General features: G+C 35.2%; 47 protein-coding genes (2 of these 47 cut by a window edge). 22 read left to right on the top strand and 25 right to left on the bottom strand.

The annotated features are described in order from the left end of the window. A protein-coding gene (locus Q5N69_RS07210; protein WP_304368190.1) for a M1 family metallopeptidase crosses the window boundary here: on the top strand, nt 1-820 show its 3' portion. It extends 1,028 nt beyond the left edge of the window; the window shows 820 of its 1,848 coding nt (coding positions 1,029-1,848); its start codon lies off the left edge, out of view; the stop codon is at nt 818-820. 174 nt (nt 821-994) lie between these two features. Here the strand turns inward: Q5N69_RS07210 and Q5N69_RS07205 are convergent, their stop codons facing one another. Both Q5N69_RS07205 and cysZ read right to left on the bottom strand, forming a co-directional pair. Beyond that, nucleotides 995-1,360: a hypothetical protein gene (locus Q5N69_RS07205; protein WP_304368189.1), complete on the bottom strand. Its 366-nt coding sequence runs from the start codon at nt 1,358-1,360 to the stop codon at nt 995-997. Nucleotides 1,361-1,494: 134 nt separating this feature from the next. After that, nucleotides 1,495-2,244, bottom strand: a complete 750-nt coding sequence (cysZ, locus tag Q5N69_RS07200) for a sulfate transporter CysZ (protein WP_304368188.1) — start codon at nt 2,242-2,244, stop codon at nt 1,495-1,497. 355 nt (nt 2,245-2,599) lie between these two features. Between cysZ and smc the strand changes: the two genes are divergently transcribed. From smc to ligA, 3 genes are all read left to right on the top strand, one after another. Beyond that, nucleotides 2,600-6,133 carry a chromosome segregation protein SMC gene (gene smc, locus Q5N69_RS07195; RefSeq protein WP_304368187.1) on the top strand — a complete coding sequence of 1,178 codons (3,534 nt, stop codon included), beginning with the start codon at nt 2,600-2,602 and terminating at the stop codon, nt 6,131-6,133. Between the two features lie 8 nt (nt 6,134-6,141). Beyond that, entirely contained in the window at nt 6,142-7,452 is a 1,311-nt protein-coding gene (gene zipA / locus Q5N69_RS07190) for a cell division protein ZipA (protein WP_304368186.1), read from the top strand. 120 nt (nt 7,453-7,572) lie between these two features. Further along, entirely contained in the window at nt 7,573-9,633 is a 2,061-nt protein-coding gene (gene ligA / locus Q5N69_RS07185; protein ID WP_304368185.1) for an NAD-dependent DNA ligase LigA, read from the top strand. A gap of 132 nt (nt 9,634-9,765) precedes the next feature. Here the strand turns inward: ligA and Q5N69_RS07180 are convergent, their stop codons facing one another. Continuing rightward, nucleotides 9,766-10,926, bottom strand: a complete 1,161-nt coding sequence (locus tag Q5N69_RS07180; protein ID WP_304368184.1) for an OmpA family protein — start codon at nt 10,924-10,926, stop codon at nt 9,766-9,768. Nucleotides 10,927-11,164: 238 nt separating this feature from the next. Between Q5N69_RS07180 and Q5N69_RS07175 the strand changes: the two genes are divergently transcribed. Beyond that, nucleotides 11,165-12,841 carry an ABC transporter ATP-binding protein gene (locus Q5N69_RS07175; RefSeq protein WP_304368183.1) on the top strand — a complete coding sequence of 559 codons (1,677 nt, stop codon included), beginning with the start codon at nt 11,165-11,167 and terminating at the stop codon, nt 12,839-12,841. Between the two features lie 67 nt (nt 12,842-12,908). Here Q5N69_RS07175 and Q5N69_RS07170 read toward each other — a convergent pair whose 3' ends face one another. After that, the gene (locus tag Q5N69_RS07170) at nt 12,909-13,349 is read right to left on the bottom strand and encodes a hypothetical protein (RefSeq protein WP_304368182.1); all 441 of its coding nucleotides are present in this window, start codon (nt 13,347-13,349) and stop codon (nt 12,909-12,911) included. A 1,516-nt stretch (nt 13,350-14,865) separates the two neighbouring features. Between Q5N69_RS07170 and Q5N69_RS07165 the strand changes: the two genes are divergently transcribed. Both Q5N69_RS07165 and Q5N69_RS07160 read left to right on the top strand, forming a co-directional pair. Further along, nucleotides 14,866-15,579 carry a response regulator transcription factor gene (locus Q5N69_RS07165; RefSeq protein WP_304368181.1) on the top strand — a complete coding sequence of 238 codons (714 nt, stop codon included), beginning with the start codon at nt 14,866-14,868 and terminating at the stop codon, nt 15,577-15,579. Continuing rightward, entirely contained in the window at nt 15,576-17,051 is a 1,476-nt protein-coding gene (locus tag Q5N69_RS07160; RefSeq protein WP_304368180.1) for a cell wall metabolism sensor histidine kinase WalK, read from the top strand. The genes Q5N69_RS07165 and Q5N69_RS07160 overlap by 4 nt, the downstream gene beginning before the upstream one ends. A 114-nt stretch (nt 17,052-17,165) precedes the next feature. On the opposite strand, the gene fadE is transcribed toward Q5N69_RS07160, so the two are convergent. After that, nucleotides 17,166-19,586: an acyl-CoA dehydrogenase FadE gene (fadE, locus tag Q5N69_RS07155; protein WP_304368179.1), complete on the bottom strand. Its 2,421-nt coding sequence runs from the start codon at nt 19,584-19,586 to the stop codon at nt 17,166-17,168. Between the two features lie 337 nt (nt 19,587-19,923). Here fadE and Q5N69_RS07150 point away from each other — a divergent pair, with 337 nt between their 5' ends. Continuing rightward, nucleotides 19,924-20,715 (top strand): class II glutamine amidotransferase, encoded by a 792-nt coding sequence (locus Q5N69_RS07150; protein WP_304368178.1) that lies wholly within the window; start codon nt 19,924-19,926, stop codon nt 20,713-20,715. A gap of 82 nt (nt 20,716-20,797) precedes the next feature. Here the strand turns inward: Q5N69_RS07150 and Q5N69_RS07145 are convergent, their stop codons facing one another. From Q5N69_RS07145 to purM, 3 genes are all read right to left on the bottom strand, one after another. After that, nucleotides 20,798-21,640 (bottom strand): DUF3108 domain-containing protein, encoded by an 843-nt coding sequence (locus Q5N69_RS07145; protein ID WP_304368177.1) that lies wholly within the window; start codon nt 21,638-21,640, stop codon nt 20,798-20,800. Nucleotides 21,641-21,730: 90 nt separating this feature from the next. Further along, nucleotides 21,731-22,375 (bottom strand): phosphoribosylglycinamide formyltransferase, encoded by a 645-nt coding sequence (purN, locus tag Q5N69_RS07140; RefSeq protein ID WP_304368176.1) that lies wholly within the window; start codon nt 22,373-22,375, stop codon nt 21,731-21,733. 6 nt (nt 22,376-22,381) lie between these two features. Beyond that, the gene (gene purM / locus Q5N69_RS07135) at nt 22,382-23,428 is read right to left on the bottom strand and encodes a phosphoribosylformylglycinamidine cyclo-ligase (RefSeq protein ID WP_304368175.1); all 1,047 of its coding nucleotides are present in this window, start codon (nt 23,426-23,428) and stop codon (nt 22,382-22,384) included. 160 nt (nt 23,429-23,588) lie between these two features. On the opposite strand from purM, the gene Q5N69_RS07130 reads away from it, so the two are divergent. Next, a complete protein-coding gene (locus Q5N69_RS07130) occupies nt 23,589-24,686 on the top strand; it encodes a DUF2066 domain-containing protein (protein ID WP_304368174.1) in 1,098 nt (365 codons plus the stop codon). Further along, complete coding sequence (hda, locus tag Q5N69_RS07125; protein WP_304368173.1) at nt 24,683-25,405, top strand: DnaA regulatory inactivator Hda; 723 nt, start codon at nt 24,683-24,685, stop codon at nt 25,403-25,405. Before Q5N69_RS07130 ends, hda begins: the two co-directional genes overlap by 4 nt. A gap of 63 nt (nt 25,406-25,468) precedes the next feature. On the opposite strand, the gene Q5N69_RS07120 is transcribed toward hda, so the two are convergent. The 4 genes from Q5N69_RS07120 to Q5N69_RS07105 all read right to left on the bottom strand — a co-directional run bounded on the left by Q5N69_RS07120 (nt 25,469) and on the right by Q5N69_RS07105 (nt 29,818). Next, on the bottom strand, nt 25,469-27,427 hold the full coding sequence (locus Q5N69_RS07120; RefSeq protein WP_304368172.1) for a hypothetical protein: 1,959 nt from the start codon (nt 27,425-27,427) through the stop codon (nt 25,469-25,471). Between the two features lie 108 nt (nt 27,428-27,535). Next, entirely contained in the window at nt 27,536-27,937 is a 402-nt protein-coding gene (locus Q5N69_RS07115; RefSeq protein WP_304368171.1) for a DUF2069 domain-containing protein, read from the bottom strand. Between the two features lie 16 nt (nt 27,938-27,953). Continuing rightward, the gene (gene arsC / locus Q5N69_RS07110) at nt 27,954-28,295 is read right to left on the bottom strand and encodes an arsenate reductase (glutaredoxin) (RefSeq protein ID WP_304368247.1); all 342 of its coding nucleotides are present in this window, start codon (nt 28,293-28,295) and stop codon (nt 27,954-27,956) included. A 71-nt stretch (nt 28,296-28,366) separates the two neighbouring features. Continuing rightward, nucleotides 28,367-29,818 (bottom strand): M48 family metalloprotease, encoded by a 1,452-nt coding sequence (locus Q5N69_RS07105; RefSeq protein ID WP_304368170.1) that lies wholly within the window; start codon nt 29,816-29,818, stop codon nt 28,367-28,369. Between the two features lie 691 nt (nt 29,819-30,509). On the opposite strand from Q5N69_RS07105, the gene Q5N69_RS07100 reads away from it, so the two are divergent. The 3 genes from Q5N69_RS07100 to Q5N69_RS07090 all read left to right on the top strand — a co-directional run bounded on the left by Q5N69_RS07100 (nt 30,510) and on the right by Q5N69_RS07090 (nt 34,230). Then, entirely contained in the window at nt 30,510-30,731 is a 222-nt protein-coding gene (locus Q5N69_RS07100; RefSeq protein ID WP_304368169.1) for a sulfurtransferase TusA family protein, read from the top strand. An 8-nt stretch (nt 30,732-30,739) separates the two neighbouring features. After that, nucleotides 30,740-31,828, top strand: coding sequence for an AI-2E family transporter (locus tag Q5N69_RS07095; protein WP_304368168.1), 1,089 nt, complete (start codon nt 30,740-30,742; stop codon nt 31,826-31,828). A gap of 374 nt (nt 31,829-32,202) precedes the next feature. Continuing rightward, nucleotides 32,203-34,230 (top strand): TonB-dependent receptor, encoded by a 2,028-nt coding sequence (locus tag Q5N69_RS07090; RefSeq protein WP_304368167.1) that lies wholly within the window; start codon nt 32,203-32,205, stop codon nt 34,228-34,230. A 207-nt stretch (nt 34,231-34,437) separates the two neighbouring features. Here the strand turns inward: Q5N69_RS07090 and Q5N69_RS07085 are convergent, their stop codons facing one another. From Q5N69_RS07085 to Q5N69_RS07060, 6 genes are all read right to left on the bottom strand, one after another. Continuing rightward, nucleotides 34,438-34,848: an acyl-CoA thioesterase gene (locus Q5N69_RS07085; RefSeq protein ID WP_304368166.1), complete on the bottom strand. Its 411-nt coding sequence runs from the start codon at nt 34,846-34,848 to the stop codon at nt 34,438-34,440. Nucleotides 34,849-35,135: 287 nt separating this feature from the next. Then, entirely contained in the window at nt 35,136-36,506 is a 1,371-nt protein-coding gene (purB, locus tag Q5N69_RS07080) for an adenylosuccinate lyase (RefSeq protein ID WP_304368165.1), read from the bottom strand. Nucleotides 36,507-36,552: 46 nt separating this feature from the next. Continuing rightward, complete coding sequence (hflD, locus tag Q5N69_RS07075; RefSeq protein WP_304368164.1) at nt 36,553-37,170, bottom strand: high frequency lysogenization protein HflD; 618 nt, start codon at nt 37,168-37,170, stop codon at nt 36,553-36,555. 42 nt (nt 37,171-37,212) lie between these two features. Further along, a complete protein-coding gene (gene mnmA, locus Q5N69_RS07070) occupies nt 37,213-38,334 on the bottom strand; it encodes a tRNA 2-thiouridine(34) synthase MnmA (RefSeq protein ID WP_304368246.1) in 1,122 nt (373 codons plus the stop codon). A gap of 96 nt (nt 38,335-38,430) precedes the next feature. Further along, entirely contained in the window at nt 38,431-38,919 is a 489-nt protein-coding gene (locus tag Q5N69_RS07065; protein WP_304368163.1) for an NUDIX hydrolase, read from the bottom strand. 25 nt (nt 38,920-38,944) lie between these two features. Next, nucleotides 38,945-39,655, bottom strand: coding sequence for a pseudouridine synthase (locus Q5N69_RS07060; RefSeq protein WP_304368161.1), 711 nt, complete (start codon nt 39,653-39,655; stop codon nt 38,945-38,947). A 152-nt stretch (nt 39,656-39,807) separates the two neighbouring features. Here Q5N69_RS07060 and Q5N69_RS07055 point away from each other — a divergent pair, with 152 nt between their 5' ends. Further along, nucleotides 39,808-42,027, top strand: coding sequence for an NADP-dependent isocitrate dehydrogenase (locus tag Q5N69_RS07055; RefSeq protein ID WP_304368160.1), 2,220 nt, complete (start codon nt 39,808-39,810; stop codon nt 42,025-42,027). A 406-nt stretch (nt 42,028-42,433) separates the two neighbouring features. Here Q5N69_RS07055 and cspD read toward each other — a convergent pair whose 3' ends face one another. Continuing rightward, complete coding sequence (cspD, locus tag Q5N69_RS07050; protein WP_304368159.1) at nt 42,434-42,658, bottom strand: cold shock domain-containing protein CspD; 225 nt, start codon at nt 42,656-42,658, stop codon at nt 42,434-42,436. 215 nt (nt 42,659-42,873) lie between these two features. Between cspD and clpS the strand changes: the two genes are divergently transcribed. Both clpS and clpA read left to right on the top strand, forming a co-directional pair. After that, nucleotides 42,874-43,194, top strand: a complete 321-nt coding sequence (clpS, locus tag Q5N69_RS07045) for an ATP-dependent Clp protease adapter ClpS (RefSeq protein WP_304368157.1) — start codon at nt 42,874-42,876, stop codon at nt 43,192-43,194. 30 nt (nt 43,195-43,224) lie between these two features. Next, nucleotides 43,225-45,483: an ATP-dependent Clp protease ATP-binding subunit ClpA gene (gene clpA / locus Q5N69_RS07040; RefSeq protein WP_304368156.1), complete on the top strand. Its 2,259-nt coding sequence runs from the start codon at nt 43,225-43,227 to the stop codon at nt 45,481-45,483. Nucleotides 45,484-45,605: 122 nt separating this feature from the next. On the opposite strand, the gene infA is transcribed toward clpA, so the two are convergent. The 6 genes from infA to ald form a co-directional block, all read right to left on the bottom strand. After that, nucleotides 45,606-45,824: a translation initiation factor IF-1 gene (gene infA / locus Q5N69_RS07035; protein ID WP_011043571.1), complete on the bottom strand. Its 219-nt coding sequence runs from the start codon at nt 45,822-45,824 to the stop codon at nt 45,606-45,608. Nucleotides 45,825-45,953: 129 nt separating this feature from the next. After that, nucleotides 45,954-46,655 carry an arginyltransferase gene (locus tag Q5N69_RS07030; RefSeq protein WP_304368152.1) on the bottom strand — a complete coding sequence of 234 codons (702 nt, stop codon included), beginning with the start codon at nt 46,653-46,655 and terminating at the stop codon, nt 45,954-45,956. An 18-nt stretch (nt 46,656-46,673) separates the two neighbouring features. Continuing rightward, on the bottom strand, nt 46,674-47,378 hold the full coding sequence (gene aat, locus Q5N69_RS07025) for a leucyl/phenylalanyl-tRNA--protein transferase (RefSeq protein ID WP_304368151.1): 705 nt from the start codon (nt 47,376-47,378) through the stop codon (nt 46,674-46,676). Nucleotides 47,379-47,418: 40 nt separating this feature from the next. Beyond that, entirely contained in the window at nt 47,419-48,375 is a 957-nt protein-coding gene (trxB, locus tag Q5N69_RS07020) for a thioredoxin-disulfide reductase (RefSeq protein WP_304368150.1), read from the bottom strand. 339 nt (nt 48,376-48,714) lie between these two features. Then, nucleotides 48,715-49,554 carry an isopenicillin N synthase family oxygenase gene (locus tag Q5N69_RS07015; RefSeq protein ID WP_304368149.1) on the bottom strand — a complete coding sequence of 280 codons (840 nt, stop codon included), beginning with the start codon at nt 49,552-49,554 and terminating at the stop codon, nt 48,715-48,717. A gap of 171 nt (nt 49,555-49,725) precedes the next feature. Further along, nucleotides 49,726-50,847: an alanine dehydrogenase gene (gene ald / locus Q5N69_RS07010; RefSeq protein ID WP_304368148.1), complete on the bottom strand. Its 1,122-nt coding sequence runs from the start codon at nt 50,845-50,847 to the stop codon at nt 49,726-49,728. Between the two features lie 131 nt (nt 50,848-50,978). On the opposite strand from ald, the gene lrp reads away from it, so the two are divergent. From lrp to serS, 6 genes are all read left to right on the top strand, one after another. Beyond that, nucleotides 50,979-51,464 (top strand): leucine-responsive transcriptional regulator Lrp, encoded by a 486-nt coding sequence (gene lrp / locus Q5N69_RS07005; protein ID WP_304368245.1) that lies wholly within the window; start codon nt 50,979-50,981, stop codon nt 51,462-51,464. A 61-nt stretch (nt 51,465-51,525) separates the two neighbouring features. After that, nucleotides 51,526-54,099 carry a DNA translocase FtsK gene (locus Q5N69_RS07000; RefSeq protein ID WP_304368147.1) on the top strand — a complete coding sequence of 858 codons (2,574 nt, stop codon included), beginning with the start codon at nt 51,526-51,528 and terminating at the stop codon, nt 54,097-54,099. Then, nucleotides 54,092-54,793, top strand: a complete 702-nt coding sequence (gene lolA, locus Q5N69_RS06995; protein WP_304368146.1) for an outer membrane lipoprotein chaperone LolA — start codon at nt 54,092-54,094, stop codon at nt 54,791-54,793. Before Q5N69_RS07000 ends, lolA begins: the two co-directional genes overlap by 8 nt. After that, on the top strand, nt 54,780-56,141 hold the full coding sequence (locus Q5N69_RS06990) for a replication-associated recombination protein A (protein ID WP_304368145.1): 1,362 nt from the start codon (nt 54,780-54,782) through the stop codon (nt 56,139-56,141). The genes lolA and Q5N69_RS06990 overlap by 14 nt, the downstream gene beginning before the upstream one ends. Beyond that, on the top strand, nt 56,122-56,523 hold the full coding sequence (gene crcB, locus Q5N69_RS06985) for a fluoride efflux transporter CrcB (RefSeq protein WP_304368144.1): 402 nt from the start codon (nt 56,122-56,124) through the stop codon (nt 56,521-56,523). Before Q5N69_RS06990 ends, crcB begins: the two co-directional genes overlap by 20 nt. An 18-nt stretch (nt 56,524-56,541) precedes the next feature. Then, nucleotides 56,542-57,671, top strand: the 5' portion of a protein-coding gene (serS, locus tag Q5N69_RS06980; RefSeq protein WP_304368143.1) for a serine--tRNA ligase. 151 nt of this gene lie beyond the right edge of the window; only the first 1,130 of its 1,281 coding nucleotides appear in the window; its start codon is at nt 56,542-56,544; its stop codon lies off the right edge, out of view.

The following is a 57,671-nucleotide window of genomic DNA, read 5'->3' as shown; positions in this document are numbered from 1 at the left end:
GGAAGCGGTATTTGGTGTTGATCGCGCTGTTATGGAACAAGCATTAGGGGCTCAAGGCTTGAATGCTGAAATAAAAGAACTAGCACCAGGTGATACCCAACTTTATATCGATTTAAAAGGGCGTGATCCTGATGATGCCTTTTCAGGTGTTCCTTATGTAAAAGGGCAGTTATTCTTAATGTATTTAGAAGAAAAGTTTGGACGTGATAAATTTGATGTTTTTATGCTTGATTACTTTAATCATCATGCGTTTAAAAGTTTAGGCACTGAGGATTTTATTGTTTATTTAAAAGCTAACTTAACTCATAAATATCCAAATATCGTATCAGATAAGATGTTGAATGAGTGGATTTTCTCGCAAGGTTTACCGAGTGTGGCACCTCAACCAACATCTAATGCTTTTAATATTATTGATAATTTATCCGAGCAACTATTGGCTAAAGAAATTACTGTTGAGCAAATTAATACAAAAGCTTGGACATTGCATGAATGGTTACATTTCATCAATAACTTACCAGTAGATGTGAATGAGTCATTCTTGAGTGATTTAGATAAACGTTTTAATCTAACGGTTAGTACAAATGCTGAAATTGCACATGCTTGGTATTTATTATCAATTAAAGCAGGTTATAAGCATGTGTACCCACAAATGGCGACGTATTTAGAATCTATCGGTCGACGTAAACTGATTGTGCCATTGTACAAAGAGCTAGTGACTACTGAAGTAGGAAAAGTATGGGCTTTAGACGTTTATAAGAAAGCTCGTCCCGGTTATCATGGATTAGCGCAAGGGACTATTGATGGAGTATTTAATCTTTAGTTACTGCTGTTTAAATAAGATAAAGAGTCGAATGATTCATTTGATTTGAAATGTTTTATTTAACTGATTAAAAAAGGAGCCTAGGCTCCTTTTTGTTTGTCTAACTTTTGATTTTTACAAGCTTGGCTAATTAATGATAATACCAAACGGATTAATTTATTGAGCAACTTAGAGTTAGTTAGACTTAGTTACCATAACATCAACTTGTCTCTGATTATTTCGCTCAGAAACAATCACGGTAATGTTGTGGTTATTGTTTATAAAAGAATTCTCTAAGTGGCCACGTTTTCTGTTTGATGAAATGGCTTTACCGTACTTTTCTTCATAAAAAGCAAGAATGCTATTTTCACTTCTTTTGGTGAAATAGTTAACTACAGCGGGTAGCTCATCATCAAGTTTAGCGAAAACTTTTGCATCACTCATTACTTCAATGGTTAGTTTATCTGTTTCAGCTGCATATAGTTTTGTGCTTACCAATGCTGTGAAAATTGTAGAGCAGAGCATTGAAAATAGTAGCGCTTTATGTGTTTTTTTAGCCACGGTATTTCCCTATTAGAGTAAAAATATGAGTATAACTAGTTTATAGCATGTTTAGTTTTTCGGATCGAGTGCGGATCTTTTAATTAAAGCCAACAAACTGTTAGCTTTAATTAAACATATCGTTATTTGATTACTTAGCGAATAAATGACTTTCTGTAGTGATCAACCCACAAGTTTGTTGCACCACAAATAGCAACCGGCATAACAATCAAATTCACCACAGGTAACATAGAAAAAATAGCCACGGTAAATCCAAAACCATAACTTAATCCTTGTTTTTCCTTTAGCGCATTCTTCATATCAGTGAAGGATATTTTATGGTTATCAAAAGGGAAATCTTTGTATTGTATTGCCATCATCCAAGCAACAAAGATAAACCATATAACTTGTCCTATAACAGGCAAGATAAACATAATTAATAAGAAACCTAAGGCTCTAGGTACGTAATAACAGAGTTTAGTCCACTCTCTACCTATTGTGCGTGGAATGTCTTTAATAATATCGCTAAATCCGCCATCAGGGCTTGGTTCACCCGTTAGCATAGCTTCTACCTTTTCAGATAATAAACCATTAAAAGGTGCGGCTAACCAGTTAGCAGCGGTGCTAAATATAAAAGAAAATAAAACTACAACGGCAATTAACACTAAAGGCCATAAAACGGTACTAAGCCAATCCAACCAGCTAGGTAACCACTGTGAGAAACTTGTCATGTAGTGATCTAACTGTAAGTACAGGTAATAAAAAGCCACACTAAATAAAACTAAGTTAATAAATAAAGGAATAAAAACGAAGCGTTTAATACCTTTTTTCTGGATCAGATCAAAACCTTTAAAAAAGTAGCCTGCGCCACTGGTATTTTGTGTTTGAGAAGTATTGTTTGTCATCTTGTAAAAATTTACCTAACGGGTTGATATTACAAAGCCGATTATATACTTAAAGAGTGCCATTATGCGAGTTTGAATAAGCGTTAGACTTCAATTGAAAATACGTAAAATTTTTTACTACTTGCACTATTGATTGAATGCCATTACCGCATTGAATTGTTACAAATCATAGCAACATCTGGTAAGGTTAGCCTTTATAGTAGGGCATTAGTATTAATACGAACACAGATTAACCAAGTGGTTGTTTATCATATTATTAATGCATAAAAATAAGCCTACAATCACACGCAAATCAATCAATTATTTTGAATTACCTAGGCGATGTTACATATGATTAAAAGGAGTTGTTTATAATATGCGATTAAAGCATATAAAACTGGCTGGCTTTAAATCTTTTGTTGACCCAACTAAAGTGCCTTTCGAGCAGCAGATGACGGCTATAGTTGGTCCTAATGGCTGTGGTAAATCTAATATTATAGATGCCGTACGTTGGGTTTTAGGTGAAAGTTCTGCCAAAAACTTGCGTGGCGATGCAATGACTGACGTTATATTTAATGGCGCAGCGAGTCGTAAGCCTATCGGGCAAGCAAGTGTTGAACTTGTATTTGATAATATAGATGGTCGTATTCAAGGTAATATGGCGGATCGAAATCAAATATCTATTCGTCGCTTAGTAAACCGAGAAAGCACCAATACTTATTTTTTGAATGGTACTAAATGCCGCAGGAGAGATATAACAGATATCTTTTTAGGTACAGGTTTGGGCCCGCGAAGTTATGCGATTATCGAACAAGGTACTATTTCTCGTCTTATTGAATCAAAACCTCATGAATTACGTATCTTTATTGAGGAAGCAGCAGGCATTTCTAAATATAAAGAGCGTCGTAAAGATACAGAAAATCGCATTCGACATACCCGCGAAAACTTAGCTCGATTAAACGATATTCGCTCAGAACTTAGCTTACAAATAGATAAACTGCACAAACAATCAGAAGCTGCTAAGCGTTTCAGAACGTTAAAATCTCAAGAGCGAAAATACAAAGCTGAAATATCGGTTTTGCGTTGGCAAGGTTTTGACCTGCAAAGTAAACAACAAGAAGAGCTCTATAATTTAGCAAAGGCTGAAATAGCTTCAATTGTTAAACTGCAAGATGAACAAAATATTGCTTTGTTTCAGGCAAAACAAAAAGTTGAGTTAGATAGCGAAAGCATTACTGGCTTGAATAATCGAAAATTACAGCTCACTAATCATATTGCTCGTACTGAACAAAATATTAAGCATTTAAAGCAGCAGAGCAGTAGTATTAATCAAAATAATGATATTACCCAACAGCAGCTATTAAACGCTCAAGCTTTATTAAAAACTGAACAAGAAAAACGTACGCAGTTAGATAAAAGCTTATCTATTACTTTACCCAAGTTGGCAGAAGTAGAAAAAGACCTTCTAGTACAAAAAAATGCATTAGAGGTTTTGTCTGTCCAGCAAAACGAAGCACAAGTTTTATGGAATACTTCATATCAAAAAGTAACCGAATTTAAAGAGAAGAACGCTGCCTTTATTAATAAAATTGAGTTAGAGCAACAAAAGCAATCTCAAGCTAAATCTCAAATAGCCGCGTTACATAATCAACTTACTTTATTAGATGAACAGCATCGTCAGAAAAATTCATTACATAGCACTGCCAATACTGAAACCAGTAGCGATATTGAAAAAACACTTAGGTTTAAAGTATCAGTTCAAAGGGAATTAAATGAGAAAATTCAAACAACTCAAAATGCTATTAATGAAAGCAAACAAAAATTAGCCAGTGATAAAGCCTCGTTAATTGCATTAAACAACAATATAACTGCAATTGAAGAGCAACTTACCAGCAAAGAAAGTTGGCAAATCCAACAACATGCAGCACTTGTTGATTTAGATTTAATAGATAAAAGTAGTGAAACTAACCATAAAATAAAAACCTTAGTAGAAGAGTTAAAAGTTGATGCTGGTTGGAAACAAGCCGTAGAAACTTTATTACTTAGTTGGACTCAGGCAGAAATTGTAGGTTCTGTTGTTGATTCTATTTCTGCGCTTAAAAACCTTGATACGGCATTATTTATTGAGTCAGGCGAAAAGAGCTTAACCAGTAGAATCTCCGTAGATGTTAAACAAGGGAGTATTGCAGAAAAAATTCAAAACCTACCTATCGCTTTATCTTTTTTAAATAGGGTTTATATCGCTGCTAATATTGAACAAGCGCAAAACTTATTACCTAAGCTTAACAACGATGAATCCATTATTTGTGCAGATACAACATGGTTAGGTCATGGCTTTGTGCGTAAAGGAAGTATTGAGACAACACCTAATTATTTATTGTTACATGATAAAAAAGAACAACTCATTCTCTCTATTAATCGCTTAGAAGAATTAGTTCAAAGTCATGAAGCGGGTTTGATCAAACAAGAGCAATTATTAAATCAATTATTCACTGAACAAAATCAACTAACAGATCAAGTTAAAACAATTGAGTTATCTTTTCAAAATGCAAAACAAGCAGAAGCATTAGCTGAACAAAATAAGCAGTTTTATTTAACTCAAAAAGAAAAAATTAACGGTGATATTGAACAACATAAATTACAACTAATCGCCTTTGATAATCATGTTAAGCAACTGATTACTGAGCGTGATCAAGTTGTAACCCCAACAGATATCGATTTTGAACAATTAAAACAACAACAAGAGCATCTTGCTCTGCAACTTAAACTCGCTCAAAAGCAAGTAAACGATTTAGCTGAGCAACGCCATAAAATTGCGATAAATGTTGAACAGTTTAAGAATGAAAAAGAGCAAAGCCAGCAAAGTATTCAAAGTGTTCAAAAAACTATAGAGCGTTTATTAGAACAGCAAATGTCTAATCAGCATGTTATTGATAATAGCTTAGAACCATTGAAACTTGATGAAGAAAAGTTGGTACAATGGCTTAAAGAAATGTCTGAAATTGATAATGATATAAATAAGTTACAACTTAATATTTCACAAGCTCAGTTAGACGTAAAAACTTTAGAACTTGAACATAAACACAATCAAGATAAAATCTCTGCATTGAGAGAGAAATCAGCTAAGCATCATCTTGATTATGAAAGCTGTAAATTACGTGCAGAATCATCTTTAGACTTACTCAAAGAAACCCAACAATCTTTTGATGAAATTCTAAATAATATGCCCAAAAATGCGAAAGAAGGTATTTGGCAAGCGCATATTATTCGATTATCTAAAGATATAGAGCGATTGGGGGCGATTAATTTAGCCGCTATAGATGAGTATGAAACGCAATTAACACGCAAAGAGTACTTAGACACACAAAATAACGATTTAATGTTAGCAATTAGTACATTAGAAGCTGCCATTGAAAAAATTGATAAAGAAAGTCGACAGAAATTTAAAAATACATTTGAACAGGTGAACAAAGACTTGAAAAGCCTATTCCCTAAGGTGTTTGGAGGGGGAAGGGCATATTTAGAGTTAACAGGTACTGATATGTTAGATACAGGGGTTACCATAATGGCGCAACCACCTGGTAAAAAAAACAGTACTATTCATCTATTATCTGGTGGTGAAAAAGCGCTGACCGCATTATCATTAGTATTTGCTATTTTCAGATTGAATCCAGCACCTTTTTGTATGTTGGATGAAGTTGACGCACCGTTAGATGATGCTAACGTTAGCCGATTTTGTAATTTGGTTCGAGAAATGTCTCGTACTGTTCAGTTTATTTATATAAGTCATAATAAAATAGCTATGGAAATGGCGTCTCATTTAACAGGCGTAACTATGTTTGAACCAGGTGTTTCAAAAATGGTTGCGGTTGATATTGAAGAAGCTGTTGCTATGGCCGAAATAGTGTAGGTTGAGAAATGGAAGGCGATTTTAGAAATACCCTGATAATCATAAGTGCTGTAATCATTGCAGTAATATTTATTCACGGTTTTATTACTATTAGAAGAAATAAAAATCCGTACAAGCTAAAAGCTACGAATGAGAAAATTGAGCCTATTGAACGTGGGTTTGATGGATCTGGTTTTGATCAAGACGGTGTAAGTAAACCTCGAGTTGTTGGTGATAAACCTGCTTCACCTGCGAGTAGAAGAACACCTGAAAAAACGCCTCTGAAGAAGCCTAATAAAATTGACCCGAGCTTCCCTTCATTTTTTGACTCTGAGCAGTCAGAAAACGCAGACACTCACTCATCAAAAACAACGGCAAAAGTGAGTAGTGAAGAAATAGTTAATGATGAATTTGAATATGATGTAAGTGAAGTTCAAAACATAAAGACTTCATCAGTACATCAAAATAAAGCGACAAACACTGACATTAGTCTAACTGATTCAGGTGCCAAACAGGTAAAATCAAACATTGATGATGTCTCTATTGACGTTGGAGATGATATTGAAGATTTCGATTATGGCGTATCGGACGACTCAGATTTATTTGCCATAAATCAAGAAGTCGTTGAAGAAGTTAAAAAGCCAGAAGTTATTCAAAAGCCTTTATACGAAACACCGATCACTCAGCCTAAGCCAGAACGAGAAAAAATTACAGCAGCAGCTTCTGCTCTTAAGGCTAAAAAGACATCAAACATTACTAAAAAAGAAGCGATTAAACGTAACCAAATTGAATTGAATTTTGGTGATCCTATCGACACATCTAATATGCCTTCAATGTCAGCGATAGATGAAACAAGTAAAATTGAAAAGCAGAAGAAACTTGAACCTCTTGAACCTGAGGTTTTAGTTATTTCGATTGTTATGCCTGAAGGTCAAGTTATTTCAGGTGCTGAGCTTTTACCAACCTTATTAACTTTAGGTTTACGCTACGGTGATATGGATATTTTTCATCGCCATCAAGACAGCGCAGGAAATGGTAAAGTTACTTTCAGCTTAGCTAATATTATGAACCCTGGTACTTTTGATTTAGACGCTTTAGAAAATTTCACAACGTGTGGTTTAACTTTCTTTATGACATTACCTAATGCTGGCGATGCGTTTGAAGTTTTTGGACACATGATTGGTGCAGCTAAACAAATATCAGTAGAGTTTGGTGCTCAACTACTCGATGACAAACGTAGTGTAATGACAAAACAAACAGAGCAACATTACATAAGTAAAATCAGAGAATTCGAAAGAAAAAATCGTATTGCTGTTTCTGAGTTGAATTCTAGAAGCTAATACGAAAAACAGTTATTTATTGGGCTCTATGCTTTACACTTCCAAGATATTATTTATGGAACCGTAAAGTTTTATAGAGCCTTTTTTATTTTTTAATATTGAGTAATCGTCGTTATCATTATGTCAAATAATCAGCTAGCCATTCGTGTAGATGAACTACACACCTTAATCAATAAATATAACAATCAATATTATGTATTAGATGAGCCTAGTGTTCCTGATGCAGAATACGATAGATTAATGAAAGAGCTAATCTCGATTGAGACAGAACATCCTCAACTAAAAAAAGTAGATTCTCCTAGCCAAAAAGTGGGGGGAGCAGCTCTTAAAGTCTTTACACAAGTTACTCATCAAATACCTATGTTGTCCCTTGATAACGTGTTTTCTCAAGACGAATGGAATGGTTTTGTAAAACGGCTACATGATCGACTTGGAACAGCAGATGATTTGAAAATTTGTGCTGAGCCTAAGCTTGATGGTTTGGCAGTGAGTTTACGCTACGAAAAAGGTATTTTAGTTCAAGCGGCTACTCGAGGTGATGGTGCTACAGGTGAAAACATCACTGAAAATGTAAGAACCATTAAATGTATTCCATTACGCTTAAATGGTGATAACTATCCAGATATTATTGAAGTTCGTGGCGAAGTTTTCATGCCAAAAGCAAGCTTTGAAAAGCTTAATGAAAATGCCATTAAGAAAGGTGAAAAAACTTTCGCTAATCCAAGAAATGCAGCAGCAGGGAGCTTAAGGCAACTCGATTCAAAAATTACTTCGCAACGTAACTTAGCCTTTTACGCATACGGTTTAGGTTTTGTAGGAAATTTTGTTGATGAGCAAGCGGTGGAAAATACCCACTGGTTATCTAACTCTCATCACCAACGCTTATGCCAAGTTAAGGCATTAGGTTTACCTATGTGCCCTGAAGTGAGATTGCTTGAAAATACCAACGAATGTGAGAACTTCTATCAAGATATTTTAAATAGCCGATCTGATTTATCTTATGAAATTGACGGTACAGTACTTAAAGTGGACGATATTTCACTTCAGCAGAAATTAGGTTTTGTTGCTAAAGCCCCACGCTGGGCGATGGCATATAAATTTCCAGCTCAAGAAGAATTAACGGTATTAGAAGACGTTGAATTCCAAGTAGGTAGAACAGGCGCAATAACACCTGTAGCACGCTTAAAACCAGTATTTGTTGGCGGTGTAACAGTAAGTAATGCTACTTTGCACAATCAAGATGAAATAGACCGTTTAGGTATTAAAATAAACGATACTGTTATTATTAGAAGAGCAGGCGATGTTATACCTCAAATTGTTAGTGTTGTTCTTGATAAACGTCCAGAGAATGCGAAAGTTATTGAGTTTCCTAGTACATGTCCAGTATGTGATTCATCAGTATTTAAAGCTGAAGGTGAAGCTGTTTTACGATGTACAGGCGGACTATTTTGTGGAGCACAACGCAAAGAAGCTATAAAGCACTTTGCATCTAGAAAAGCTATTGATATAGACGGTTTGGGCGATAAGCTAGTTGAGCAGTTAGTTGATGAGAAGCTTATTGCGACAGCGGCTGATTTATTCAGATTAACTGAGTTAAGCGTTAGTACCCTTGAGCGCATGGGACAAAAGTCTGCTGCTAAGTTAATTGCAGGCATGGAAAAAGCCAGACACACAACACTGCCTAAATTTATCTATTCATTAGGTATTAGAGAGGTAGGTGAAACCACAGCAAATAACTTATCTCATCACTTTTTAACTTTTGATGCTTTGAAGAATGCTGATGAAGAAGCTTTACAACAAGTGCCAGATGTTGGTGTTATTGTTGCGAAAAATATACTTGAGTTTTTTAAACAAGAACATAATATTGAAGTGGTTTCAGACTTAACCTCTTTTATGAGTTGGCCTGAAATAAAAACTTTAGCCGCCGATGAGCAACCGTTATTAAATAAAACTTTTGTTTTAACGGGCACCTTAAGTCAAATGGGGCGTAATGAAGCTAAAGCCGCTTTACAGTCTTTAGGTGCTAAAGTTTCAGGCAGTGTTTCTGCTAAAACTGATTATTTAGTCGCTGGCGAAAAAGCAGGTTCTAAATTAACTAAAGCACAAGATCTTGGTGTTGCAGTGCTAACAGAAGATGAAATGATTGACTTACTTAAAGAGAATAACATTACTGATCTTTAAGTTTAAGATGTAAATTTCAGACGAAAAAAAGGCTAAAATAACATGTTATTTTAGCCTTTTTTAATGTCTATTCGTAAAGTGTAATTATCTGGACATAAAATATTAAAACCTTATGTCCTTTATAATTTACTCTTAACGTCTAACTGGAGTTTTCTTGTCTACACTAATGTTTGCAACAATTCTGCGGTTTTCAATGTTAGCAGCTCTAGTGTTAGCTGTGTTTAATAAACGTTCTTCACCGTATCCAACTGCTGTTAATCTATCAGCATCAATACCGTATTCACTTGTTAATAAATTTACTACTGAATCAGCACGTAGTTGAGATAAAACTTTGTTTAATGAATCATCACCAGGAGCTGAAGCGTGACCTTCAATAACAACATTTACAGATTCGTATGTTTTTAAGAAATCAGCAACTTCTTTAACTTTATCAAAATACTTAGGCTTGATAACCGCATTGTTATTATCAAAGTTAATTAGAAGGTTCATTGAAACTTCATCTTCCATGTATAAAGTGCAACCAGTAGCGTCTACTTTAAATTCCATTGGAGAGTCTTTACATTGATCAGTAGCGTCAGCAACACCATCTTTATCTGCATCAGACATAGAAACAGCACAACCTGTAGCGTCTACTTTAGCATTCACTGGTGTGTTAGCACATAAATCGTTAGCATCTGTAACGCCATCTTTATCTGTATCGATCATCGTTGGAGACTTAGTCGCTGCAGCTGCTGGAGTTGATTTAGCATCGCCAAAGAAGTAAGTAAAACCAATTTGAGCTGATATATCATCATAGTACTCATCGAACTGGTAATGTGCTTTAGTTTCAAAGTATACCGCTGTTTTTTCGCTTAAGTAATGTCTGTAACCTAAACCTAAGTTAGCAGATAATTCAGACTCAACAATATCAAGTTCACTAAAACCAGCTACTAAATAGAAGTTTTGTTCTGTAGGGAAGTATAAAACATCCAAAGCGATGCTAGATGAATCTGGTTCATCAAAACCTCTTTTTGTAGAGTCTAGGTTTATGTGGGTATAACCTAATCTTAATTCTGTTGTAGTACTTAAGCGGTAACCTAACTCACCACCAAAACCATCACCATTATTAATTTCAGATGCAGGATCGCTTGTTAATAAACGTCCGTTGTCTGTATGAATATGGTAAAGATGAATACCCGCGTAAGCTGTTCCAACTAGGTCTTCTGCTTTTGGTTGTTCAGCTAAAGCACTTGTAGATATAAATAAAGATGAAATTGCTACTGCAACAGCATTACGTAGAATTGATGTTTTCATGTTTTGTTTCTCTATTAAAATAATTGTGTGGATTGTAGCTAAAATTCTTCCTGTTAACAATATATTTACATTTAAAAGTTCATATTTAAATGTAAATTTGTATGAGTAGCTCGAATTTCTTCATTCTTAAGGTAAAATGTTTATAGCACTAAATAGTGATATTATAGTTAATATATTTATTGAGTTATCTGCGTTAAATCAAATAACTTGTCTAAACAAAATAGCAATAGGGACTTTTTTGAAAACTAATACAAATAAGATGAACTTTTTTTATTTTTTCTCTTTTCTAAAGCAATATAAGAAGGGGGTACTCGTTGTTATTTTTTTGATGGTACTGGAAAGCTTGGTTAGTTTAAGTGTGCCTTGGTTTGCTGGAAAGTTTTCAAAGAGTGTTTTAGAAAACCAAACATTTTTCGATTTTGGCTATAAATGGTTAGCCCTGATTTGGTTATCTTTATTTATTCTTCAGGCTATTTTACGATTCTTCTCCACTTATAAAATTAACTTTATTGGTGCACAAATCTTAACTCAGTTGAGTTGTCGCTTATATGATCATATCCAACTACTCCCTGTTAAATATTTTAATAATAATAAAAAGGGCGAAACACTTGCTTTGCTTAGCAATGATGTAAGTATTATTAGTTATTTCCTCTCAGGAGTTATCACTAGCTTAGTACCATCGTTATTAATATTAACGGGCTCTTTAGTGTTAATGGCTTCAATCAGTTTAACGATTACTATGATCATTATTTGCATGGTGCCAGCGTTTTTCATTTTATTGAAAGTTTTGGGTAAGGGAATTAAGCCATTAACTGAAGATATTGTGCAAGGGCAAGCAACTTCCGTCGCTATTGCGAGTGAGAACTTTGGTGTAATTAAATTAGTAAAAGCCTTCTCTAGAGAGAATGTTGAATCAAATCGTTTTAAAAACAATGCGTATAAAATCCAAGAACTTCGTCGAAAACAACTGAAAATACAAGCTATTTTATCACCTTTAATTCAACTGTTAGTAACATCTGGCGTGTTGATGGTAGTTGTAGTGAGTGCTATACATTATCAAACAGGTAAGTTATCAATGCCTGACTTAATTACTTTGTTAATGTACGGTTTATTATTTGCTAGACCAATGAGTGCTTTAGCTAATTTGTATGGTCAGGTTCAGCAAGCCTTAGGTGCTTCAAAGAGATTAATTAACGTATTTAATATGTCGCCTGAACCTATCGATAATGCAGAAGGTCAGCAAAATATTTCAGGTAATATGATTTCCTTTAAAAATATCAGCTTTAGCTATAACTCAAACGATATTTTACTTAATAATGTAAATATAGATATTAAAGCCGGTGAAACCTTAGTTATTATTGGCCAAAATGGTAAGGGGAAAACAACCGTTTTACACTTATTAATGCGTTTTATAGAGCCTTCTACTGGAGTTATTACTATTGGCGATACTAATATTAATGAGATAAATTTATCGGTATTAAGGAAGTACATAGGTTTTGTTTCACAAGATATTGCTTTATGCGATGGCACGATAATGGACAATATTGCCTATGGTTACCCGCAAGCTACAAAAGAAGAAATTAAAACTGTAGCTATTAAAGCTGGAGCCCACGAATTTATTAATGAACTCGAATTGGGGTACAAAACGCAAGTAGGTGAAAATGGTGTTTTACTTTCAGGTGGACAACGTCAACGATTATCTTTAGCCAGAGCATTGCTGGCTAAGCCATCAATATTATTGCTTGATGAACCTACCTCTATGATAGACAAAGAAGGTAAACAAGATTTTAATTCTCAACTTGCCACGTTGCTAAAAGACCAAACAGTTATCATTGTCACTCATGAGAAACATTTAGCTGAGATAGCTGATCGAATTGTAACTATTGATAATGGAAAACTAGTTGAGGTTAATTAACAATTAGCCAACTTGAACTCAGGTTATTTAACTCAAGTTATATTGTAAAAGGGCTGTTCGGTTTTATTTACCAAAGCCCTTTAAACCAAGTCCAAATGCCAAAAGAAAATCCAGGTAATAAATCTATTCCTAGTGCTGACTTAATTAAATACAGCACAAGTAAGCCAAGTGCAGCACAAAACATTAAGAATAGTGATGAAAATACAGCTGAAGTTACTAACGATAAGCGTTTTTCTTGGCGTGATAATTCACGATGATTTCGTCCAACAAGCAATACATAATAAAATCGCCATCGATAAAATGGAATTTTAAAGGTACCACGTTTATCAACAGCATGATTTCCCCAACTTCTTGAGCCAATAGCCGTCATTAGGTTTGTAAGCTGCTCATCATCAAAACTTTCAGCAACACTTTTAGGCATACGGGATAATAAGTTTTTTATAACAGGATCGTTTTTGACACTGCGTTGGGGCGTATTTGATTGGGTATTATCTGATGATGTTTTCAATGCCGTTCCTTGATTTTAAACGCTTACTATTGATGTAGAGTTAAGTTTTTATCTAAATAAATAACATGTATAAATAAGTTAGTATTGGAAAAGGGATGAGTAAAGTAAAAATAAAGGCTTCGCACCATTCAATCGTTCGATAAAAATTATACCAACCACGCGATTTTGCTTTTTTAGAGGGTAAGTTTTTAAAGAAAAAAATGAATGAAGCTAAAACCAACATCTGCAAAGCAAAAAATACGATAAACAGAGCTAACCAAACAAGCGGTGTAGGTGTAGATAGCTCTATTTGATTTTGAAGTATAAGAAAAAGGATAAAACTAAATAAGCTCCATTGTAATAATCGCCAGCGTTTATTCCAAAAAATAGTAGCTGCTTGATTAAAAATGTGGGGCGTTAACAAATACTTCATAGACTGTTTTAGTGATTACCTTATCGCTTTATATAAAATTTTGATAAAGCTAGTATAGCTAAATTCTTCTTTAAGATGCAGTTTTCATTCACTATTATTTTGTTCTTATTTTTTGTAAATCAGTTGTTATATTAGAAGGTTTTCCTAGTCTCTCTTATTAAGAACATTTGTTAAAAAGACCAATGAATAATACTTAACCTCAACTCGGGTTAATGGATTTAATAACTCATTAATTTATTAAACTATCTTTTAGCTTTATCAAGATTAAGAACATAAAAGGCCTTAATTCTCTCTCAATGATGAAATTTATGTGATTATCAAGGCATTTTTATAAAGCAATAGCTGGCTATTGGGTGTAAAAATACGGTTTTTTATTTCTGATAAAAACCAAGTGCCTGCATCCATGCAGGCACTGTAGATAGGCGCTTAAATAGCATTATTGAGTAAAATAGCTTAGCCCGAGCTGAGGTTACTTAGTACCTTTTTCACTGGTTATCTCCATTTTAGTCATAATATTTTTTGACATGAATTGTGAAGGTTTTGTGATAGTTCCGTGATGCTAACGAGATTGTTTTCTTTCATAATTATTTTCTAGATGTTAATAACCAAATAAAAATTGCTAAGTTATTCGTTACTATATTTGGCCTAATCTCAGGATAAAGGTCTTTGTAAATTATTTATAATGACTTCCCCATAAGTAATGTTAGTTTAACTTATCTAAATGATTTTATAGCAACTAGTAATACAGACTCTTGAATTTGTATTGATAATTTAAGATTTTTAATCTGTTAAATTATGTAGATCAATATATTACAACCTTGAGGAGTTTGCATTTAAATCAAATTATTTTGTTTTTTACGAAAGTATTTCTTCATTAACTGGTTCATATGACTCAGGTACCGAGAATAATAGTGATCTTATGTCGATGACTCCGACTTCTTCTGCAGAGAATAAAGAGTCACATAACATTAAGAATAAGGTTGAATAGAGTGCAATGCATTGGTTCATTCAACATAAGTTGACTATTACACGGGTTATAATAGCGCTAAAGAAAAACTGCGAATGATGAGTAGATTTTCTTATTAATGATCGAAGGATTACCAAATGGATAACATTTTGGTTGTTGAAGACGAACAAGATATAGCCGATTTAATTAAATTAAATTTAGAAGAATTATCATTAGATGTTACACACAGTTTAACTGGGGAAGGGGCTTTGGAGCTAACATCAAGTAACAATTACGATGTGATACTCCTTGATGTAATGTTACCTGGTATTTCAGGATTAGATGTTTGCCGACAACTACGCGAGAGAAAACCTGAACAAGCTATTTTAATGGTTACATCGCGAGACTCTGAAATTGATAGAGTATTAGGTTTAGAATTGGGCGCTGATGATTACATGACAAAACCCTTTAGCGTAAGGGAGTTACAAGCAAGAGTTAGAAGTTTATTAAGAAGGGCTCATTTATTAAGTAACGCACAACAAGCGGTTGAACCTGATGAATGTTTAAAAGTTGGGAATTTACAAATAGATCATCTTTCACATAAAACAACATTAGCAGGAAAAGATTTAGATTTAACCTCAACAGAGTACGATTTACTTTTATATTTAGCATCTCACCCAGAACAAGTATTTTCTCGTTCTCAGTTATTAAGTTCTGTTTGGGGATATCATCATAGTGGATATGAACATACGGTAAATTCACATATTAACCGTTTAAGAAGTAAAATTGAAAAAGATGCGACTAATCCTGAAATTGTACAAACAGTATGGGGGGTTGGTTATAAGTTTTGTAAACAAGGCGTAAGTGCATGAAGTTATCATTATATCAACGGCTTTCATTATCATTATTTGGCGTATTTATCGCTATTGTTTGTGTGTTTTATTTTTGGTCTCAAGAGGTTGAAAAGAATACACGTTATGAATCAGAACAGCAGTTACATCTATCGTTAGCTGCAAATCTGGCTAGAGATAACCCTTTGTTACAACAAGGGGTATATGATTACGCAGCTCTTAAAAACCTGTTTCATACTTTAATGATTTTAGGCCCTGCTTTTGAATTCTATTTTCTTGATCCACAAGGAAATTTGTTAACACACTCTATCGACAGTTCACTGATAAAAAGGAAGAAAGTTGATTTAATTCCTTTAATCCAGTTAACAAAAAATCAAGTAAGCCTTCCTGTTTACGGTGATGATCCTAAACATTCATCACGTAAGAAAGTGTTTTCTGCATCTCCCGTATTTAACGGAACGCAACTGCAAGGTTATTTGTATGTCATTGTAGCAGGAGAGCAATATGAATCTGCTTATACTAAACAACAAGAGAATAGTCAGATGGAACTTTCTTTAGTATTTTTTGTAGTGGCGTTACTGTTTTTATTTATGATCATGTTGGGTTTGTTTAGATATTTTACTAATCCTTTACGAAATTTAATTGTTGATATAAATGCTTTGAAATCAGTTAATTTTGACCGTTCTCAAGTGCAACTTCATTCATGGATGGATAACAGCCAAAACGAGGTTCATCAGCTAGGAACTGTATTTCATGAGATGGTTGAACAAATAAACGATCAAATTGAAAAGCTTAAACAAACTGATATTCACCGTAGAGAGCTTCTAGCCGACATTTCTCACGATTTAAGAACGCCTCTTGCTTCATTACAAGGTTATATGGAAACCATTGCCATTAAAGGTGATTCGATAGATGAAGAAGCTCGTGGAAAGTTTATGCAAACAGCGCTTAAAAACTCAAATCAATTAAAAATGTTAATTGACCAAATATTTGAGCTAGCGCATTTAGAAGGTGGACAAGTTTCAATTAATTTAGAAAGCTTTAATTTAACCGAGCTTTTGTATGACGTGACGGCTAAGTTTCAACTTAAAGCTGATGCGTTGAATATTAGTATCAGTATTGTTCCAGAATTTTCATCTATTCAGGTTTACAGTGATATCGGTAAACTAGAAAGGGTATTAAGTAACTTAATTGATAATGCATTACGTCATACACCTGAGGGTGGAAGTATCCAATTAGAGATTTCAGAGGTAAATAATGACCAATGTTATTTAGTTGTTAAAGATAATGGAACAGGCATAAAAGCTGAAGAAATAGCCTATATTTTTGATGCACGTTATCGTGCGAGTAATGCTATTCAAAGTGAAAACAAACATGCGGGCTTAGGCTTGGCAATTACTAAAAAGTTATTAGAGTTACTGAAGTGTGAAATAAGAGTACAAAGCCAATTAGGTCAAGGTACATCTTTTAGCTTGAATTTAAAAACCCATTAATAATTTTGATAGTTGAGGTAGGTGAGCCAGGGGTTTTATTGGTTCACTTTTTGTTAGAGATAAACAAAGTGATTGTTCTTTGTTTATCTCTATTTTTTTAAGTGAGTTCTGATATTAACTCTTTGAACTTAAGTCTTCAGAATCAAAATCATCAACATCTATCGCTGTTTTGCGTCCTATCTCCGTTTTACAAAGTAAGTCAGCTTCTTCTTGAGTAATAATACCCGCAGCTAAAGCTTCTTCAGCCACTAAGTTTAACTTATAGAATGGTAGATACTTACCTAAACCTTTACATGCTTTAGTGTAAATAGGTTCACAAGCAACAATATCTTCTAAGGTTTCTTCTAGTTGCCCCATTGGGAAAGAAGGATCACGTTTCAAATATTGCCACTTACCAATTCTATCTCTCGTTTCACTAGGTGTTTGTAATATTTCAGCTACTTTTTGATCGGTAGTATCTGAAGGTTTTTGTAACCATGTACCTAATGGGAATATGGTGAACCTTAAAAATAACGCAACACCTTTATTAGGGAAGTTAGAAATAAGATCATCTATCGCTTCTTGAATTTTATATAAGCTGTCTTCTAATGCCCATTGAACGAGAGGGAAGTCTTCAATTTGACGACCTTCATCATTATAGCGTTTGAGGGTTGCAGCCGATAAATATAAGTAGCTAAGTACATCGCCCAAACGTGCCGATATACGTTCTTTTCTTTTCAGTTCGCCACCTAATGTCGCCATTGAAATATCTGACAACATAGCAAGGTTTGAACTAAATCTATTGAGTAGTTGGTAATAACGAGTTGTTTGATCGCTAAAAGGTGTTTTTTGTAAACGTGAACCTGTAAATGAAAACCATAAACTACGACAAATATTACTAATAGAAAATCCAATATGACCAAATAATGCATGATCAAAATCGTCTAATGCTTCTTTAGCATCTTCATTTTTAGCTGCAGCTATTTCGGCTAAAACGTATGGATGACAACGAATAGCACCTTGACCATAAATGATCATACTACGCGTTAAAATGTTGGCACCTTCTACTGTTATTGCGATAGGGGCACCTTGGTAGTTTCTGGCTACGTAATTACCTTTACCCATACAAATACCTTTGCCACCATGAATATCCATAGAGTCTGAAACACACTGTCTCATTTTCTCGGTTAAATGATATTTAGCAATAGCAGAAATAACTGAAGGCTTTTCACCTAAGTCAATCGCACCGGTAGACATAGTCGTTACAGCATCCATTAAATAGGCGTTACCACCGATACGTGCCAATGGTTCTTGAACTCCTTCCATTTTACCAATAGATAATTTGAATTGACGTCTAATTCTTGCATACGCACCTGTCGCTAGCGCAAGTGATTTAACACCACCTGTACTATTAGACGGTAAAGTAATAGCTCGACCAACTGATAAACATTCAACTAACATTCTCCAGCCTTGGCCAGCCATTTCAGCACCACCAATAATAAAGTCTAAAGGAACAAATACTTCATTACCTTGCGTAGGCCCGTTTTGAAAAGGAATATTTAATGGAAAGTGACGACGACCCGAAATAACACCTTCTATATCGGTAGGAATAAGAGCACAAGTGATGCCGTAGTCATCTTTGTCACCAATTAAATGGTCAGGGTCTCTTAATTTGAAGGCTAAACCTAATACTGTCGCTACAGGTGCTAAAGTAATATAACGTTTGTCCCAGGTTAGTTTCATACCGAGTACTTCTTTACCTTCAAACTCACCTTTACATACAACGCCAAAGTCAGGAATTGAACTGGCATCTGAACCAGCTTCAGGGCTTGTTAAAGCAAAACAAGGTATTTCCTCACCGGTTGCTAAGCGAGGAAGGTAGTAATTCTTTTGTTCTTCTGTTCCATAGTGTTGTAATAATTCAGCAGGGCCTAAAGAGTTAGGAACACCTACCGTGCTTGCTAGAACTGAACTTACAGATGAAAGCTTTTGCAATACTCTAGATTGTGCGAAAGCACTGAAATCTAAACCACCAAATTCTTTTTTAATGATCATAGCGAAGAATTTTTTGTCTTTCAGGTATTGCCATACTTCTGGTGAAAGGTCGGCAAGTTCATGAGTAACCTCCCAATCATTTGTCATGGCACATACTTCTTCAACAGGACCATTTAAGAAGGCAAGTTCTTCGGCACTTAAACGCGGTTTAGGATAATTATGTAATTTATTCCAGTTAGGATTACCTTTAAATAATTCAGCCTCAAACCATGTGGTACCAGCATCGATAGCTTCTTGTTCAGTCGTCGACATATCTGGCATTATACTTCTAAATATCTTAAGCAAAGGAGCGCTAATATATTCTTTTCTTACACTAGATACATTGAGGGGGATCGCAATAATTGCGAAAATAAACCAACCAATAAAACTAACAATGTCTAAAAATGTTCCAACCGCCATTAAAGTAATAAATGCTAAGCTGAAGGTTGAAAGCGAAGCTCTGTTGTAGGCCATAAATATACAAAGTGCTATGGCGATAACAAACCAAGTGAAAAATTCCATACAATCTCCCCGAATTTATTATGTGTTCTCCAAAGAGGTAAACATAATAGATAGTGTGTAAAACGATTTAAGATAATAGTATTTATATCAATTAAAGTCGCGATAAATTAATAAATAACAACATGATTATTATAGAATAATATTACGCATCAGCATGTTATTATGACGTGCTTATATTTTGCGAGGCAATTACTTTATAATTTATCTGTTTAGCTGATAAGTTTCATCTAGTAATACGAAGCTATTAACTGTTAAGACCAATTAATAATAGTAAATATCATTATTTATACCTAATTTATTATTTTAGCCCATTTTTGTGTTGTGAGGAGTATTAATCATGTGTGAATTATTGGCGATGAGTGCCAATGTCCCCACGGATATTTGTTTTAGCTTTAGCGGTTTAATGCAAAGAGGCGGAAATACAGGACCACATAAAGATGGTTGGGGTATTACTTTTTATGAAGGTAAGGGCTGTCGAAGTTTTAAAGATCCTTTGCCGAGTTCAGCTTCTCCTATTGCAAAGTTGGTGACTGAATATCCCATTAAAAGTGAATCTGTCATTTGTCATATAAGGCAAGCTAATTCCGGTGGCATTAGCTTAGAGAATACACATCCTTTTACTCGTCAAATTTGGGGGCGTCACTGGACTTACGCCCATAATGGACAATTAAAAGATGTTCATAATAAGTTAGCCGTTAAATATCATATACCTGTTGGTGAAACTGACAGTGAGTTTGCTTTTTGCTGGTTGTTAGATCAAATTCATATTAAATATGGTGCTAAACAACCTGATGATATTGAGTTATTTACTTATATCGCTAGTTTAAGCGAAGAGCTAAATAGTCATGGTGTATTCAATATTATTATTACTAATGGTGAATGCCTGTTTGCTTATTGTGATAACAATTTACATTGGATCACTCGTAAGGCTCCTTTTGGGAAAGCCAGCTTAATAGACGCTGAAATGGAAGTGAATTTTAATCAAGAAACAACAGACAACGATATAGTGACGGTTATTGCTACGCAGCCATTAACTAATGATGAAGAATGGCACAAAATGTCTAAAGGGCAGTGGCATTTATTCAAACTAGGTTGCTCAATCGCATGTGGTGAAGAATTAAACAATTAGCTTAGTGGATTTGTTCTGGCTATCGATCTAAAAAGGCGAGTATTTATAAAATACTCGCCTTTTATTTTTACTTATTTAAATGTTATTTATTAAGTTCAGCAACTGGTGCTAACACTTTATGTGTTTCTTTTTGCTTGTCTGGGGCTGAATAAGTTTCTACCGCAGTTAATTGAGCTTCAAATTGTTCTGTTCCACCTTTAGCTTGGTAAAGCCTGACTAATAAGTAATTTAGTTCAGGAGCAAACCAGGCATAAGTTACACGTTCTTTTTCTGTAACTTCTCGTTTTAGTTTGATGGTTTTAACTAAACCGTAAGGCAGCATTAAATCTTCAGTTCCATCGTATTCATAAGCATATTCTCTTATATCTCCTGACGTTCTGATAACAGGATAAACAAAGGTTTTTTGCTCAGGATTTTTAAGTAAATTCAGTCTGTGTTGTAAATGATAACTTAGACTATCTTGGACATTCTCAGGAAATTCTATTGGGAGTGTTTTCTTCTCTTTAATATTTGTACCTGAGTTATTCGCAATATCGTAAGACCATTCATAAAATTTATCTCGGCCTGTTCCTTCACGCGTGTATTTATAATGTTGAGGGATAACATGATTATTTTTTATAGTAACTATTGATTCTTCTGCGCGTTTGTCATCAAAAATCAACCATTCTATATCAGTCGAATAATTATAACGGTAGGTGTTATCAGATAATTTCTCTAACTCTCTAATTGCTGTACCGACTTGTTTTGATTTATGTAAAACAGAATAAGTAGCCTTAAAAGGTGTGACTAATGTGTCAGGAGAAGATAAATTAATTGGATCGAGTAATGGCTTAGCTTCACTGTCTGTTACTGTTTGAGTTGGTTGAGCTAAAGAATGTGAAGATACAGATAATAATAAAATACATGGGTAAAGGTGTTTTAACATTACATTTCCTAAAATGCAGTTTGCTTAAGCCTTGTTTTATAAACAAGAATAAAACATAAACAAAACTGCATCAATCAAATTAAACTATAGCTATTCTTCGCTAGCATAACCTGAAGCTGGAATGATATCACCATCAAATAATGCTTTTTCACCTTGCATAACTACGCGCTTTAAACAACACCACTTAACCACTAATGGATAAATACGGTGTTCTTGTTCGTGTATTCGGCTAGCTAAATCTTCAGCGGTGTCACCATCAAAAACAGGTACTTTAGCCTGCAAAATAACAGGGCCACCATCTAATTCTTCTGTAACATAATGCACACTAACACCATGTTCAGTGTCACCAGCATCAATTGCACGCTGATGAGTATTTAGACCTTGGTACTTAGGCAACAAAGATGGATGAATGTTCAATAATTTTCCTTGAAAATGTTGAACAAAAGCAGGAGTCAATATTCTCATAAAACCAGCAAGTACGATAACGTCTGGTTTATATTGGTCTATTACAGTAATGAGGGACTGATCATAAGCTTCTCTAGAATCAAAATCCTTATGAGATAACGTAGAGGTTTCTATATTGGCATCTTGAGCACGGGTTAGGCCATAGGCTGTAGGGATGTTAGATATAACACCCACTACTTTACCTGGGAAGCCATCAGTTTTGCAGGCGTCAATAATTGCCTGCAAATTAGTACCGCTGCCAGAAATTAAAACAACAATTCGGCTAGTCATTAATGATTAACCTTTATTGATAATAACTTGTTCTTCACCTGCTGGTAAATCGGTGATTGCACCAATATGCCAAGCTTTTTCGCCGTTATTGTTAAGTATTTCAATACTTTTTTCTAGCTCTTGTGCTGGAACAACAATGATCATACCTACCCCACAGTTGAATGTACGGTACATTTCGTGAGTCGTAATATTACCTTTTTCTTGTAACCAGTTAAAAATTTCAGGCCATTCCCAAGTACTTTCGTCAACAACCGCTTGAGCATTTTCTGGTAAAACTCTAGGAATGTTTTCCCAGAAACCACCACCAGTAATATGAGATAAAGCATGAACATTAACTTCTTTAAGTAGAGCTAGAACAGATTTAACATAAATTTTAGTTGGTTCAATTAAATGGTCGCCAATTGACTTTCCATTTAGTAATTCGTTTGTATCTGTATTGTTAACTTCTAACACTTTACGGATAAGAGAGTAACCATTTGAGTGAGCGCCTGAAGAACCTAAAGCAATAAGTTGGTCGCCAGATGCAACGGCACTTCCGTCTAATAAACGAGATTTTTCAGCTATACCTACACAAAAACCAGCTATATCGTAATCACCTGCGTGATACATACCTGGCATTTCAGCAGTTTCGCCACCCACTAGAGCACAACCAGATAAAACACAACCATCAGCAATACCTGAAACAACAGCAGAGGCTACTTCAACATCTAATTTGTCAGTTGCATAATAATCTAAGAAGAATAGTGGTTCAGCACCTTGAACTATTAAGTCGTTTACACACATAGCAACTAGATCAACACCAACTGTGTCGTGCTTTTTCAAATCAATAGCTAAACGTAATTTAGTACCAACACCGTCAGTGCCAGCAACCATTACAGGTTCTTTGTAACCTGTAGGGATTTGACATACAGAGCCAAACCCACCTAAGCCGCCCATAACTTCAGGGCGAGTAGTACGTTTAACGGCACCTTTAATATTTTCAACAAGTGCGTTACCTGCATCGATATCAACGCCAGCATCTTTATAGCTTAGGGATTGTTTTTGTTCACTCACAGTGGAGACCTCAATAAAATTACTAATGGGATGTTTGTGGCGCATATTCTATCAGCGCGAGGGCTTGGTGAAAATCTTTTAATAAATTATTTTAATATCTGCCTAAATATATCAACAATATGTTAATATTTTCACAATTATACTTTTAATTTATTTTGATATGTTTAGATATTGGATTGTTTTTACTCTTCTTTTTTTATGTAAATCAGCTGTTGCGGTTGAAGTAACTGATCTTTTCACCGCTAAAGTTGCTTTAAATTCACAAACACAGAAAGATCAAAACAGCGCACTCAAAGCTGCTTTAGAAGCTGTGCTAGTTAAGGTTTCAGGTGATGATGCAATATTATCAAACGAATTTATAAGGTCTGAAACACCTAGTTACGCAAAATATTTAACGCAGTTTAACTATATTAATGACAATGGTGAAACGCATCTTGTTGCTTCATTTGATGAAACACGTATCACTCAACTGTTTTTTCAACAGAACATTCCATTATGGGGACGACTTCGTCCACTCGTACTTTTTTGGATTGTGGTAGAAGATGGTTATTCGCGCCATGTTATTTCAGAAACTGATGAGTCACCTTTACATGATGAAATTTCTAAAATAGCAGAACAACGTGGTTTACCTGTTGTTTTACCGCTAATGGACTTAACGGATAATCAAAATGTTGAAATTCCTGATTTATGGGGACGCTTTATTGACCCTATAAAGCTTGCGTCTGAACGTTATGCTCCAGAATCAATTGTTATTATAAGAGTTTCTAAAAATAGGAATTCTTATTCTTTAGAAGATGTTACGCCTGAATGTGACATGGAGTGCTTACAAGCAAGTGTTACTATTGATTGGCATATTACTATGACTCAAAGTAATAAAGTTGTAACGGGTGATATTTACCAAGGTTTAGACGAACTTGCCTTAATTAAAAACGCCATGTCAGACATAACCAGCTTTATTTCGAAGAAATATGCCTTAACTACAGAAAGTGATCATGAGTTAATTATTGATGTAGCTAATATTGATTCTCTAGCTAAATATGTTGAAGTGAGTGAATTTCTTGAAAAGCTTTCAGCCATTAGCTCAGTGAAACTAATTAAAGCCGAAGGTAATAACAGACGTTTTTTACTAACATTAATTGGAACTCCTGAAAGTATTTTTGCTTCATTACAGCTCAATAATAAATTAAAACAATACATTGACCCATTAATTGGGCAACGTATTAATGAAGTACCTGTTTTTTATTGGGGAAATGAGTGAAATATACTTCACAATTGAGCTTGTCTGTTCAATTACCCGATGACGAAACTTTTCAAAGCTTTCAAAGTCAGGAAAATCAGCCTGTGGTTATTCAACTACAAGGATTTATTGATCTTCTTGTAAAGCAAGAGCCACATCCTACAGCGTTATATTTGTTTGGTATTAAAGGAGTAGGTAAGTCTCATTTGTTACACGCGAGTTGTGCTTATGCCGAACAGCTTGGTTTATCTTCATTAAACTTGTCTTTTAGTGAACTTGCTCAACTTTCAACAGAGATGTTCGACGGTTTAGAGCAGATAGATGTTATTTGTTTAGATGACATTCATTTAATTGCGGGCAATGATGACTTTGAACGAGCTGTATTTGATTTGTTTAATCGTGTGACTGAGCAGGGGAAGTGTCTTATTATTTCGGGTGATCAGAATGTTGGGAACTTAGATATTAAACTACCTGATCTGTTATCAAGATTAAGTTGGGGCTTAACAGAACAAGTTAAACCCATTCATGATGATGAAAAAATACTAGCATTACAATATAGAGCCGAACAAAGAGGCTTGATTTTAGCTAATGACTCAGCCAAATTTTTACTGACACGTTTATCAAGAGAAATGAGTAATTTGATCAGTGCTTTAGATGAATTAGATAAAGCATCAATTAGAGAGCAACGAAAAATTACTATTCCATTTATAAAAGATATTTTCCCTCATATTGGTTCGTAGTTTTTTAATTACTTTACGAGCTATTGAAGCCAAACATTTAAATTTATAAAGTTTAGAATAAGTCTATTTTTTGGGTAATGGCTTTTCTATAAATATTCCACCTAAGCCGTTTACCGGACGTGTGTTATTAGCTTCTTTAATTTGACTTGTTTTTTCTAGTGAAATACTCAAGTTAGCTTCATCCTTAAATAACAACTCAGGTGTGTTAATCGTACTTGCTGGGCTAATAGCTAAATTATCAATCCAAGTCTTTCCTGATTCCATGGCTATTGGCTCTGGTAAATTATCTATAACGAACTGATAATCTTCAAATTCAGGCAAAATGCGCTCTACAACAAATGCGATACGTGGCTTTATATTTTCTTCACCAATACGTCCACGTTGACCCCAATCAACAATATAATCACTTGCATAGCCACCGGCACCAACATAATTGGTTATGGCAACATCTCGGTCGATATCATATCTAGCTTTCATCATGAAACCATCAAATAGCATGGCGTAATCTTCATTGATACTTGAGTAATTATAAAATTGAGGTGCAGATTCAACAGAAAATAATTCGGTGATATCTGAAGGTGTGTAAGCCTTTTGTACATTAGTTGCCGATGTGCCATGAAAACTTACACTTGCTAAACTGCGCATTTCAGCCCCGTATAGCGGATAAGTAAAACTTAACAATTCGGATTGGATGGTATTTGGAATGGCATCAAGTATTTTTTGACTCTTGTCGATATTAAACCAATAACTTTTGGGAAAATAATCATTAGCGTGTGCCAGTTCGTGATACAAAAGGCTAATAATGCTGTAAACATTTTCTTCTAAATCGCGAGACCTTCTTGTATCTTCAGAAATATAAGTACTTAAATAGTCGTTGTTTTTTACATAACGCCAAGGTATATCAAACTGCAAATCACTACCAAATTCAGCTCTATAATCAGGTGCTTCGTTTAAAGTATCTCGTTCATCTATCGATAACCAAAAGTTATTGGCATCTAAGTAGATAGCGCCTGTAGCAGCCCAATAAAATGAGGGTATAACATCGTAAGATATTACAATCCCCGTGGTTGCTCTAAGCATATTTTTTAAATCGTTGTTTGTGTCATATAAAGTTAGAAATTCTTTAAATCTGTTACCCATCCACTCATGAGAAACAATAACGCGATCCATAATGTCGTCAACACTAGGAGTTGTTGTGTCGTGTGCAATTAAGGGTAAAGTATTTAACGTACATATATTACTCACCGTTATCTCATTGCTGTACAAACACTGTATTAGGTTATTTTTATACTGAGAGTTTTCGTTATAAACAAAAGTATCACTAATTCTTTCATCAAAAATAGCGCCATTTGAAATATCATTTTTATTTTCAATTAAAACAGCAACATTGTCTTTGTAGCTCGAATTTGCATTTGATGCGCTAACTTCAAAGGTTATAAATGTATCTTGTTCTACATCTGGCGCTGTAAAGAAAACGGCTGTTTTACCTGAACTTGATTCTGTAAAACTAACGCTAGGACCTGAAGTTTGTGTCCATGTTATCGAGTTTGTTGTTAGAGCTGAAGCTAAGTTAACTCTTAATGAAACATCTGCACCTTCAGAAACTACATGCCCCAAGCGTGCTGAGATAGCTGATATTTCATTTGAAACATCAAGCTCATGCACACGTGTTTCAGTACTACCTGATTGCGTTGTAAAGGTTACTTCAAATGTATAACTACCTGCACTGGTTGGAGTGAAGGCAATACCTTTACTATTCGGAGTTAAAAACGTAACAGCCTCACCTGAAGTTTGTTGCCAGGAAATGTTAGTTAATTCGGATTGTGGGAAATATAGAAATAAGTCAACGGCTTGGTTAATTGCAATGTCATCATCAAATTCATTGATGTCATTTTCATTTAACACAATTGAACTTGGTGTTGCGCTACTTACTGTATTATTAGCTGAATCGCTACCACCACCGCAAGCAGATAAGAATAGAACAGAAGTACTCAGGAGTAATAAATTAGTAGTCAGTTTCATTAAACGTCCTATTCTGGCTTAGACTGCGGGGATAAGTTATTAAATGGCTAAGCTTTATATAAGTTATATTTAACCTATAAAGTGGTCGATTAGCCATTGTTGAGAAAATTAAGCTTCTTCGTCCTTTTTCTTTCTTAGGCTTAAACCTAATTCTTGGCCTTTAAATTTCGCATAATAAGTACCGCCAAAGAACATTAAACTTGCGAATATTAATTCTATTATTGCCCAAAGGGTATCGTCTGCAGAAACCCATAATGTGGTTAACGAATGTAAAAAATAAATCATTACAATAAAGTTAGACCAAGCATAAGTAAAAGGATTACCTTGAAGCAGTCCTTTTAACGGGAATAGTAAAGGTAAAGTAAAAAAAACTAAAGATAATGTGATGCTTAAACCTTCAGAGGGATTAAGTACTACTAACCATAGCGGCATAAAAAATAGTAATCCAAAATATCCTGTTAAGGCGATATTTTTTAATGTACTAAGGGAAAAGGTTGTTGCTTTTATCATGTTGTTTTTTACTCAATTAAAACAAAGTTAATACGTTTTCTGGAGGCCTGCCAATAACAGCAGATGTAGCATTTGTTACGATAGGTCTTTCAATAAGCTTTGGGGTATTAACCATAGCTTCAATTAGAACTTCGTCACTTGCGCCTTTAAGGTTTTGCTCTTTAAATTCAGCTTCTTTTGTACGCATCATTTCAATAGGTGATATGTTTAGTAAATTAAGCAATTCATTAATTTGAGCTTTATTGAGTGGCGTTTTTAAATATTCTACAACAGTCACTTCTTTTTGTTTTTCTTCAATAAGTTGTAGCGTCTGTCTGCTTTTTGAACATCTAGGGTTGTGGTAAATAGTGTACATAATTAGCTCTTTTAATTTGATTTCAATATTGAATAGCAACAGGCTAAATAGTTAAGTATTTAGCCTGTTTAATTTTATAATCTTTTCAGTTTTTCTTCTTGTTCTCTTAGTTGCAGTATTCTCGCTTTTAGACGCTTTTGAAACAAGGGGGTATCCTTTGAAAATTTAATTCCATTTTGTAACTCGTCTATTGCTTTAGGGTAAATGCCCAATAAAACAAATACTTCAGCCTTTGCCGCATGCATTTGACCTATTTTATCTTGTTTTCTATAAATGGTGGTTAATAAGTCGTATGCAACAAAGTGCTCGGGTTGCGCAATTAATAAATCTTGTAAAACATTGCTCGCTTGATCCAATTGATTTGCTTCTTGCAAAACATTGGCATAGTTAAGAGCCACAATTTGATTGTTCGGCATAAGCGAGTTTAGTCGACTAAGTAAAGTAATAGCTTTATCAAATTGTTTGGTTTCAATATACACATCTGAAAGAACATCTACATAATAAAGGTTATTAGGATCAGCTTGCAGCAAAGTCTCTAATATTTCTCTCGCCTTAATAGCTGATTTATTTTCATAATGAGAAATAGCTAACCCATAAAGTGCCGCCTCTTTGATTTTGTAATCTTCAGTTCTTAATAAATCTTCAAACCTACTTACGTTGGCTTTTGAGTTGTTTTCGTATCGTGCTGTTATTCTTGCCTGAGTTAATTCAAAGGCTAAACTTGGTTTTAGATTAACACTAGGGTAGTTTTGTGCTCTGATCCGAGCGTCTGAAACACGTGAGTCAGGCAACGGATGCGTTAATAACATCGCTGGTACTTTACTTACGTACCTATATTGTTCAGCCATTTTACCAAAAAAGTTAGGAGCGCCTTGCGGATCAAAACCACTATTTGCTAGTAAGGCGATGCCTACACGATCGGCTTCTTTTTCGTTACCACGTGTATAGTTAATACCTGCTTGTTGAGTTAAAGCGAGTGAGGTACTTAATGCTGCCATGCCTAATCCAGGGTTTACCAAAGCGAGTAATATACCACTGGCTATACCTGCCATTGATAAAGATTGAGTTCTGGTTTGTTCTTCGAGTCTTCTCGCTAAATGTCGTTGAGTTACATGAGATATTTCATGTGCAATAACTGACGCTAATTCACTTTCATTGGCTGCTGTGGTTATTAATCCACTATGTATACCAATATGCCCACCGAAGAATGCAAAGGCGTTTAATTCCTTTGAATTAATAATAAAAAATTCAAAGGCGTAATTGACATCATTAGCATTCTTAACAAGTAAATTTCCTAAACTATTAATGTATTCACTGAGTACGGGATCATGCAATATAGGTTGTGATGCTCGAAGTTGTCTCATCATTGCATTACCAATCAGTTGCTCTTTATCTATAGATAAAGCGCTAAATCCGGCTGCACCAATTGAAGGTAATTTATTTTTGCTATCTTGAGCAAATATTGGAGCCGTTGTTAGAGCTAGTGATAGCCCCATCGATAATATTAATTTTTTTGTTTTTAACATACTTATAATTAATTTTTTTGATTTAAGATTTAGACTCGTAATAAATATTAAAATCAATAACCTCTAGTAATATGTAGAAATAACAGCGCACCTTTAATTTATACCTTACATAACTAGGTATTAATGCACAATAATATCAAAATAAGTGAAAACTTGTTGGTGTAATTATTCTTAACTTATTTTGTAAATAAACTGCTTATACATGTATTTGAAACTAAACCTTTTAGCAGTATTTACATAACTTTTATTAAATACTAATCTCAAAACATAGTGTAATAATGAGTAGACCTTGTAAATTGTCTTTTTGTTACATTTCATTAGCTACAATTTAAGACAATTAGTTTGAACTCTTGATAAACACAGTTGGAATATAATTTGTTGATTTAAAGATACTTTCTACAGCAAACAATATAATCCAAGTTGTTAAATAAGTTTTACTTCTTTTATGTCAAAATTTAGTTTATTTGCATCAGTTTTATTAACGACAAATATGTTGATAACAATAAAAATAATGCCAAAATGGAATTAAATAAAAAATTAAGAAATAGTTACTTATTTTGAATGTAGGTTTAATTATTTATATATCCGATAAGTCTGTTATATGTTAACTTTTGTCATTGTTTTTAAATCAATTTCTCTATACTTTAAAGAGCCTTTTAAATATAAAGTTAAAGGAGGTAAGTTAGCGTTTATGTTACACAAATACGATGCAACAAATGAAAAGTGTCCACTTCCTTTAGTTAAGATGCGCGTGATTTTAAAAAAAATGCAAACTAATGATAAATGTTTGATTAGTATTGCTGATAAAGGTTCAAAAAATGATATCCCTAAGTATTTAACTCAAGCAGGATATCCATTCTCAAGTACAGTATCAGCTAGTGGTATTGTCGAATTACTGATAGAAAACAGGTAAATTTATTTATGGTTCAACTTTTCACTAATTGGTATAAACGTCACTTTTCAGATCCAAGTGCTATCGCATTAGTAATGGTTTTAATTAGTATTTTTCTATTCGTCTATTTTTTTAGTCATCTATTAATGCCTGTTTTTGTGGCTATTGCTATTGCATTTTTACTCGATTTACCCGTAAATAAATTACAGAAGATTGGTGGCTCGCGTACAGGTTCAGTTAGTATTGTTGTATGTGCCTTTGTCACTTTAACCCTAATGACTATGCTAGGTTTAGTACCGGTGATGTGGCAACAAACGAGTAATTTAGTGCAAGAATTTCCTCATATGTTATCTGAGGGGCAAACGTATTTATTAACGTTACCTGATAAATACCCGGAGATTGTAACGCCTGATCAAATTGAAAGTATGATCAAAATGGTGAACGAGAAACTAATAGAATGGGGTAAAGTTATTTTAAAAGCTTCGTTAAATTCTATTTCTGACTTAGTCGCTTTAATGATTTACCTTATTCTTGTGCCTTTAATGGTGTTTTTCTTTTTGAAAGATAAAAAAGCATTACTGCTAAATATCACTAAATTCTTACCTAAAGACAGAAGAATGGCGTTGCAGGTGGGTAATGAAATGAACCAACAGATCATGAATTACATCCGCGGTAAGGTTATTGAAATACTCATTATTGGTATAACCTCAACTGTAGCCTTTATATTCTTAGGTCTTAATTATGCGGTATTACTTGGTGTGTTAGTTGGGTTGTCAGTACTTGTACCGTTTGTAGGGGCGACTATTGTTACATTGCCTGTTGTGCTTGTAGCTTTATTTCAGTTTGGAGTATCGGCTGAGTTTGGTTATGTGATGTTAGCTTACGGTATAATTCAAGTGCTAGATGGTAATTTATTAGTACCTTTATTGTTTTCAGAAGCTGTTAATTTACATCCCGTTACTATCATTATCGCGGTAATCTTCTTTGGCGGATTATGGGGATTTTGGGGCGTGTTCTTTGCTATACCTTTGGCGACGTTAGTTAAAGCCATTTTGAACGCTTGGTCTTATACTCAAACTGAGTTATTAGAAGAGAGTAAAGAAAGTCATGTTGTGTAATTGAGGCATGGCTTGAGTAATATAGCTAATAGTGAACTCTTTTAGTTAACACTCAAATATTTTTTGGATTCCTAATTATTTATCATGCTGGATACAGCAGTCATTTTATGAAATGACTGCTGTGTTTAAGTTAATGGTTACGTGCTATTAGAGTAAGATTCTTTTATATAAAATCATGCTTCACCTACATGAGTTCATTGTGGTTAGTTTAACCTCTAAACTAATATGTATGATGATTACCAAAATAAGGAAACAATGTGCAGTTTAAAGGGGAGCCATTGAGCTAAAATTTGTTTTAATATAACATTCACTTATCAAATAAGAGCAATAGATTTTGCTTTTCTAATCTTGTTTATAATAGTCTTCTAATACCAATGAAAAAATTATTTAGTTTATCCCTTATTGCCCTTTCTAGCGGTGTTTTAGCTGATGGTGCGAACTTAGAGCATTTTGTTGTATATGGTAAGCAATCTTACTTAATAGGTAATTCATTATCAGCGTCACAGGGCGTTGTAGGATATGGAGATATAGATCAACGACCTATGCTAAGGGCTGGCGAAGTCCTCGAATTTGTTCCTGGAATGGTAGTAACTCAACATAGCGGTTCAGGTAAAGCCAATCAGTATTTTTTACGTGGTTTTAACCTTGACCATGGTACAGATTTTAGCGTTAGCTTGGATGGCATGCCTGTAAATATGCGCACCCATGGTCATGGCCAGGGCTATACCGACTTAAACTTTATTATTTCTGAATTTATTCAACAAATTGATTATCAAAAAGGTCCATATCAAGGTACGCAAGGTGACTTCTCTACTGCTGGTTCCGCTAATTTTTCTTTAATGTCGATTATTAAGCAACCTTTAGCAAAAGTTGAATTAGGTGATAATGGTTATCAACGTATTGTGGTTGGTAACAACTTACTGATTAATAAAGGTAACTTAGCTTTTGGAGCTGAAATTCAAAGTAATGATGGGCCTTGGACTGATATTAACGAAAATGTAAATAAAAAGAATTTATTTACTCGTTATCAGCATGTTGTTGCGGGTGGATTATTAAATGTGACTTTGTTGGGTTATGACAATAGTTGGAATTCCGCAGATCAAATTCCTGAACGTGCAATTTCTTCTGGCTTTATAGATGAATTTGGTTCTATAGATACAACCGTAGGTGGTGAATCAAGCCGCTACAGCTTGTCTATGAACTGGCAAAACTCAGATTGGATACTTTCGGCTTATGCAATAGCAAGTAAGTTAGATTTATTTTCAAATTTCACTTATTACTTAGATGATCCTGTAAATGGTGATCAATTTGAACAAGTAGATGATCGCAATATATACGGTGCAAATATTACTAAAATAATTAATACCAATATTGGTAATTCACATTTACACCATAAAGTTGGTATTGATGTTCAATATGATGATATTTCTGAAGTGGGTTTATATAAAACTAAAGAGAGAGAACGTTTATCTGCGATACGTACCGATGCTGTTAATGAATATTCAGCTAGCTTATTTTATACTGTAGATGCCTATTTAGACGATAACTGGATCTTAAATGGTAGTGTTCGACATGATTTTCTTTCTGTAGATGTGGATAGTGATTTAGCTGTAAATAGTGGTAATGCGAATGATCATATAACCAATTTTAAAGCAGGACTAAGTTATGTTATTAACGACCAGTGGCAGGCTTATACCAACATAGGTCAATCTTTTCATTCGAATGATGCTCGTGGTGTCGTCATCAATGAAGATCCTACTACAGGTGAAAGTGCAGACCCCGTTGATTTATTAGTGCGTGGTCAAGGCGGCGAATTTGGCTTTAGAGTATCTTCTCTGAATGAATATAATGCATCGCTGTCATTTTGGTATTTAGAAAATGATTCTGAATTAGTGTTTGTTGGCGATGCAGGAAATACCGAAGCAAGTAGAGCATCTGTTCGTAAAGGTGTCGAGTTTGCGAGTAATATTTGGTTAACTACTTTCCTTACTGCTGATGTTGAATTAGCAATGACTCATTCTCGTTTTAGTGAAGACGCTGATGACGAAGGAAATTATATTGACGGTTCGTTACCGTTTGTTGCTAGTGTGGGACTTAACTGGCAATACAATAGAGAATTAAAAACTAATTTACGTATTCGTCATTTTGGCAAACGTACTTTGGATAGCTTTAACGAGAATCAATCAAACAGTTTTACTGTTGTTAATGCAAATGCAGAATATGAGTTAGATGACTGGAAGTTTGATTTATCTATGCTTAATTTATTAGACAGTAATCATCATGACATTGATTATCTTTATACAAGTAGATTGTTAGGAGAAGCGCAAGAAGGTGTTGAAGACAATCATTATCATCCCATTGAGCCACGAACAATACGTTTAGGCGTAAGCTATTTATTTTAATTGAAGTCTTTGCTTTAACGAACTATTACTGTGTTGTCGCATAGTAATAGTTCATTTATCAAGAACGCTGTATTACGAAAGCTTTGAGTGTTCATAAAAGTAATGACTTCAGTTAATGTGGCATATCTAATACCATAAGGTTAATATTCTTTGCCCTGAGTTAATTGAAGACTTTTTACCTAACAAAGCTAATACATTACTCGCTTACTACTCACTTATAGAAAGTAAATCTTCTGATTTTTTTGTTTCTAAATCTACACTTGTTTTTCCGTGTGGAACTGGCTTTTTAGTATCAGGATTAACTCTTACAAAAACAATATCATCAGCCATGCAGATAACTGATTTAGTGGCTTTATTTCTTACAATACAAGTTACTGTAATAGACGTCCTACCTATTTTCTTCGTTTCTAAACCAAACTCTACAACATCGCCTTGTATAGCTGGAGACTCAAAAGATATTTCACCAATGTGTTTCGTTACCAAGCAATTTGTTTCTAATTGACAAATAGCATAAATTGCAGCTTCTTCATCAATCCATTCTAATATTCTGCCACCAAATAATGCATTGGCATAATTTAGGTCATTTGGCATGATCAGCCTTCTAGATAAAAATCTCACTTATTTTCTCCTTAATATTCAATTTGATATCAGTATAGCGGTTGTTTGCAATTTGTTTGTTATCAAATATCAAAAGATTGGTATTAATGAATATAGTATTTATTAGAGGGAGTAGAGGCTGACGTTTGAGGTGAGTTAACTCTATTAAAAGGGGGCTGATGTGAAAATATGAGCCGAGTAACTTTAGTTCACTACTTAATTAAAACATCATAGCGAAATTAAAAAAAAGGCTAAGTCATACAACTTAGCCTTTAGATGTTCTTAATTTTTATTAACTCGCGAGTTAATTAGTCTAGTTCAGCAATAAAACTAATAGCGCGACCAATATAAGAAGCCGGAGTCATAAGAGCTAATTCATCTTTAGCTGACTGAGGCATATCTAATGTAGCGATAAACTCACGCATTGAATCAGCATTAACACGTTTTCCACGCGTTAATTCTTTTAGTTTTTCGTACGGCTTTTCAATACCGTAACGACGCATAACCGTTTGAATTGGTTCTGCTAAAACTTCCCAGTTCTTATCTAACTCGTCTAATAACGCTTGCTCGTTAACTTGTAACTTACTGATGCCTTTTAAAGTCGCACCGTAAGCGATTAATGCATGACCAAAACCAACACCTAAGTTACGTAAAACTGTAGAGTCAGTTAAGTCACGTTGCCAGCGAGATACTGGTAATTTTTGCGCTAAGTGACCTAAAATCGCATTAGCAATACCTAAGTTACCTTCTGAGTTTTCGAAATCAATTGGGTTAACTTTATGAGGCATTGTTGAAGAGCCAATTTCGCCAGCAATTGTTTTTTGTTTAAAATGACCAAGTGCAATATAACCCCAAACGTCACGATCGAAATCGATTAGGATAGTGTTAAATCTTGCTACTGCATCAAATAACTCTGCAATATAATCATGCGGTTCAATTTGTGTGGTGAACGCATTCCAAGTTAAACCTAATGAAGTAACAAATTCGTTTGAAAACTGGTGCCAATCAACTTCAGGGTAAGCAGAGATGTGGGCATTGTAGTTACCAACAGCACCGTTAATCTTACCTAACATTTCTACTGCAGCAATTTGGTCTCGTTGGCGTTTTAAACGTACGTAAACGTTAGCCATTTCTTTACCCATAGTACTAGGTGAAGCAGGCTGGCCATGTGTACGACACATCATTGGCATTGTTTGGTATTCAACAGCTAGCGCTTTTATTTCTGCTAAAATTTCATCCATAACAGGTAATAATACGGTAGTGCGACATTCAGTTAACATTAAACCATGAGATAAGTTGTTAATATCTTCAGAAGTACAAGCAAAGTGAATAAATTCTGTAACCGCGTTTAATTCTGCGTTATCAGCTATTTTATCTTTTAAGAAATATTCAACCGCTTTAACATCGTGGTTTGTTGTGGCTTCAATTTTCTTGATGCTTAATGCATCTTCTTCTGAGAAGTTGTCAACGATAGCGTTTAAGACAGCATTAGCTTCGCTGCTGAATGCTGGAACTTCAGCTATTTCAGCCGTTTCTGCTAATTTTTGTAACCAACGTACTTCAACAGTAACGCGGTATTTGATTAAACCAAACTCACTGAATATAGGACGTAAGGCTTTAGTTTTGCTGCCATAACGACCATCAACTGGTGATATAGCACTTAATGCTGAAAGTTCCATGATATTTCCCAAATTAAATTAAATAGTAGTTTTTAAAACAACAGCATTAAGCTATTTGTTTTAGTAATGTTTCTGCGCATCCAACTATTTTTGAACGAGCAAATAAAATATTTCGACGCTTACCGCCAACTTGTCTCCATAATACTGCTGAACGTATACCAGCTAATAATAAAGCTCTAATTCTATGTTGATTGATTGGTTGCTTTAAAATGTCAGGTTCACCTGCTACTTGGATTGGTGTACCTAATGGGCTGATGATATCGCTATATATACTGGCAATACTTGAGATAAGGGTTTCGCTATTTATTTCATAGTGAGCTAATTGACGTTCACATTGTTCGATTCTGTCACCAAGGGCAGACATCTTTTTATTGTTTTTGCTTAGTCGGCGCTCTAAAGCTAATAAACTTACAACATATCGCGTAAGTTCAGGATCTTTATTTTTTGATTGATTACCTAAATGTTGAACTAAGGTATTAAGCCCAACTTTTAAATTGGCAAGGTCGTTACCATATACATCTAAAGTACTTGAAGGCGAAGTGTTCATTATGCTGTTAAGCAAGATGGTTAGTTCAGCTTCATCTATTTGGCCAGATCGAGAGAGTTTTTGAACCCAGTAGGCTACTTGGCATATGGCTGCTAATGTGAGAGTTTGTTCTTTCATTATAAATTCTATACTTTCTCTAGTGAGTCTTTTAAAAAGCCATTAACGAATAAGAGTATTTATGATACCGCCACCTAGGCAGACTTCACCTTGGTAAAATACAACCGATTGTCCCGGGGTCACTGAGCTTTGTTGCTCATCAAACATAACTAGGTATTCACCGTTAGCCATAGGAGATAAGTTACAAGCTACATCATCTTGGCGATAACGAGTTTTAACTGTACATTTAATCGGATCGGTTAATTCGTTTCTATTAACCAGATGTAATTGGTTGCCAATTAAACCTTTTGAAAATAGGCGAGGGTGGTTATGTCCTTGGCCAGCAATCAATACATTACGTATTAAGTCTTTTTCAACAACATACCAAGGCTCTTCACCTGAGTTAGCTAATCCACCAATGCGTAAACCTTTGCGTTGTCCTAATGTGTGATACATCAAGCCATCGTGTTTACCAATAACTTCACCTTCAGCTGATTCTATATTACCTGGTTGAGCAGGTAAGTATTGAGCTAGGAAGTCTTTAAATTTACGTTCACCAATAAAACAGATGCCTGTGCTATCTTTTTTATTGTGAGTAATTAAATCAGCTTGTTCAGCTATTTCGCGTACTTTAGGCTTTTCAATATTACCTACAGGAAATAACGTTCTACCTACTTGTTCATGACTTAAGGTATATAAAAAGTAGCTTTGATCTTTGTTATCGTCTAAACCACGCAACATTGCCCATTTACCGTCTTGATATGCGCGTTGCACATAATGACCTGTCGCAATGTAGTCAGCATCTAAATCTTCGCAAGCGAATTCTAAAAATGCTTTAAATTTGATTTCTTTGTTACACATAATATCTGGGTTAGGCGTTCTTCCTGCTTTATATTCGGCAAGAAAATACTCAAAAACATTGTCCCAGTATTCTGTGGCGAAATTAATGGTATGAAGTTTTATACCTAATTTATCGCAAACAGCTTTCGCATCTTCTAAATCTTGAGCAGCAGCACAATACTCTTCAGTATCGTCTTCTTCCCAATTTTTCATGAATAAACCTTCAACCTGATAACCTTCCTGTTGCAATAAATAAGCTGAAACTGAAGAATCAACACCACCAGACATACCAACAATAACCTTGGTTTTTGAAGGCGGTTTGGTAGACAGATCTATATTATTCAATGGAGGTGTTTGTGTTGTAGAGTTTGTAGTCATCAAAAATAAAATCGTAGAAAATAAGGCGCGCAATTATAGCATGTGTACATTTGAGTAAACAGACTAAATATTACTTTTTAATGTGGATAACGGTATTTTTTGCCCTAGTTTTTTATGTAATAAGTAGTCTTCAATACATTCTAAAACCATTGGACTTCTAAGCTCAGCTGTTCTGGCTTTTATCTCTTGGTAAGTAAACCAGTGAGTGGCAAGTATTTCTTCATCTTGAGGAATACCTTGGCTAAGGCTATTAACTTCAATCACAAAACAAAAACGCATAAAATAAAGTTTCAGTTCAGGTCTGTGATAGTAATAAATACCATTTAAATATTGCGGTGAAAGAGCAAGACCTGTTTCTTCTAATATTTCCCTTTCAGTTGCAGCTATTAAATTTTCACCTGACTCAATATGACCTGCAGGTTGATTAAACACATTTTTACCATTTTCTAATTCTTCAACCAGCAGGTATTTATTTTCACATACAATAACAGCTGCAACAGTTGTATTAGGTTTGAATTGATCGTCACCATGATTATTTATTACAGAATTCATTGCATATACCTTTTGTTAGGCAAATTTAAATTAAGCTAAATTCGCCATTCTTTATGTTATTGATATTATATTCCCCAATAGAGTAACGAATAAGTCGTAAAGTAGGAAAGCCTATATGGGCTGTCATTCTGCGTACTTGGCGATTTCTACCTTCTTTTATTGAGATACTTAACCATGTTGTAGCAATGTTTTTGCGTTCTCTTATCGGTGGGTTTCTTGGCCAAATATCAGGTTCTTTAATTACTGAAACCTTTGCAGGCAAGGTTAAACCATCTTTTAGATTTACACCTTTTTCAAGCATTAATAAATCAGCTTCTAATGGTATTCCTTCTACTTGAACCCAATAAGTTTTCTCTGTTTTTTGTTTTGGGTTCGCGAGTTTATGTTGTAATTTACCATCGTTAGTTAGTAGTAATAATCCTTCGCTATCTCGGTCAAGCCTGCCTGCAGCATAAACGTTTTTAACATTAATATAGTCAGCTAATGTTTTACGTTTTTGATCATCTGTAAATTGACTGAGTACATCAAAGGGTTTGTTAAAAAGCACTATTTTGCGTTCAGCCGCCGTTAGCGTTTTAACTGGTTGCTTAGTTGCTTTATTTTGGGACCATTTACCTTGATATTTTGCGTTTTTATTATTTTTATTGGTTTCATTAGTATGAGACTTACGCGGATTTTTTCTTTTATTAGCACTAGGTTGGCTAGTTCTATTTGTTAGTTTTATGGGGTCATTCACGTAATTAATCTCGAATATTTAATTTATGATAGCGATAGCTATATTAAAGTATTTTTAAATCCGATAAAATGTTTGTAATTATTTTAAACGTGAAATGACTCATTTGATTTTCAAATGTTGTTATTTCAAGTCAATCTCGACTAGGACATTCAATGACTAAATCTAAGATTATTTATACTATTACTGACGAAGCTCCTGCTTTAGCAACGTATTCATTACTACCAATTATTCAATCTTTCACTGCATCTTCGAATATTGATGTTGAAACTCGTGATATTTCTTTAGCAGCTCGTATTATTGCTAATTTATCTGATTTCTTACCTGAAGAGCAAAAAGCACCTGATGCATTAGCTGAATTAGGTGAGTTAGCCAAGACTCCTGAAGCTAACATCATTAAATTACCAAATATCTCAGCGTCTATTCCACAGTTACAAGCAGCAATCAAAGAGCTTCAAGCTAAAGGTTATGCTTTACCTGAATTCCCAGAAGATGCAAAAACAGATGAAGAAAAAGCGGTTAAAGCTGCTTACGCTAAAGTATTAGGTTCAGCAGTAAACCCGGTATTACGTGAAGGTAACTCAGATCGTCGTGCTCCTGGTTCTGTTAAACAGTTTGCTAAAAAGAACCCTCATCGTATGGGCGCTTGGGCAAAAGATTCAAAATCACACGTTGCACATATGACTGATGGTGATTTTTACGGTAGCGAAAAATCAGTTACTGTTGCTGAAGCAACAGATGTTAAAATTGAATTTTTTGGTAAAGATGGTTCTGTTAACGTATTAAAAGCTTCTACTCCATTATTAGCTGGCGAAATTATTGATTCTTCAGTAATGAGTTCAAAAGCATTACAAGCATTTTTAGCAGAGCAAATTGCTGACGCTAAAGCACAAGACGTTCTATTTTCACTACATTTAAAAGCAACTATGATGAAGGTTTCTGACCCGATCATGTTTGGTCAATGTGTATCTGTATTCTACAAAGACGTTTTTGCAAAACATGCTGCAACATTTGCTGAGTTAGGTGTTGATGTAAATAATGGTATTGGCGATGTTTACGCAAAAATTAAATCTTTAGACGAAGCTAAACAAGCTGAAATCAAAGCTGACCTTGATGCTGTTTATGTTGATGCTCCTGCGATGGCGATGGTTGATTCTGATAAAGGTATTACTAACCTACACGTACCAAGCGATGTGATCATCGATGCTTCAATGCCAGCAATGATCCGTGGCGGTGGTAAAATGTGGAATGCTGCAGGTAAAGAACAAGATACTAAAGCAGTAATTCCAGATCGTTGTTATGCAACGTTATACCAAGAAACAATTGCTTTCTGTAAAGAAAACGGCGCGTTTGACGTGACAACTATGGGTACAGTACCTAACGTTGGTTTAATGGCGCAAAAAGCTGAAGAATACGGTTCACACGATAAAACTTTCCAAATGACTGGTGCTGGTGTTGTTAAAGTAACTGACGCTGCGGGTACTGTTCTTATGGAACAAAACGTTGAAGCTGACGATATCTTCCGCATGTGTCAAGCGAAAGACTTACCAATTCAAGATTGGGTTAAGCTTGCTGTTAACCGTTCACGTTTATCAAATACACCAGCTATTTTCTGGTTAGATGAGAACCGTGCTCACGATGCTGAAATGATTAAGAAAGTTAATACTTATTTAGCTGACCACGATACAACTGGTTTAGATATTCAAATTTTATCACCAGATGAAGCAACTAGAGTTACATTAAAGCGTTGTAAAGAAGGTCTTGATACTATTTCAGTAACAGGTAACGTTTTACGTGATTACTTAACTGATTTATTCCCAATTTTAGAATTAGGTACATCAGCTAAAATGCTTTCAATCGTTCCATTAATGAACGGTGGTGGTTTATTTGAAACAGGTGCTGGTGGTTCTGCTCCTAAGCATGTTCAACAGTTTGAAAAAGAAAACTACTTACGTTGGGATTCACTAGGTGAGTTTTTAGCATTAGCAGCTTCTTTAGAGCATTTAGCGCAAACTACTGATAACGCTAAAGCACAAGTACTTGCTGATACTTTAGATTCTGCAACAGCTAAATTTTTAGCTGAAAACAAATCTCCAGCTCGTAAGCTAGCGCAAATTGATAACCGTGGTTCACACTTCTACTTAGGTTTATATTGGGCACAAGCACTTGCTGCGCAATCAGACAATGCTGAATTAAAAGCAGAGTTTACTCCTATTGCTGCTCAGTTAACTGAACAAGAAGTAACTATTGTTAAAGAGCTTAACGGTGCTCAAGGTCCAGCACAAGATATCGGTGGTTATTACTACGCTGATGTGGAATTAGCTTCTAAAGCAATGCGTCCGAGTGCAACATTAAACGCTATACTTTCTGCATAATAGCTGTTTAAAATACATACTAAAAAGCTGAGTGTAAACTCAGCTTTTTTTTGCCTGAAATATAGAAATTAATTGAGCCACATTAACAAACTGCTTAAATATAACTGCTGATTAATCCCTTTAATAATCTTTCTAAGATGAAATCACGATCCAGTAAAGTCAAATATTATTGTGGGTGGGTCGATACAGGCCCTTATTAATACTTTTCAAAAGTACGTTACTCTTAAATTATTATTTAAATAGGCAAGAATTATTCAAGGAGGAGTGTTAGTTAATGTGCTTTTTGATTTTTTGGAGATTTAAACAATGTTATATGAAGTTTAGTTATCTTAATAATAAACTTTTGGATAGAGAAAAGTCAGGAGGAATAAAACCTAACCCTTAAAGGCCTTATTCCCCCTATAACTTAATCTTCAGTAGGTTCGATATCTGTTGGGGTAATACTTGCTGCATGATGGCCTTTAGGCCCTGCGTCTATTTCATAATTAACGTCTTGTCCCGCTTTTAACGTGCGGTAACCTTCCATCTGAATAGTCGAATAATGAGCAAATATATCTTCGCCACCTTCTTCGGGGCGGATAAAACCAAAACCTTTAGCGTTGTTAAACCATTTAACTGTACCCTGAGCCATACTTCTACATCCTTTTTTTAAAAATCAACTAGGTATATACTTGTCTTTCTTAAGCACCTTAAAAATTAAGCTGTGATTAAATTACCATCACACTTAAATCCTAGAATACTTTGATTATTAGTCAAGTTAAATTTCACTATTTTTTAACATGATTAAACATTAAAATAGTATTAAAAATTGCAGCAAAATTATTATCTACAGGCTAGTATATAAATATGAGTAAATGGAAAGAGCTTACGGACAACCAAGAGCTACTTGAAGAAATTATTGAAATTGATAATGTTAAACCTCCGATGTATAACGTTATATTGTTAAATGATGATTATACGCCTATGGACTTTGTGGTAGAGGTATTACGACTCTTTTTTAATATGGACTCAGATCGAGCTACAGATATCATGCTTGATATACATTATAAAGGTAAGGGGAGTTGTGGCACATTTACTGCAGAAATTGCAGAGACCAAAGTAAGCCAAGTTAGTAGTTATGCTAAAGAACACCAGCACCCATTAAAGTGCACAATGGAAAAAGTGTAATGCAGTATGTTTTTGACAGTGGAGTAAAGTATGCTAAATAAAGATTTAGAAAGTTCATTAAACTTAGCTTTTCGTCAAGCTAAAGATTCTCGTCACGAATTTATGACGGTAGAGCATTTATTACTCGCATTATTAGATAATCCTGCCTCAATAGAAGCTCTTACAGCTTGTGGCGCGGATATTTCCCAATTAAGTAAGGAATTACTTAGTTTTATAGGAGAAACAACTCCTGTCATTCCTGAAAGTGAATTAGAAAGAGAAACACAACCAACATTAGGATTTCAACGCGTGTTACAACGTGCTGTTTTTCATGTGCAATCTTCAGGTAAAAGCGAAGTTAATGGCGCTAATGTACTTGTGGCTATTTTCAGTGAGCAAGAATCCCAAGCAGCCTATTTTCTTAAAAAATTAGATGTGACTCGCTTAGATATCGTTAATTTTATTTCTCATGGTATTTCTAAAATTGAAAGTAATGAACCTTTGCATTCAGCAGAAGATGTTGATCAAAAGGTTGAAGAAGAAGCACGTACGATTGATAACTTTGCCGTTAACCTTAACGAAGAAGCCTTAAAAGGCAATATTGATCCGCTTATCGGCAGAACTGATGAATTAGAGCGAACACTTCAAGTGTTAAGTCGTCGTCGTAAAAATAACCCGTTGTATGTTGGGGAAGCAGGTGTTGGTAAAACGGCAATAGCTGAAGGTTTAGCTAATTTAATTATTTCAGACAAATCACCAGAATTTTTGGCTGATGCAACCATCTATTCGTTAGACATGGGCGCATTGTTAGCAGGAACAAAATATCGTGGTGATTTCGAGAAAAGATTTAAAGCTGTTTTAAAAGAACTTGAAACAGACACAAACGCCATTTTATTTATTGATGAAATTCATACAATAATTGGTGCTGGTGCTGCTTCAGGCGGAATGATGGATGCTTCTAACTTACTTAAGCCGTTATTGTCTTCAGGTAAATTACGTTGTATTGGCTCTACTACTTATCAAGAATATAACAGCATATTTGAGAAAGACCGTGCTTTAGCTAGACGCTTCCAAAAGATTGATGTTGCTGAACCAAGTATTGATGACACAACTAAAATCCTACAAGGTTTGAAAGAGAAGTATGAAACACATCACGGTATTCGTTATACCAATAAAGCGTTAAAAGCTGCGGCTCAACTATCTGCTAAATATATTAACGAACGTTTCTTACCTGACAAAGCTATAGATGTTATTGATGAGGCAGGTGCGAAACAACAGCTTGTTGCTGCATCTAAACGTAAGAAGATCATCAACAACACAGATATTGAGACGATTGTTGCTAAAATGGCTCGTATTCCAGAGAAGTCAGTATCTTCAACGGAAACTAACAGCCTTAAAACCTTAGATAGAAACCTGAAAATGGTGGTGTTTGGACAAGATCATGCTATTGATGAACTTACATCAGTTATTCGTTTATCTCGTGCTGGTTTAGGCAATGAAGAAAAACCAATCGGTTCATTCTTATTTGCTGGGCCGACAGGTGTTGGTAAAACAGAAGTTACACAACAGCTAGCGAAAACTTTAGGTGTTGAATTACTCCGTTACGACATGTCTGAGTATATGGAGAAACATGCTGTAAGTAGGCTTATAGGTGCTCCTCCAGGGTATGTAGGTTATGAACAAGGTGGTTTGTTAACTGATGCGGTTCTTAAACATCCACACTCAGTGGTTTTACTTGATGAAATTGAAAAAGCACATCCAGATGTGTTCAATATACTTTTACAAGTAATGGACCACGGCACATTAACTGATAATAATGGCCGTAAAGCTGACTTTAGAAACGTTATTATTGTATTAACAACTAACGCGGGTGTTACTGAAACAACGAAGCAATCTATTGGTTTCAAACAACAAGATACGAGTTTAAATGCTATGGAAGAGATTAATAAAGTGTTCTCTCCAGAGTTTCGCAACCGCTTAGATAATATTGTTTGGTTTAACCATTTAAGCACTGAGATAATTCATCAAGTTGTTGACAAGTTTATTGTTGAACTTCAAGCGCAATTAGATGAGAAAGGTGTATCTTTAGAGCTTTCAAAAGCAGCCAAAGATTGGTTAGCTGAAAAAGGTTACGATAAGAATATGGGAGCAAGACCTATGGCTAGATTGATTCAAGAACATTTGAAGAAAAACTTAGCAAACGAGTTATTGTTTGGTGATCTAACTCATGGTGGCGTTGCTAAAGTTGATGTGAAGAAAGACAAACTTGTTATTCAGTGTGAATCAAAGAAAGAGCTAGTAGAGCATTAGTTGATATTAGCCGCTATATTTAACCATCTAATAATCATTTAATAGATGGTTGAATATTAAATAGCAGACAAATAAAAGCCCAGTTGTAATCAACTGGGCTTTTTAATTGTATTATAAAGTTATTATCTTGCGCGGAAGATAATACGACCTTTAGATAAATCGTATGGAGTTAACTCAACAGTAACTTTATCACCCGTTAATATACGGATATAATTTTTTCTCATTTTACCTGAAATGTGTGCAGTAACAACATGACCATTTTCAAGTTCAACGCGGAACATAGTATTTGGCAATGTGTCTAAAACAGTGCCTTGCATTTCAATATTTTCTTCTTTCGCCATTGGGCGTAAAACCTCTAAAGTTGATCTACCGTCAATTGCAATGTGTATAATTCGAAACGGTTTAATTAATGATGTATAAAAAGCTGCGCAGATGATGCCGAATTGAGCGCCTAAAGTAAAGTAAATGTGCTATTTATTTGTTGTAATCCATCTATTTTCTATTAATTCTTGGTATGGATAATACTTATTTTTATAATTCATTTTCTGACAGCTATCAATTTGATAACCTAAATATAAATATTCTTTCTTGTGAAGTTTAGTTAATTCTATTTGATTAAGTATCGAAAACACACCTAAGCCTTTTGTTCGGTAATCAGGATGATAGAAAGTATAAACTGCGGAAAGGGCATCTACTAATACATCTGTAACTGCTACTGAAATTAATGTATCTCCATCCCAAGTTTCAATAAATAATTGTTCAGAAACGTTACTTTTAGAAAACGTTTCATATTGCGCAATATTAGCAGGAAACATGCTGCCATCATGGTGAATAGTATTAATATAGTTTTCGTATAACTCGTAATAACTCTCTTTGGATTCTTTTGATATTTTTAATACATAGTCTTTATTTTTTTTGAGTAAGCGCCTTTGGCTTTTCGATAGAGTAAATAGTTCAGGGATCACTCGAATAGATTTACATGCTTTACAATCTATACAATGAGGTCGATAAATTTGATCTCCACTTCGTCTAAAACCATTCGCCATCAGCCATGAATACTGCTCTGTATTATGTAATCGTTCATCTACAGCAACGAGTAAGCGCTCTTCTTGATCAGGTAAATAGTTACAGGTAAAAGGTTGGGTGACTCCAAACTGGTAATCATTAGACATAGAATAAACTTAGTTCAGTTATTTAATTTCTTTTGGTAGCCAAAAGTCTTTAGGGATGGTCATTGATAAATGCTTTTTCTGCAACGCAATAAAATAGTCTCGTGAAACTTCAGTACACCCCATATCTTCTAAAAATGGATTTAGCATCTGGCAATCTATCATGGTTATATTAACACTTTCTAAGTACTGTGCTAAGGCTACAAGAGCTATTTTAGAGGCATTACTTACTTTGTAGAACATAGACTCGCCTGAGAAATATCCACTCACTGCTACGCCATACAAGCCGCCAACTAATTCATCATTTTGCCATACTTCAATACTGTGAGCATGACCTTGTTGATGTAATTGTTTATAAGCTTTGATCATGTCAGAGACAATCCAAGTATCTTCTTTTCTAAAAGGTGCATCTGCACAAAGGCTTATCACATCATCAAATGCTTTATTGATTGATACAGTGAAGTTCTTCTGTTTTAAAACTTTTCTTAGGGTTCTATTTATTTTGATCGATGAAGTAGTAATGATAGCTCTAGGGTCAGGGCTCCACCACATAATAGGATCTTCATCTGAATACCAAGGAAAAGCACCATGACGATAAGCGCTACATAAACGCTCAACACTTAAGTCGCCACCTACAGCAAGTAAACCATTAGGTTCTGTTAAGGCATTTTCTAGAGGAGGGAATACCAAACTCTCGTTGCTCAATAATTCAAGAGTTTGATTCATTTTACTAGACTTATCGTTATTAAATTAGGAATGTTAAAAATTAAGAGTTTTTAGCATCTAAATAACGCTCTGCATCTAATGCAGCCATACAGCCAGCACCAGCAGAAGTGATCGCTTGACGGTAAATATGGTCAGCTACATCACCTGCAGCAAATACACCTTCAACACTTGTTTGTGTTGCATTACCAGCTGTACCACTTTGAATCGTTAAGTAACCATCTTTCATGTCTAATTGATCTTTAAATATATCGGTATTTGGCTTATGACCAATAGCAATGAAAGTACCCATTACTTCTAGGTCTTCGGTTTTATCAGACTTAGTATCTTTTAAGCGAATACCTGTTACACCCATATCATTACCTAAAACTTCGTCTAAGGTGCGATCTAAATGTAGGATGATTTTACCTTCTTCAACTTTTTTATATAAACGGTCAGCAAGAATTTTTTCAGAGCGGAAAGTGTCACGTCTGTGCACTAAATGAACTTCTGAAGCTATGTTAGCTAAGTATAAAGCTTCTTCAACGGCAGTATTACCACCACCAACAACAGCAACTTTTTGGTTACGGTAAAAGAAACCATCACAAGTAGCACATGCTGAAACACCTTTACCCATGAAAGCTTCTTCAGAAGGTAAACCTAAATATTGAGCTGAAGCTCCAGTACAGATAATTAGTGCGTCACAAGTGTATGAACCTACATCACCTTTTAATTTGAAAGGACGTTCGCTGAAATCAACTTCACTGATGTGATCAAATACTATTTCAGTATCAAATTTTTCAGCATGTTTTTGCATACGTTCCATAAGTGCAGGACCTGTTAAGTCATCAGCATCACCTGGCCAGTTTTCAACTTCAGTTGTTGTAGTTAATTGTCCACCTTGTTGCATACCAGTGATCATTACAGGGTTTAAGTTTGCTCGTGCCGCATATACTGCAGCAGTGTAGCCAGCAGGTCCTGAACCTAGGATAAGTAATGGACAATGTCTGGTTTCGCTCATGGTGTACTCCAAAAAATTGATAAAGGTAAAGAGAAAGATAAATATAAGATATTAATTGGGAGTTTAAGCAAAGATCACAAGAGGGTAAATTACTTTTTTGATAAATAAATCTTATAAGTGCAAGCTTATGTGTACAGAGATGACGTAAGCTTGCTAAACCCATTAATAAATTAACCTACTTTATAGACAGAATAAAGGATTAAAAATAACGCATTTATTTTGATAACTATTTGTTCTAATTATTAAATGTGAAACGATATGATCCCTCATTCAAACAAGAATAAATGTTTAATGGGTTATTGAAATTGCTATAACCCATTATTTGCCGTAAAAAAATAACTATTTAACACCTAGCTCTTTTAGTCTTTCTAAAAGGTAACTTCTTTGAGTATGTCGTTCAGATAGAACAACTTCACTGCGAGGATGTAGGAATAATGGCAACGATATTCTAGACTTTTCACTTGCCTTGCCAGAAGGATTAATAACACGATGACTGGTTGAAGGAAAATATCCCCCCGAGGCTTCTTGTAACATATCGCCAATATTAATAATTAAGCTACCAAAATCAGAAGGTACGTCAACCCATGAACCATCTTGTTTTTGTACTTGAAGTCCTGGTTCATTCGCTGCAGGTAATATGGTTAACAAATTAATGTCTTCATGAGCAGCGGCTCTTACAGCTCCAGGTTCTTCATCACCGCTAAGTGGCGGATAATGTAAAATTCTTAATAAGGTATTTGGCGTATCTTTAATCATATTAGACAGCTTTTCTGAATACTTTGACGAAACATTTTCTGGGCCGTATTTTTCTACCCAATCAAGTAATTCAGCGGCAAGTTCAGAAGCGTTGTCATAATAAGTGAGAATTTCTTTTTTTAGTTGCTCAGGAATTCGTCCCCAAGGATAAACGTGGAAATATTCCTTTATGTCTTTTTTCGCATGGCCTTTAGCTGTTTCTGATATTTCAGTTGAAAAGTACCCATCTTGTTTTTCTGGGTCAAAACTTAATTCACGCTTTTCTTCAGTGCTAAAGTATTCATACCAATTTTTATAAATAGACTCTACAAGCTCTTGCTGAATTGGGTGATTTATTAATACACCAAAACCAGTTTCTCTTAAGCTTTGAACAAATAATTTTCCAGCATCTTTATCTTGATAATCGACAACCTGAATTTGCATGATTAATTTCCTCTATAATATTTTCATGATTATTGGAATATAACACAACCTAACCATATGGTCAGCTTTAAGCTATGGATAAAAAAAACCTCTGTCAGAAATATAACAGAGGTTTTCAAATAATATTAAATTGCACCAACTATTAGTGCTATCTAATTTATCATTATTTTACTATAAAGATGCAATTGCTTCTTCAGGAGCTACGTAGTCATAACCTAATACATCAGCAACTGGCTTGTAAGTGATTTTTCCACCTAAAACGTTTAAGCCATTCATAAGATGAACATCATCAAGCATTGCTTGTTTAGCACCTTTATTCGCTAAAGTTACAGCGAATGGCATAGTTGCGTTAGTTAACGCCATTGTTGAAGTACGTGCTACGCCACCAGGCATGTTCGCTACACAGTAATGTACAACATCGTCAACAACATAAGTTGGATCTTGGTGAGTTGTTGCTTTAGACGTTTCAAAACAACCGCCTTGGTCAATCGCAACATCTACAACTACAGCGCCTTTCTTCATCATTTTGATGTGTTCAGCAGTGACTAGTTTAGGAGCAGCAGCACCAGGGATTAATACAGCACCAATAACTAAGTCAGCTTCTACAATTAATTGATCCATAGCGTCAGCAGTTGAATAAACAGTTTTTAAACGACCATCAAATTCAACATCAAGTTGACGTAAACGAGGAAGTGAACGGTCAAGAATTGTAACATCAGCACCCATACCAACAGCCATACGAGCTGCTTGAGTACCAACAACACCACCACCAACGATTAATACTTTTGCAGGAGCAACACCAGGTACACCACCTAATAAAGCACCTAAACCACCTTGAGCTTTTTCAAGTGCGTGAGCACCAGCTTGAATAGACATACGACCAGCTACTTCAGACATAGGTGCTAATAATGGTAAACCACCAGCAGCAGCAGTAACTGTTTCGTAAGCAATACAAGTTGCGCCAGAGGCAACAAGTAATTCAGTTTGCTTTGGATCTGGTGCTAAATGTAAATAAGTAAATAATACTTGGCCAGCGCGAAGCATTTTACATTCATTTGGTTGAGGTTCTTTTACTTTGATAATCATATCAGCCGTTGCAAAAATCTCTTCAGCAGTATCGATTATTTTTGCACCAGCAGCTACGTACTGATCGTTTTCAAAGCCAATTGCTGCGCCGCCATTGTTTTCAACAATAACTTCGTGGCCATTTACAGTTAATTCTTTAACACCTGCTGGAGTAAGGCCAATACGGTATTCGTGGTTTTTTATTTCTTTTGGTACACCGATGATCATAATTGTTTTCTCTGTTTTTTGTGAGTGTTTTATTTAAAGCTAGTATAGTTGTGTTTTACTGGATTAACCTGTCGTTATTTTGTTAATATCAGATTATTATTCTGTATGGGTTTTACTTTTTAGATAAAAATATTGTGAGAGGTGTTTGGGTGCGAAAGCTAGATAGGATTGATAAAAATATTTTGTATGAACTACAAAAAAATGGAAGATTATCAAATATTGATTTATCTAAACAAGTAGGGCTAAGTCCAACTCCTTGTTTAGAAAGAGTTAAGCGATTAGAGGCTGATAAATTTATTCTTGGGTATAATGCAAAGTTAAATGCACAATATTTAGATGCTGCTTTATTAGTGTTTGTAGAAATTACTTTGACTAAAACCAGCCCTGATGTGTTTGATGACTTTTCTAAAGCCGTGCAAACATTAGATGTGATACAAGAGTGCCATCTGGTGTCTGGTAACTTCGACTTTTTACTTAAAACTAGAGTAAAAGATATGTCAGCATATCGCGATTTACTCGGTGAAACATTACTAAGGTTACCTTCTGTAAGTGAAAGTCGTAGTTATGTGGTTATGGAAGAAGTAAAAGCTAACAATGTGTTACCAATTAAACGCTAAAAAAATGTTAATATGGCCAATATTTTGTTATTTTATAAGGTATTAAATTCTTCAATTTTTCATGGTAGATATATTGTCTCAAGAATCTTCTAAATTAAATGGCGTTCAACGCCTACTTGAAGCCGGATTGCTGGTTTCATGTGTTTTCGCTATGTACATGATGCTTATCTTATTCACTTTTGATTCTGCAGATCCAGGCTGGGCACAAACGGGTTATCAAACCGCTATTCGTAATATGGGGGGAGCTGTTGGTGCCTACTTATCTGATTTACTTCTTAACCTCTTTGGCGTTGTGGCTTACAGCTTACCTTTTGTTATTGCACTAACGGGTTGGCTAATTTTCCAAAAATATCACAAATTAATGCAGCTTGATTATTTAACTTTAGGGTTAAAATTTATTGGCTTTATTTTATTGTATGTTGGCATTACCTCGATCGCGAGTATGAACTTTGACGACATTTTTTATTTTTCAGCGGGTGGGATTATAGGTGATGTGCTAAGTAATACTTTATTACCTTACTTTTCATTTGTAGGAAGCACGTTAATATTTCTTTTACTTTGCGGCACAGGCTTTGTGTTGTTAACTGGTTTTTCTTTACTAGCTTTTATTGACACTATTGGCTTGTACACAATACGTGCTATGCAGTATCTAGTAGGTTTTCCTAGTTTACTAAAAGAGCATTTTGGCACTTCTGGGACTGAAGAAAAAGAAGATGATACTCCAGAGCCTGAACAGACAGTTATAGAAGACAAAACACCAGCGACACCTTCTAAATTTAAACAAAAAATATCGAGTGTAGCTGCAAAAATTACTGCTAAGAAAGAGCCATCAGATATCGACAAAAATAAGCATGATGTTGAACATGCGTTTTCATCTTTGTCAGCTAATAAGGATGATGAAATCATTAGTCAAAGTAATAATGATATCCCATATCAACTTGATGATGAGCTTGAACCTTTTGTTGATATTAACGACATCATGGGTGAGCCATTAGCAATTAATGTTCAAGAGCATGTTAATGCTGACGAGATTGTAGCTGCTTTTGAAGATGTAGAAAAGATAGTCATGCCCGTTTCCACTAAGCCAGCAGCTCAAGCGCCATCGACAGACATAGAAGACAAGTACAAAGGAATGCCTGGACTTGACTTATTAGATCGCCCAGACCGTGCTAAACACCCCATTGATCAAGAACAACTCGATCGAGTTTCTCGCTTAGTCGAAGAAAAGTTACTTGAGTTTGGGATTATAGCCGAAGTGGTTGGTGTTTTCCCTGGACCGGTGATTACCCGGTTTGAATTGAATTTAGCCCCAGGCGTTAAAGCCAGTAAAATTACCAACTTATCGAAAGATTTAGCTCGGTCGCTATCAGCAAAAAGTGTTCGTGTTGTTGAAGTTATCGAAGGTAAGTCCGTGATCGGTATCGAATTACCGAACAAACACCGTGAAACTGTATTCTTTGCCGACGTTATTTCTTGTGAAAAATTCTCTGAGTCAAGCTCAAATTTGGCGATGGCCATTGGGAGTGATATATCAGGAGAGCCGGTTATTGCTGACCTAGCTAAAATGCCACATCTACTCGTTGCGGGTACCACAGGCTCAGGTAAATCCGTAGCAGTTAATACCATGATTGTTAGTATTTTATATAAATCTTCGCCTGAAGATGTACGTATGATCATGATAGATCCCAAGCAAGTAGAATTATCAGTTTACGACGGTATACCTCATTTATTATCAGAGGTAGTTACAGACATGAAAGAAGCAGCAAATGCACTGCGTTGGTGTGTAGGAGAAATGGAGCGACGTTATCAGTTAATGTCAAAGCTTGGTGTCAGAAATCTTAAAGGTTATAACGACAAAGTTGCTAAGGCGATAGAGGCCGGTGAACCGTTAATTGATCCTTTATGGGAACCCAAGGATGCTTTTAGCCAAACACCGCCCTTATTAACAAAATTGTCGTCAATTGTGATTATTGTTGATGAGTTTGCTGACATGATGATGATTGTGGGTAAAAAAGTTGAAGAACTTATTGCCCGTATTGCACAAAAGGCACGTGCTGCAGGTATTCATTTAATTCTAGCGACACAACGTCCATCTGCTGATGTTATTACGGGATTAATTAAAGCCAATATTCCGACGCGTATGGCGCTAAGAGTTCAATCTAGAATAGAATCGCGCATCATTTTAGATCAACAAGGTGCAGATCAACTTTTAGGAATGGGTGATATGTTTTATTTACCGCCAGGTGAAGCTGTACCCATTCGAGTACATGGCGCTTTTGTTGATGACCATGAAGTGCATGCAGTGGTTAATGATTGGAAATCAAGAGCAGAGCCTAATTATATTGAAGATATTCTGTCAGGCGGTAGTGATCAAGAAATTTTATTACCCGGTGAAGTTTCAGAAAGCTCTGATGATGAAGAGCTAGATACTTTATTTGATGAAGCCGTTAACTTTGTTACTGCATCACGCCGAGTATCTATTTCAAGCGTACAACGTAAATTTAGAATCGGATACAACAGAGCGGCACGTGTTGTTGAACAAATGGAAATGCAGGGCATAGTAACCACGCCAGGTAATAATGGTGCTCGAGAAGTATTAGCGCCACCTCCTATTAAGGATTTTAACGATGAATAAAAAGAATTTCACAGTAGCTGCATTAGTCTTTTCTATTAGCTCTCCGCTTACATTATCGAGTGTTGCTGCTGATTTGAGCCTTCCACCTGTTGCTAAAGAAGTTTTAGTCCAACAAAGTAATATAGTGGCGGAAACATCAGTTGAGTATAAAACAGAATTGATGGAAAAGCTTAACCATATTGAACAATTCAGTGCCGCATTCGAACAAGAAGTTATTGATAATGCAGGCAATGTTTTACAAACAGGAGGAGGGGATTTAGCCGTAAAACGCCCTAACCTGGTTCATTGGAATACCACATCACCTGACGAATCTTTGATTGTGTCAGATGGCGAATCAATTTTTCTGTTTGACCCGTTTATTGAGCAAGTAACAGCTTATAAACTTGATGGCGCTATCGCTAATACACCTATTTTGTTGATCACAAGCAATGATGCCACATTGTGGGAGCAATACTCAGTCAGTCGCATATCAACTAACAATTATGTGATACATGCAAATGATATTAATAGCCGTATTAAAACCTTAGAAATTAACTTTAATAACAAAAGTGAATTATCAGGTTTTACTTTCCTTGATGCCACAGGTCAATTGAGTAAAGTGTCTCTTAATAATATGAATTTATCATCAGATATAGATGCATCTCTTTTCAAATTTAATATTCCTGAAGGCGCTCATTTAGATGACCAGCGCTAATGGCACTCTTGATCTGAGTTTTGAAGAAGATCCGCAATTTCTTCCGCTTGCCGCCAAATTAAGGCCTAAAACTTTAGCTGATTATGTTGGCCAAGAGCATATATTAGGAATGGGGATGCCACTTCGACTTGCAATCGAACAGGGACGTTGTCATTCACTCATTTTTTGGGGACCTCCAGGCACAGGTAAAACTACGTTAGCTGAAATTATTGCTAGCCATTCAAATGCTGAAATTGAACGTGTATCTGCCGTAACCTCTGGTATTAAAGAAATTCGTCAAGCAATTGATAGCGCAAAGCAGCGTGCTATTCATCAGCAAAAAAGAACAGTTTTATTTGTTGATGAAGTCCATCGTTTTAATAAAAGTCAGCAAGATGCTTTTTTACCGCATATTGAAGACGGTACGATTATCTTTATTGGCGCGACTACTGAAAATCCTGCATTTGAACTTAACCAAGCTATTTTATCTCGAGCTCGAGTGTATACACTTAAAAAGCTCACCGAAGAAAACTTAGCTGTGGTATTAGCCAAAGCCATTGAGTTTGAAGAAAGTAGTGCCGTTAGCAAATTTAAAATCAAAATAGATGAAGGTGCAAAAAAACAACTTTTTGCAAGTGCTAGCGGAGATGCTCGTCGCTTACTTAATCTTTTTGAAAATAGTTTAGAAGTTATTGAACCCCTTAATCAGCAAAAAAACATTAATATTGAAACTGTTATTAAAGTTGCTGGCGATAAAATTGCGATGTACGACAAAGGTGGCGATGCTTTTTATGACTTGATTAGTGCCTTTCACAAATCGGTACGAGGTTCAGATCCCGATGCGGCATTGTATTGGTATGCGAGAATTTTAACTGGCGGTGGCGATCCGTTATATGTAGCCAGACGCTTACTTGCTATTGCTAGTGAAGACATTGGTAATGCTGATCCAAGAGCGATGCAGTTAGGATTAAATGCATGGGACACTTTTCTTCGTGTTGGACCAAGCGAAGGAGAACGTGCAATTGCTCAAGCCACTGTTTATATGGCATTAGCACCAAAGAGTAATGCTGTATATATGGCTTTTAGTCGTGCTAAAGAATTAGCTAAACAGACATCAGACCTTGATGTACCTTTTCATTTAAAAAATGCGACAAGCTCTATAACAAAAGACTTAGGTCACGGTGATGAATATCGTTATGCTCACAACGAACCTAACGCTTTTGCTGCAGGTGAATGTTATTTTCCACCTGAAATTGCGAGCACACAACTTTATGAGCCTACAGACCGCGGATTAGAAAAACAGCTAAGAGAAAAACTCAATTATTTGAATTCATTAAATAGGAATAGTAATGAGCACCGGTATAAGTAATTTATCACTCTATCTTTTTGTCGCTTTAGGCGGTGCATGTGGAGCCAGTTTACGATTTTTTGTTTATCAATTAATTTTAAATTGGGGAGGAAAAGGATTCCCTTTTGCGACGCTGGCGGTTAATATTTCGGGTTCTCTTGTAATGGGAGTGTTATACGGTTTAATTGAACAAGGTATAATTGAAATTTCGGTTTACAGAACCCTTATAGGCGTTGGCTTTTTGGGTGCTTTTACAACATTTTCAACATTTTCATTAGACACCTTTTTGATTTTACAACAAGGTGAATATTTTAAAGCGATGATAAACATATTACTAAATGTCAGCTTATGTATTTTAGCTGCTGGATTAGGAATGTTTCTTGTTTCCATTTTTAACAAATAAAGATAAACGTGATTTGACATGCTAGATCCAAAACTATTTAGAACAGATATTGAAAAAACAGCTGAATTATTAGCTTTACGTGGTTACCAACTTGATACGGCAACATTGTCAGAGCTTGAAGCAACACGTAAAGAAATACAGGTTAAAACTCAAGAATTGCAAAGCCAACGTAATACGCGTTCAAAATCGATTGGACAAGCGAAAGCTCGTGGCGAAGATATTCAGCCATTATTAGCTGAAGTGAGCCAATTAGGTGATGAACTTGAAGCAGCTAAAGAAGAGCAGAATCTTATTTTACAAAAGATTAATGACATCACTGCAGCAGTACCTAACTTAATTCATGAATCAGTACCGCAAGGTAAATCTGAAGATGATAACGTTGAAATTAAACGTTGGGGTACGCCACGCGAATTTGATTTTGAAGTTAAAGACCATGTTGATGTTGCGGGTGCAATGGATAAAGGTTTAGATTTTGAAAGTGGTGCTAAATTAGCGGGAACACGTTTTGCTGTTATGCGAGGTAACATTGCTAAGTTACACCGTGCATTAGCACAGTTTATGCTAGACACACACAGTGAAGAGCATGGCTACGAAGAAATGTATGTGCCTTATTTAGTGAACCATGATTCACTCTTTGGTACAGGTCAGCTACCTAAATTTGGTGAAGACTTATTCCATACCGATTTAAATAACAAAACTTTTTCGCTTATCCCTACTGCAGAAGTTCCGTTAACTAACCTTGTTAGAGACGAAATTGTTGAAGAAGCTGATTTACCAATCAAAATGTGTGCTCATACACCATGTTTTAGAAGTGAAGCAGGTTCTTACGGAAGAGATATTCGTGGTCTTATTCGTCAGCATCAATTCGACAAAGTTGAAATGGTTCAAATCGTTAAGCCAGAAGATTCTTTTGAAGCTCTAGAGAAGTTAACAGGTCATGCTGAAGCAATTCTTGAAAAACTAGGTTTACCTTACCGTACTGTAGTTTTATGTACTGGCGATATTGGTTTTAGTGCAACCAAAACATTTGATATTGAAGTGTGGTTACCTGCACAAAATACGTACCGTGAAATTTCATCTTGTTCAAATATGGGGGATTTTCAAGCGCGTCGTATGCAAGCTCGTTACAGAAGTGCAGACTCTAAAAA

The sequence above is a fragment of the Pseudocolwellia sp. AS88 genome (assembly GCF_030551755.1).
In the GTDB taxonomy this organism is placed as follows: Bacteria; Pseudomonadota; Gammaproteobacteria; order Enterobacterales; family Alteromonadaceae; genus Pseudocolwellia.
This window is presented reverse-complemented; position numbering and strand designations above follow the sequence as displayed.

Excerpts from the sequence above, each read along its gene's own strand:
- trxB (WP_304368150.1), bottom strand. The coding sequence starts at position 48,375 with ATGAGCGAAACCAGACATTGTCCATTACTTATCCTAGGTTCAGGACCT.
- Q5N69_RS07115 (WP_304368171.1), bottom strand. The coding sequence starts at position 27,937 with ATGATAAAAGCAACAACCTTTTCCCTTAGTACATTAAAAAATATCGCC.
- zipA (WP_304368186.1), top strand. The coding sequence starts at position 6,142 with ATGGAAGGCGATTTTAGAAATACCCTGATAATCATAAGTGCTGTAATC.
- Q5N69_RS07065 (WP_304368163.1), bottom strand. The coding sequence starts at position 38,919 with ATGAATTCTGTAATAAATAATCATGGTGACGATCAATTCAAACCTAAT.
- Q5N69_RS07015 (WP_304368149.1), bottom strand. The coding sequence starts at position 49,554 with ATGCAAATTCAGGTTGTCGATTATCAAGATAAAGATGCTGGAAAATTA.
- smc (WP_304368187.1), top strand. The coding sequence starts at position 2,600 with ATGCGATTAAAGCATATAAAACTGGCTGGCTTTAAATCTTTTGTTGAC.
- purN (WP_304368176.1), bottom strand. The coding sequence starts at position 22,375 with ATGACTAGCCGAATTGTTGTTTTAATTTCTGGCAGCGGTACTAATTTG.
- Q5N69_RS07030 (WP_304368152.1), bottom strand. The coding sequence starts at position 46,655 with ATGTCTAATGATTACCAGTTTGGAGTCACCCAACCTTTTACCTGTAAC.
- Q5N69_RS07105 (WP_304368170.1), bottom strand. The coding sequence starts at position 29,818 with ATGTTAAAAACAAAAAAATTAATATTATCGATGGGGCTATCACTAGCT.
- lolA (WP_304368146.1), top strand. The coding sequence starts at position 54,092 with ATGAATAAAAAGAATTTCACAGTAGCTGCATTAGTCTTTTCTATTAGC.
- clpA (WP_304368156.1), top strand. The coding sequence starts at position 43,225 with ATGCTAAATAAAGATTTAGAAAGTTCATTAAACTTAGCTTTTCGTCAA.
- Q5N69_RS07130 (WP_304368174.1), top strand. The coding sequence starts at position 23,589 with ATGTTTAGATATTGGATTGTTTTTACTCTTCTTTTTTTATGTAAATCA.
- aat (WP_304368151.1), bottom strand. The coding sequence starts at position 47,378 with ATGAATCAAACTCTTGAATTATTGAGCAACGAGAGTTTGGTATTCCCT.
- fadE (WP_304368179.1), bottom strand. The coding sequence starts at position 19,586 with ATGGAATTTTTCACTTGGTTTGTTATCGCCATAGCACTTTGTATATTT.
- Q5N69_RS07150 (WP_304368178.1), top strand. The coding sequence starts at position 19,924 with ATGTGTGAATTATTGGCGATGAGTGCCAATGTCCCCACGGATATTTGT.
- purB (WP_304368165.1), bottom strand. The coding sequence starts at position 36,506 with ATGGAACTTTCAGCATTAAGTGCTATATCACCAGTTGATGGTCGTTAT.
- Q5N69_RS07090 (WP_304368167.1), top strand. The coding sequence starts at position 32,203 with ATGAAAAAATTATTTAGTTTATCCCTTATTGCCCTTTCTAGCGGTGTT.
- hflD (WP_304368164.1), bottom strand. The coding sequence starts at position 37,170 with ATGAAAGAACAAACTCTCACATTAGCAGCCATATGCCAAGTAGCCTAC.
- cysZ (WP_304368188.1), bottom strand. The coding sequence starts at position 2,244 with ATGACAAACAATACTTCTCAAACACAAAATACCAGTGGCGCAGGCTAC.
- ligA (WP_304368185.1), top strand. The coding sequence starts at position 7,573 with ATGTCAAATAATCAGCTAGCCATTCGTGTAGATGAACTACACACCTTA.
- Q5N69_RS07100 (WP_304368169.1), top strand. The coding sequence starts at position 30,510 with ATGTTACACAAATACGATGCAACAAATGAAAAGTGTCCACTTCCTTTA.
- Q5N69_RS07165 (WP_304368181.1), top strand. The coding sequence starts at position 14,866 with ATGGATAACATTTTGGTTGTTGAAGACGAACAAGATATAGCCGATTTA.
- cspD (WP_304368159.1), bottom strand. The coding sequence starts at position 42,658 with ATGGCTCAGGGTACAGTTAAATGGTTTAACAACGCTAAAGGTTTTGGT.
- Q5N69_RS07095 (WP_304368168.1), top strand. The coding sequence starts at position 30,740 with ATGGTTCAACTTTTCACTAATTGGTATAAACGTCACTTTTCAGATCCA.
- Q5N69_RS07120 (WP_304368172.1), bottom strand. The coding sequence starts at position 27,427 with ATGAAACTGACTACTAATTTATTACTCCTGAGTACTTCTGTTCTATTC.
- ald (WP_304368148.1), bottom strand. The coding sequence starts at position 50,847 with ATGATCATCGGTGTACCAAAAGAAATAAAAAACCACGAATACCGTATT.
- Q5N69_RS07055 (WP_304368160.1), top strand. The coding sequence starts at position 39,808 with ATGACTAAATCTAAGATTATTTATACTATTACTGACGAAGCTCCTGCT.
- Q5N69_RS07160 (WP_304368180.1), top strand. The coding sequence starts at position 15,576 with ATGAAGTTATCATTATATCAACGGCTTTCATTATCATTATTTGGCGTA.
- clpS (WP_304368157.1), top strand. The coding sequence starts at position 42,874 with ATGAGTAAATGGAAAGAGCTTACGGACAACCAAGAGCTACTTGAAGAA.
- Q5N69_RS07000 (WP_304368147.1), top strand. The coding sequence starts at position 51,526 with ATGGTAGATATATTGTCTCAAGAATCTTCTAAATTAAATGGCGTTCAA.
- Q5N69_RS07145 (WP_304368177.1), bottom strand. The coding sequence starts at position 21,640 with ATGTTAAAACACCTTTACCCATGTATTTTATTATTATCTGTATCTTCA.
- infA (WP_011043571.1), bottom strand. The coding sequence starts at position 45,824 with ATGGCGAAAGAAGAAAATATTGAAATGCAAGGCACTGTTTTAGACACA.
- crcB (WP_304368144.1), top strand. The coding sequence starts at position 56,122 with ATGAGCACCGGTATAAGTAATTTATCACTCTATCTTTTTGTCGCTTTA.
- Q5N69_RS06990 (WP_304368145.1), top strand. The coding sequence starts at position 54,780 with ATGACCAGCGCTAATGGCACTCTTGATCTGAGTTTTGAAGAAGATCCG.
- Q5N69_RS07180 (WP_304368184.1), bottom strand. The coding sequence starts at position 10,926 with ATGAAAACATCAATTCTACGTAATGCTGTTGCAGTAGCAATTTCATCT.